Here is a 57671-nt window from a genome sequence, read left to right as displayed (position 1 = left end):
GTTAACTGAAAATGCTCATGAGCGACTAATAAATGAAGGAGAATGATAGATGCTAAAAAAATATGGTGCACTTGTCTTAACCGCGATTATGATTGTTTCAATATTACCTATAAGCGTAAGATAACAATGGTAAATGAGCGTGAGTGTCTCGTTGCGTCACGAAAAGTGAAGGGTCTACAAGAGAGAATCGCTCGTATTCGTTCAACTGTAAGAACGTGAAGTGCCATTCCTATCATTGATGATTGGTAGTGTTGAAGTTTGAATCATTATGGAAATGAAAAGTCTCATCACCGCAAAAAAATTGTACGAACGATGTCGGTTTTTATAGAACAAAGGACCAATGCTTTTTGACTTAAATTGTTGTCTATTCATCGGAGCTTTTGTCGAATCTCTTAACCACGGTGATTTGATATTGTAATATGGAGTTAGTCTAAAAGTAGGGGGAGTTATGGGCACTAAGACGTCACACGTTAGGATAGAGGTTGAAAAGCTACGCGCCATAATGATTCGCACGGGGTTAACAAAAGGGTTGGATCATCCGGAGACTCTTATGTATAGTCAAAAATTAGACAAGTATTTAAATTGTTTACTAGAAGATACTAGAAAAATAAAAAAAAAGAAATAGAATAATCAGTTTGTATATTCCACACCTGCTCTCATTATGATGTTTGTTGGTGTGGTTTTTTGTTTTTAAAAGTATATTGATCATGATCAAAAACAAACTAACCACAAGATTTTTTAAAAGATGTAGCTATTACGCTCATTGCTTCGAGGTCATTCATAGAGGGGAAATTATCCTCCTTGAACAACCTCTTATATTAAATTTTTTAAAAAGTAGTTGATTCTTAGCTTTGACTAATTTATAATCAACTCAAGAAAACGTTTACTTGATTAATGGATATAATAGTAACTAATTGAGCGTTTTTTAATTTTCTAGGATTTGTGAACGCTTTCTTATGGAGATGTTCACTTAACAAAAAAGGGGATATATACTTTGAAAAAATTATATGGCGTTACAACTGCAATGGTCACTCCTTTTAATAAAGAAGGTCAGGTGGATTTTGAGGCAATTAAGAAACATACAGAATTTCTCATTACTAAAGGTGTAAGCGCTCTCTATCCGCTAGGGACAACAGGAGAAATGCTGAAGCTCACAGTAGAGGAAAGAAAGAATATAGCAAAGACTGTTGTTCAAACGGCTAATAAGCGGGTCACTGTTTTTATTCATACTGGAGCAATGAATATGGAAGATACATTACAGCTTTCGAAGCATGCATATGAAATTGGTGCAGATGGAATTGGTGTCGTTACGCCGATTTTCTTTCCGACGACTGATCGAGAGTTAGAAGAGTATTATGTAAAAGTAGCTCAAAGTATTCCAGAGGATTTCCCGGTATATTTGTATAGCATTCCACAATGTGCCGCTAACGATATCACGCCAGAGTTAGCTCAAAAGATTGCTAGTCGTTGTAGGAATGTGATTGGAATTAAATATAGCTACCCAGATTTTATCCGTGTTACAGAGTATTTAGAGATAAATAATGGAGAGTTTTCGGTCTTACCGGGCGCGGATCGTTTGTTAACAAGTGCGTTAGCGATGGGGTGTGATGGCGTTGTGTCAGGTGTTTCCAGTGCATATCCTGAGCCTTTTGTTCATGTGTATGAAGCATTTTTGAATCAGGATTACAACCTAGCTGAGGAGCTTCAACGTATAGCTGTTAAGTATTGTGAAACGTTGAAGGGAGGTAGTAACCTTTCATATTTTAAAGAAGCGCTGCGATTAAGAGGAATGGACGTTGGTTATATGAGAGCACCGCAATTAGATATAACTGAGGGTGAACTGAGAGAGTTAGAACAACAATTGCAACTTTTAGCTGAAGAAGCTGCTTTTCTTTTTAAAGATTGAGTAAACGTTTACTTGTGATTGGTAAGTGTGTGAAAGGATAATCACTGAGGAGGGTTACGATTGACTAGTAAATATGAACAGAGATGGGTTGGAGAGTTTCCAAAAATAGGGATACGCCCTGCAGTTGATGGAAGAAGGGGTGGCATTCGTGAGTCGTTGGAAGAGGTGACGATGGATCGCGCGCGATCGTTGGCTATTTTTTTACAAGATGAATTAAGATATCCAAACGGTGCACCTGTTGAATGCATTATTGCTAATACATGTATCGGTGGTGTAGCTGAAGCAGCAGAGACGAGTGAATACTTTCAACGTGAAGGGGTTAAGGTGACGATTACGGTTACCCCATCTTGGTGTTATCCATTGGAGACAATCGATCAAGACCCCCATACAATAAAGGCTATTTGGGGAGTGAATGGAACAGAACGTCCTGGGGCGGTGTATTTAGCAGCGGCGTTAGCTGCCCATAATCAAAAGGGGATTCCCGCCTTCTCAATTTATGGAAAAGACGTTCAAGATATGGAGGATACGTCTATTCCTAAGGATGTACAAGGAAAGGTTCTCCAATTTGCGAAAGCAGCCCTTGCAGTCGCTCTCATGAAGGGGAAATCATATTTATCGATTGGCTCTGTTTCAATGGGGATTGCTGGCTGCGTGGTGAATGAAGATTTCTTTCAATCGTATCTAGGAATGCGAAATGAATATGTTGATATGAGTGAGTTTATTCGTCGATTGGAACTAAATATTTTTGATCAAGATGAATATTATCGTGCCCTTACTTGGGTTAAGGAGCATTGCCGGGAAGGAAGAGATGTTAATCCTCCAGATTTGAAGAGAACGCGTGAGCAGAAGAAGCAAGATTGGGAAACGGTTGTAAAGATGGCGCTCATTGCTCGCGATTTAATGATTGGAAATAAGAAGTTAGCTGAAATGGGATACGGTGAAGAAGCCTTAGGGCGTAATGCGCTTGCTGCAGGGTTTCAAGGACAGCGATCTTGGACGGATTTTATGCCTAATGGTGACTTTATGGAAGCGATCTTGACATCATCGTTTGATTGGAATGGTATTCGAGAGCCGTATATGCTTGCGACAGAAAATGATAATTTAAATGCTATCACGATGTTATTTGGCCATTTGTTAACCAATGCAGCGCAAATATTCGCTGATGTGCGGACATATTGGAGTCCAGAAGCGGTGACGAGAGTAACAGGGAAGAAGCTTCAAGGTCGAGCAGAAAATGGAGTGATTCACTTGATTAATTCTGGGCCTGCTAGTTTAGATGGAACTGGGGAACTATCCGTTAGTGGACAACCTGGAATGAAGCCATTCTGGGAGATAACAGAGGATGAAGTGAACAAGTGTTTACAGGCGACACAATGGTGTCCAGCTGTTGATTTCTTTAGAGGTGGCGGTTATTCAACCGATTACTTAACAAAGGGTGAAATGCCTGTTACGATGGCGCGCCTTAACATAATTGGAGGGCTAGGTCCTGTTTTGCAAATTGCTGAAGGGTATACAACCGAATTGGATGAGGGTGTACACCATACACTTGACCAACGAACGAATGAAACTTGGCCAACGACATGGTTTGTGCCGAGGTTGACTGGAGAAGGTGCTTTTAAAGATGTCTATTCGGTCATGACGAGTTGGGGATCAAATCATTGCTCCCTTAGCTATGGGCATGTAGGTGCGGAATTAATTACACTCGCTTCAATGCTTCGTATCCCTGTTTCGATGCACAATGTGGAAGAGGGGCGTATTTTCCGACCGAGTATGTGGCAGGCATTTGGTACAGCGAATTCAGAGAGCGCTGATTATCGTGCATGTCAAACGTTAGGTCCACTCTATTAATCAATGTATTAAGGAGGGGTTCTTATGGAGATGTGGAATGGTTACTGGATCGGGCATTCATGGATGGATGATACATCTAGTGAGAGAAATCAATATTATGCCTTTCGGAAGCAGTTGCATATTAATGGAGAGGTTCGATCGTCAAATATTCATATAACAGCCGATTCAAGATATGTGCTATGGGTCAATGATCAGTTTGTTTCACGTGGACCTGCTCGCTGTTATCCAGAGCATCAAGCCTATGACACGGTTGATATTAGTCCTTATTTAAAATCAGGTACTAATTGGATGGCTGTTCTTGTGCATCAGTTTGGAGTGTCCAATTATCAATATGTGCATCGCTTGCGGACGGGGCTGTTTGTAGATGGTGCTATCCATTTTGAGAATGGAGAGGTGGAACCTGTTCAATCAGATCGTTCATGGGAAGTCCGAAAAGCGGACTGGTTCGAGCCATCGAGTGCTCGCTATACGTTAATGATGGGATATCAAGAACGGTTTAATGCATCAAAGGAAGTGCCAGATTGGCGCTGCCCAAAAGAACATCATGAACGCTGGCAAGAAGCATGGTATATCGGACCAGTGGGAACATCACCTTGGACAGGAATGGAGGCGCGTGGGATTCCACAGTTAGTGGAGTATGAGCGAAAGCCCGTACTGACTTTACAAGGGTCCGTTAAAAAAGATGAATTAGTTACAAATCGAAAAAGTAATTTACGTTTCGTGATTGAGGAGAACTTATTGTCTCTTAAGAAATGTACTACCACAGGCATGAGGGATGGTTGGATGACCATTGAACCAATTGAAGCTCACGATCAGGTTATCGCGTTTGATTATGGACAACTGATAACAGCATACCCTGTGATTGAAATGGAGTGTTGTGAAGGTGATGTTATTGATAGCTACTACAGTATTAATAAACGTTTCGATGGGTTGCCTAATATGAATAAAGGATTTTCCACTGATAGAGAAGGGGTCTGTGATCGTGTTATTGCGAGAGAAGGCGACTTTCGTTGGCAAAGTTATTTCCCAAAGGGCTACCAATATCACACATTGATTGTTCGTGCTCGTGCTACTGTTAAGGTTCGAGTAACGGCCCAAGTCACTCATTACCCTGTAAAAGAGCGTGGACACTTTCATTGTGATGATCCTATTATCAATGAGGTTTGGAAGGTTTCTGAACGGACATTGAGAGCAGGAATGCTTGATGCTTATGTCGATAACTCATGGAGGGAGCAAGCTCAATGGTTGCTTGATGGTGTGACATCTTCCTTAGCTGCACATGCGTTTTACGGGGATGCCGATTTATTTCGTCGTAGCTTAAAGCAATGGGGGCAGATGCAAATGCCAGATGGCTCATTGTATAGCGTTGGACCAAAGGACTTTGCGTTTATGAATTTGACAGATTATAACTTTGATTGGATATGTGGTTTACACAATTATTACATGCTTACTGATGATGACGTATTTTTGAAAGAAATGCACCCTGTATTGCTTCGCCTTTTAGGGTGGGCTGAATCTCATATGACGGATGAGCGCTTATTTTTACAACCTGAAGGACAGCAGTTATTTATTGATTGGAGTGATGTTCAGAAGAAGCCATATTCTCTCAGCTTGAATTTGAAGCTGCTTCTTGCTTTGCAAAAGTCGTCGTATTTACTAAACCAATTGCAGGATAATCTGTCTAATCAGTATATAGCAAAATGGTCGTTATCCTTAAGGGAGGAGATTGAACATCGGTTTTGGGACGCAGAGGAGCGATTGTGGTTGGAACGAGTGGAACCGAATCAGGAGATTTGGTCTAAGTATATTCAGCGTGAGCAGCCAGGTGGATGGGCAAATTCTGGAACTTTAAAGGAAATTCCCTATTTTTATGCACAACATGGAAACGCTTATTCTTTATTAGCAGGTATTGGTTCTAAGGGAATGAGGAGTCATGTTGCAAAGTGGGTTGAAAAAAGTGTAGAACTCGATCAGACATTTACGAATCATGCTAGTCCGATGGTATTTGACCATATAATTAGTGCATTATTTGAAGAACAGAAAAGCCTCACCTGTCTACAAGCGATTAAGGATTGGTTTGGAAGAGAGATACGTAATGGAGCAACGACTTGGCCGGAGCAATTTAATGCTGTTGGAGCGACTGACCTAGATGCTCCGGCCTGCGGTGATTGTGGGCAGACGATAGGTTCAGCTGTAGGTTATTTATTATCGAGGTATGTGTTAGGTTGCTGGCCTACAGAGCCAGGGTGGAGGACATTTCGTTTTGCGCCACAAATAGGGCATTTAACAAAAGTGCAAGGAGTTGTTCCGACACTAAGAGGTGATATTGTTGTCGATTTACATCGTGATGTAACAGAGAATCATTTGACGGCGACGATTGATATACCAGCTTCTATGCGAGGGGAGGTAATGCAGAAGGGTGAGTGCATAGCGTTAATGCCAGGTAAGCATACACTTGTTTTTCCATAAGGTGATACCTGAAGTTTAATTATGATTTTAGTACGTTAAAGGGGGGGATATGCTAGTCACTAATGAAAGCGTTTTATTTAGGTGGGTTGATTGTAAGTGAAGTGTTCAAGGAAGTGCAAACATTTTACCAAGGGGGATGAACCATGAAAAAGAAGGTAATAGGGATTCTGTTGTTGATCGCGATGGTTGTTATGGCTGCTTGTGGTGGAGAAGATGCAAATCAATCTTCTAATGAAGGGAATGGGGATCAAGAAGTAGAGGCAAATGGATCAGATAGTCAAGATGAAACAATTGAGCTCAACTTTTCGACCGTCAGTGTACCTGGAGATGCTCATACAGAGGGACTATATGTATTCGAGGAAGTCGTGGAAGAGCTTTCGGAAGGGCGCATTGAAGTCGAAATTCATCATTCAGGATCATTATATGCTCAAGGGAATGATGAGCAAGCAGTGATGAGAGGCAATTTGGAAATGACTTATGTATCTGCGAACTTAGCATCAGAGCATTTACCAGAAGCGAGTATGTTTACAGCTGGATATATGTTTAAGGATTACGATCATATGACAGGCGTTCTAAATGGAGACATTGGGCAAGACTTATTTGATAAAGTGGCTGAGGTAAGTGGCTACCGTCCCTTAGGTGCCTATTACTTAGGTTCGCGTCAATTGAATTACCGTGATATCGGTCGAGAAATTTATACCCCTCAAGATTTGAATGGAGTGTTACTCCGAATGCCAGATTCTCCATCATGGTTGTTTTTAGGAGATGCATTAGGAGCAAATCCAACGCCATTAGCTTTTGGGGAATTGTACACGGCTTTAAACACGGGAACCGTTGATGCTCAAGACAATCCGCTACCAACTGTTGTGAACGCTAATTTTGATGAAGTTACCGATTATGTTTCATTAACTTATCATTTGGTGGATTCGACTTGGCCTGCTATTAATGAGGACTTCTGGCAGAGCTTAGATGAAGACTTGCAGACTATTATCCTTCAAGGAATTGAAGAAGCAAGAAAATATGTCGATGAGACGAATATTGTTGCGGAAGAGGACTTGATTGATCAGCTGAAAGAAAGTGGCTTAACGGTCATCGAACCCGATCGAGAAGCGTTTATGACGACGGTACAAGATGCTTATTTAAATAATGAAGATATGACAAGTACCTGGGATATGGACTTATATGATGAGATACAGGCGTTAATTGAGTAATGAATACGAGTGACTCATGGGACATGCTTTAAATGGCACTGAAACAGTTTGGGTTTTCAACGTTTTCGGTGTCCTATGTTCGAATGAGTCACTTCATTCTCTTTTTATGTGAAAAAGTGAGGTGGTGTATGATGTTAGCTATCTTAAAGAAGGGCGCTGTCATAGTTGTAGAGTTGCTAGAAGTGTATATACCTGCTATAGCCTTAACGATTTTATTTGCTGTCTTTAATCTGGCGATTTTCTTTCGTTATGTACTGAATGATCCACTAAGATGGGCGAATGAAGTTAGTTTAATGTGTTTCTTATGGGCGGTTCTATTTGGGGCAGCTTACGCGTGGAGAAAGAAAGAGCATGTTGCATTTACCATTCTATATGACCTGATCCCGGATAAAGGGCAACTGTTAATGAGACTTGTTGGTAATACGTTTATTGCTATTTCATTAATCATTGTGCTGTATCCGATTTACGATCAATTAGCGTTTATGCAGAGGCTATCTTCTACGACATTAGATATTCCGTTAAGTATTGTGTATTCTCCTATTCTCATTTCTTTTATCTTAATCATAGGGCACTGTATAACAGACCTGTATTCAGATACGAGGAAGCTGTTGTCATCAGGTGATGATTATTCTGAAACGATCTATTCGGATCAGTATGATGAGAATGAAGAGGAAGCAATCCCAACAGCACTTAAAGAATAAAAGAAGGAGTGCATAAACGATGAGTATGAGTCTATTAATTCCGTTATTGATTATGGTTGCGGCTTTTTTACTGCGGATGCCGATTGCTGTAGGTATGTTAATTGCTAGCATCTATTATTTTTTATATACTGGCCGAGATTTAGGTATGGTTGTTGAATTAATGGGAGGAAACCTGTATACGATGTATGTGGCCTTAGCTGTTCCGTTATTTGTATTTACGGCGAATATTATGAATACAGGTACGGTCACTGATCGCGTGTTTAATTTTGCGAATACGCTAGTCGGTCGATATCGTGGAGGAATGGGACACGTAAATGTTCTTGCGTCGTTGATCTTCTCTGGTATGACAGGCTCAGCTATTGCGGATGCATCTGGATTAGGCAAAATGGAAATTCGTGCTATGAAAAAACAAGGATATGATGCGCCGTTTGCAAGTGCTATTACGGCCGCTTCGTCTACTATTGGTCCGATTTTCCCACCAAGTATACCGATGATTATGTATGCGATGCTTTCAGGTGCTTCATTAGGAGCGTTATTCTTGGCCGGAATTATTCCAGGTTTGATTATTGCTGTGGCTTTAATGCTCTACATTATGTATATTGCAAAAAAACGTAACTATCCTTTTGGCGTGCGCTATGCTTTTCGGGACTTTATTTTCTTTACAATAAAGGCTATACCGGCTCTATTAACACCCGTTATTCTACTTGGTGGGATTTATACAGGAGTGATGACACCAACTGAGGCGGCAGGAGTTGCTGCGTTATATACAATTATTATTTCGATTGTCGCTTATCGTTCTTTAGGGCCTAAGACGTTTTGGCATGTAGCGGTTAATACGGGGAAAACGACTGGTACCCTAGGTTTATTGTTAGGATCGGCGTTTTGTTTATCCTATATCGTTGCGGCAGAAGGTGTAGCATCAATGGTTGCTAATTCGCTAATGGGAATAACAGAAAATCCAATTATTCTATTACTCATTCTTAATCTCGTCTTCTTATTATTAGGAATGTTTTTAGATACGAGTGTTCTGTTATTAGTATTCACTCCTATTGTTTTGCCATTGGTGAATGCGATGGGGATTGATTTAGTTCATTTTGGGGTCGTGCTCGTTGTGAATATGATGATTGGTTTAAGTACCCCTCCATTTGGAATGCTGTTATTTATTGTTGCTGGTGTTTCGGGAACGAAATTATTTGATGTCATAAAGGAAGTTCTACCAATGGTGGCGATTATGATTGTCGTTCTATTCCTAATTACGTATTTCCCACAATTAGTACTCTTCTTGCCCAATTTAGCAGGGTGAAGAATCTAGAAAAAAGGAGAAATGAAAATGAATAAACAATATGATAGTACTCGTTTTCGCGGGGTGTTCTCATTGCTTCTTACCCCATTTAAAGAAGATCAATCGATTGATTGGGATGCATATAAGCGGTATGTTGATTGGCAATTATCGTTTAAGCCAAATGGTTTATTTGCTGTTTGTGGGACGAGTGAGATGAAGTGGTTAAGTCTTGATGAACGATTAAAACTAGCAACAATTGCTGTAGAGTGTGCTGGGAGCACTCCTGTTGTCGCAACAGCTAACCTTGAAGATGGACTTGAGGCTCAGAAGGAAGAGATGGAACAAATGATGGAGACAGGTGTTGCTGGACTTGTTTTAGTGCCGCCGATCGGTATGGGAGAGGATCAATCAAGGTTGAAAAGTCATTTTGCTCAATTATTAGAGGGAGTGACTAATCCTGTCTTACTATATGAATGGCCAGAGAGCAAACCGAAGTATGTTTCTCCAAAGGTGTACAAGGAGCTTGTCGAAGAATATGGATTAATGGGTATTAAGGATACGACGTGTACGATGAAGGATATAATGGAGAAGATAAAAGGAGCGAAGCAATCGATCATCTATCAGGCAAATACACCATTTATGTACGAAGCTTTTAAACATGGTGCTCAAGGAATGATGGCCATTACAACATCAGCTTATACCGATGTTGCAGTTGCATTTTGGAATGCAGCTGAACAGGGAATGGAGGAAGAAGCGATTAAATGGTATCAAGCCTTAGTGATGATTGATACATTTATGGGGAAAGCGTATCCAGTTACAGCGAAATATATGGTACAATTACGAACTGAGATCATGTCAACAGAATGTCGTTGGCCGATTTCGTTAAATGAAGAGACGAAGCAGGCTATTCAAGTATGTGTTTCGTATATTGACTCGATAGGAGTTATGTCTAAATAGTAGTAAGAAAGTTAAATTAGGTGATACATGTGTCAAAATATACCATTAAAGATGTAGCAAAGGAAGCGGGTGTTTCAATCGCGACTGTTTCTAGGGTGATTAACGGTAAAGGGAAAGTTAATGCAACTATGGAACAAAAGGTACAGGAAGCGATTAAAAAGTTAAACTATGAAATCAATGTGATTGCGAAGAATCTTAAGGAAGAGAGAACAAAAACAATTGGGGTGATCATTCCTGATATTTCCAACCCGCATTTTATGACAATATCCAAAGGTATTGAAGATATTGTTCATCCATATGGCTATCAGCTGATATTCGGTAGTTCGAATGAACAACCAGCTAAAGAAGAGCAGCTTTTGAACCTGTTTTATGGGAAAAGAGTGGAATCTATTGTTCTGGCTACGTCTGGTTATAATGAACAAACCATTAAAAAGATTCATATGCAAGGTACGCCGATTTTATTAATGGATCGAAGAGTGGAAATTGACGAGGCTCCAATGCACCTAGTAGAAGAAGATAATATTGATGGTGCATACACATTGACTAAGCAGTTGTTAGAATTTGGACATACAAGAATCGGTGTTGTGAACGGTTCATTAAATGTTAGTACGGGAAGTGATCGTTATAAGGGCTTTCAAAAAGCTTTTCAAGAAGCGGGGGTGGAGAAAGACCCGATGCTTATTTATAATGGAGATTTCACGAAAGAGAGTGGGAAAAAAGCAGTTGAATATTTTATGAGCTCGAAACCACCATCAGCTATTCTGTCATTTAATAATTTTATGACAATTGGTGTATTAGGTGAGCTGGCACGTAGAGGCATTCGAGTTCCCGATGATATCTTTATAGCTTCCTATGATACGGTTGAACCTGAGGAGCTGATTAGTCACATGTACCAAATTCTTTACTTGCGTTCATCTCCATATGCAATGGGCGTGAGAATTGGGAAAATTTTAATCGAAAGCTTGTTTAATAAGGATGATGAACAAATATATCATGAAAAGTTCACACCTGTTTTGTCCTATCAACCTTAGTAGGTATCCAAAAGGAAGGCTCCAAACTCTTGAAACGCATTTCTGAAAAATACGTACTTCTAGAAAAGCTTCGATCTTATAAAGGTTGAGTACGATACTTACAAGTCTTGCATGATAGTGATCCTTATGATGCGTAAGAGCCTTAAGTATGATTCTTTTAAGGCTCTTTTTGGTGTGTTGCTGATCTGGTGTGTTGTCAAAAATGTAGTGGACATTCTGCATCTTGATATGCTCCTCTATAGGATAAGGCTGAATGGAAAAGGGCAAAGAGAAATGGTTATGATTATACTCATTTACAAAAACCAAACCCCCAATTAATACGCCCTTAACATTATCCGTTTAAAGTATAATTAACAATTTAATAGAAAAGATAGGTTTAAAAACTGAGAGAATAACCTGTGGCTTTTCATATGATTCCTTGATTTAAGGGGATACGTATGAGGAGTCACAGGTTTTTCGTGTGAATAGAGACAGTTTATGTCTCATAAACGGAGGTGAATAGAGGAAGATGGTGTCAAAGTTTAAGTCGTTATATGTTCCTTATTATTTTTTGTTTCCTGCTCTCTTATTATATGCGATCTTTTTTGTTTTTCCGTTTTTCTTTTCATTTGTGATTAGCTTTTCAGATTGGAATTTATTGAATGGGGATATGTCGTTTGTTGGGTTGAGTAATTATGAGGGGTTGTTTGGTGATGCCGTCTTTTGGAGGTCGATTATTCAAACACTCTACTATGTGTTTGTGACGGTGCCCTTTGCGGTGATACTCGGTTTAGTGTATGCCGTTCTTATTGAAAAAGCCGGGAAGCTTCGTTCTTTTTACCGTTTTCTCTTCTTTATTCCGGTCGTCGTCTCTGTTGCGGCTGCATCGCTTTCCTTCTCGTTGATTTACAGTCCGCAATCAGGACTGTTGAATCAGTTCTTACAAATGATTGGAATCGACGGTGTCAATTGGTTGGCGAATCCGAATACAGCACTTTTATCCATTATGGTGATTGGAGTATGGCAATCCTTTGGTTACAATGTGGTGCTATACATCGCAGGGTTAAAGCAGCTCGATCAAAGCCTTTATGAAGCAGCGGCTGTAGATGGTGCAACGCCTTGGTATCAATTTTGGCGACTAACGATTCCGTTGCTATCGCCTGTCCATCTATTCGTAACAGTTATGACGATGATCTATTCGTTCCAAGTGTTTGCCCTCGTGCAAATTATAACGATGGGTGGACCGAATCATTCGACAAATGTTGTCGTGTTTTATATATGGCAGGAAGCTTTTCGATTCTTTAACACAGGGACAGCAAGCGGTGCAGCGACGATCTTATTTGCCGTCATTCTTGTCCTCACAGTCATTCAATTAAAGCTACTCGTTAAATATGTTCATTACCAGTAAAGGTTGGAAAGGGTGTTATTTATGAAGCAGTCACCACTCCATAAATGGATGCTACATATCATATTGATATTGTCTGCGTTGCTTGTTCTCGTTCCGTTTTTATGGATGTTTAGTATTTCCATTTCAGCTACAAGCTCTGCGTTTCAACGAATCGCCTTCTTTATCCCTTCTGTCTTTAGCTTAGAAGGATATGCACATGTCTTACATACGACTCCCTTCTTTATATGGTTAGGAAATAGTGTTTTTGTAGCTATGATTCTAACAGCTGGACAAGTCATCATCGGCGTGTTTGCGGCCTATGCATTTGCGAATTATCAATTTAAAGGGAGTCAAATACTATTCTATTTTGTCCTTTGTACGATGATGGTCCCACCGCAAGCGATTATGCTGCCGACCTTTCTCGTTGTGAATGAGCTTGAGTGGGTGAATTCATTTAAGGGGGTGATTGTACCACATTTGGCTAGTGGCTATGCGATCTTTGTTCTGAGGCAATTTTTTATGCAAATCCCAAAAGATTTAGTAGAGGCGGCAGTCGTTGATGGAGCTGGGCATGTTAAAACGCTCTATCATATTTATATTCGTTCGTCTGTCTCTATTGTTGTCGGTTTGTTCCTTATCTTGTTTGTGAACAATTGGAATGACTATTACTGGCCGCTCATTATTCTCATGGATGAAAGCAAATTAACGTTACCAGTAGCCATCATTCAGTTTCGAAGTGAATCTTTCATTGAGTGGGTTCCGACAATGGCGGCCGCAACGTTAACGATTATTCCTGTTCTTATTCTTTATATGGTAGGGCAGCGCTATTTTACAGAAGGATTTATTCAAAGTGGAATTAAATAAGGAGGAAATGAAGATGAAACAATCATGGGTCTTAGTAGGAAGTTTGTTATTACTACTGTTGTTAACAGCTTGTGGGGGCGAGGAGGCAGCTCAGTCGCAAGAAGCATCGCCAAACGATAGCGATGATCAAGTAAGCTCGATGGAAAATGGGGGAGAAGCGGTTGAAATTACGTTTCTACACGTGTTTGGCGGAGATCAGGGTGAGGTCATTAAAGAGTTAGTAGAGAACTTCAATGATTCACAAGATGAGGTTGTTGTTAAGGATGAGCAAGCACAAGGCTGGTATGATGGAGTTATAGAGCGTTTGCAAGTGCTCTCGCTTTCGGATCAGCTACCAGAGGTGACGATTAGTGGCTTTGCCTTTAATGACTATATGCAATCGTTTATGCCGATTGTCCCAGCGCAAACGTTTATCGATGAGCAGGATTTTGATTTGTCGGATTTTTCAGAGCAAATGCTCGACCTTGCGAAAGGTGATGACGGAAATTTGCATTCAATGCCATTTGCGGTTAGTACACCTATTATTTATGTGAATAGAGATCACTTTGAAGAAGCGGGGATTGAATTGAAAGCACAACCAGATAGCTGGCAGGAGGTACGCGATTGGGCAGCTCAGTTATCTGAGGTCGATGATCGCTATGGAATATTCTTTCAAATGGATTTTGATACGTGGATGTTTCAGATGATGCTAGATTCAAATGGTGGTCAGCTAGCGGATGTCGATAAACAACAGGTTCAGTTCCAACAGGAAAAAGGGTTAGACGTATTAGAGTTTTGGACAGAGATGGTCTTTCAGGATGAGTCTTACCCGTATATGAATGGCGACCAGGCACAGCAGGAGTTTCAGCAAGGGAATTTATCGATGATGGTTGCGACAAATGGGCAAATCGGTCGTTTGAAAGGCAATGTTCCGTTTGAATTAGACATTATGCTGCTGCCAGAAGGGTTAAGCGGAACAGAGCGGAAGATCCCTGCTGGTGGAGCGAACATTTTCGTGCTGGAATCTGATGAGGAGAAGGAAGCGGCTGCTTGGGAATTTGTGAATTATGTCACTTCTGAAGAAGGTACGTCGATTATTGCGGAGAAATTAGGTTATATGGCTGTTAGAGAATCGGTGTTGGAAGAGGATGGCTTACTCGGTGATTTTCTTGCAGAATTTACACAGGCGAAGGTGTCGTATGAGCAGGCGGACGATATTGTACCTTGGTTTAATTGGCCAGAGGATCACGGTCCGAGAATTAATTCTGTTATGCTATCAGAATTTGAGGCGGCCTTTACTGGGCAAAAGACAGCCGAGGAAGCATTAGCAGATGCGGCTTCTGAAGTAGAAAGGCTGTTAGGTTGGTAAAAAAGATTTTGACGGTCAACACATGGCTGTTAATGGCGATGACAAGCTCGATTGAGGTCATGAAAGGGCTCCTGCCTGCTTTTTTGCAGGATGCTCTTTCCTTATCAGCATCCGAAGTAGGTGCCTTGTTTTCAATGAGCTTCTTTGCGCTCGTGTTGTCCAATGCGTTAGGAGGAGTAATTCTTCGTTTTGTGACGGTTCGTTTTCTCTACCTTACGAGCTTACTTGTGTTTGCTTCAGCCTGCTTATTGTTGGCGATATTCCTAACGGAGCCAACAGCCTGGTACAGTCTACTGTTTATAATCGGTTTTTCGAATGGATTCGGGAGCTTGCTAGCGAATGTGTTAACCCCAGCGCTTTATCCATTGAAATCAGGTAAGATGTTAAGCATCGTGCATTTCTTCTTTGGGATAGGGACGATGACGGCCCCGTACTTTTTTCTCTTGTTTTTTAATGGTATCCATTATGAATGGCAATGGGTGTTAATCAGCTTTGCGGTGATTGCTCTTGTGTTGGTTTTTTCTGTATGGATGACGGGTTGGCCGATTGAGCGACAAAAGGGTCCATCTAAGCGGAATGTGCTACAGCGTGAATGGAAGGTGATCGGAGCAGTTGGGTTTGCTTTGTTATTTTTCTTTTATATGGGCTCTGAAATTGTCTTTACGGTATGGTTAGTGGCTATTTTCAGAGAGGCGTATCAGCTTCCTGTTCAAACCGCATCGATTCTTTTCTCGATTATATTTGCGTTATACACATTTACGAGGCTGTTTGGTGCGGGTATGATTGAACGGATCGGAGCGCATAGACTTATTAGATGGAGTGCGGTGCTTTCTTTAGTAACGATTGTATGTGCGTTTTTAGGGCTGGGGACGTGGGGGATGACCTTTTTCTTTCTATTTGGTATGACAATAGCGGTTATTTTTCCAGCGATGACATCGATTGCTGTGCGTTATTTTGGAGCTGATGCAAGTAGGATGATGGGCTATTTATTTGCTTGTGGGTTTTTAGGAGGTTCCTTCTCTTCTTGGTTATTCGGCTTCATGTTAGATAGGATCACCATCGAGGTTGCCTTTACCGTCTTACTATTCTTCTTTACGTTATTTACGATCAGTGTGCTTGGCGGATTACAAGAAAAGGGAGAGACATATGAAACTAAGAACATATCTAGAACACAATAAGGTTATTGCGTCTGTTCGATCTTTTGAGGAGCTACACAAGCTGAAGGAAACGGCTGTAACAACCGTTTTTCTCGTACGATCTAGCTTGAAAAATATTGAGGAATTTGCTTCTTATTGTGAGAAGGAATCCATCGATTTATTTATCTATTTTGATATGATTAAGGGGTTTTCCCAAGAGAAGGAAGCCGTTGCGCATTTATTGAAGCTTTGTCCTCACATTAAAGGGATCGTTTCAAACAAGGCTCACATTATTAGAGAAGCAATGGGTCAAGGGATATTTGGCATATTCACGATCTTCTTATTAGATAGCTATGGATTAAAGCAAGGGATTAAAGTGATTGAAGGCGTTGACCCTGATGGGATTAATGTTGCACCAGGGATTTTGTACCGCTCTATTGAGAATCTATCAAAGCAATTTAATATTCCAGTCATATCTAGTGGACTCATCGAAACAAAAGAGGATATGGAGCGTTTGTTTACGGCAGGAGCCACAGCGCTGTCGACAAGTAAATGGGAGCTTTGGCTATGAGAGTGAAGATTGGTGTGTTATGTACCTCTGATACACATGGCTTGTTTGATGGTAGCGTTTCAGTTGATGAGTTAAAATCGGAGTTTAACAGAATCAAGGATACAGAAGACTGTGATGGGTGGGTGACCATTGATAACGGTGACACGCTGCAGGGGAGCCCAAGCCTACATTATTATGCGCTGAATGCGAAAAAGGATCATCCTTTTCCTTTGTATATGAAAGAGCTAGATTATGATAGTTTTGTTCCAGGTAATCATGATTTTGACTATGGTAAGCTCTTTTTTGAATCGATGAACAAGGAGTCTCCTGTCCCGTTTGTATGTGCCAATATCATGAAAGAAGAAGGAAAGGTTGATTGGTTACACCCTTTTGTGATAAAGGAGATTAATGGAGTGAAGGTCGCTGTCATTGGAGTTACACTGAGCGTCTCTTTGGAAGATCCACTTTTCAAAAAAGAAGGCTGGTTAATAGTGGATGAATGGATCGTGGTTAAGCGATTGCTTGCTCACCTAAAGGAATCGATCCAACCTGATCTTATCATCGTTAGCTATCACGGTGGGCTGGACGATCAAGTAGGAGAGCGGAATGTAGGAGAACAGCTCAGTCAGTTGAATGAGATTGATTTATTAATTACAGGGCATCAACATCAACTTATTAATGACGCTCAAGGTGATGGGCCGATTGAGATTCAAACGGGTAAATGTGGTGAGAAGGTTGGCTGTGTCACCTTTGATTTTGTGAAGCAAGGGAATCAATATATAAAATCTGCCTATCGTTCTAAATTAATAGAAATAAATCATGCTCAAATAGAGGAACAAGAAGAAGTGAGTGAATGGTTTAATCGTCCTCTTTTTAAGCATCACTTGCAAAAGCAAAAGCTATCACGTTTGCAAATGGAGGAAACGTGCGTGTCAAGGTGGGTACATGAGGCTATTAGTCATGAAGCTGGTGGTGATGTAACGCTTTTTTCATTGTCTGCACAAGAGCTAGAAATCCCTTCACGTTCGATTGATCGGAGGACCTTATTTGAGCTGTATCCATATCCTGATCGACTCTACTATTATTCGTTATGTGGAGAAGAAATCAAGCAACTATTAGAGATTAGTGCAAGTATGTATGATCCAACACTTGAAATGTCTGAATCATGGCTTACTCCTCATTCTCTCTATTATCAATTTGCGATCGTTGGAGGAGCTGATTATGAGATCAATGTTTCGAAGTCAGAAGGAGAGCGTGTGACATTGGGGCTATCACCTATGAACAACTATACGGTTGCTGTGACGTCTTTTCTCGTTCACCGCGCGACAAAATACCATCCCTTCTTTGTAAAAAGGAAGCCTGTATATAAGGTCGATGTAGTCATTCCGGCATTGCTAGAAAGCTATGCTCGCAAAAAGATGACACTACAGTCAGTAACGAAACCAAAATGGAAGGTCGTTAAAGATGCCACAAATGATTAAGCTTGCTGTGTTCGACTTAGACGGTACACTGTTAAATCAGCATAAACAGTTATCGCCAAGAACAAAGCGGATAGTAAACCAATTATTAGATCAACGTTGCTTGCTAGCTGTTGCAACATCAAGACCACCTTGGTTAGTAGCGCCAATTGATCCTATCTTTCGTCGTTTTTCCATTATGATTTATTATAATGGTGGGAAAATCGTTGACCAAAGGAAACAAGAGGAAATCAATACCTATTTAGATCGAGTATCAGTGAAGCAATTTTTGTTAACTTGTCAACAAAGGCTTCCACTTCAAGTTGTAGTTATTGAAAGCAAGCAAGGAACGTACGCGACAATGGACATCCCTGATGAGTATAAGGAAGGTTTATTCATAACAGAGGGAGCGTATCCAATCATCAATGACCTCGAGGGAGTCGATTGCTATAAATTATTATTACCAACCTCTCGTAAGTGTGATCTCCAAGAGCTTCAGGAGCCCTTTCGTTATGTATTTGATTTCACCTATACGCAAAGTGGAATGCTGCTTGAAGTGATCCCTAAAGGAATCAACAAAGGAGATGCGATCATGAAGGTGATTGCAGAAGAGGGGATTTCGCCATCAGACGTGATCGTTTTCGGTGATGATTATAATGATGTTGAGATGCTAAGTATGTTCGATTGCTCTTATGCGATGGAAAATGGGATCGAGGAGGCAAAGGAAGCTGCTACATATATGGCTGGTCATCATGCGGAGGACGGTGTAGCGAAGGTGTTGGAGCGATTGGGAGGTTAATCGTTTGCCTCTTAACAGAATATGAGGCTTATGCATCTGTTCCCCAGCTAATTAGAAAAACAGTCGAATCCTGCCGAACCCTATTGTAGAATGAATGTAACGAGACAAAGGGAGAGGGTTGCGATGAGGACGACTCAAAAAGAAGGTAATGCGAAACGCTTGAGTATGGTTATTGTGACGATTATCGTTCTACTAACTGGTGGAACACTCGTACTTTCAATGATTAGCCAAGCAAATGGCGAGCCCCTTAGTGCGACGAACCATAACGAAAAACTGAGTGTGAAGAGCTTGAATGCCGAGCTATTATTAGTAGAGCTAAAGGCTGAAGAGCAGCGGCTAGCAGAAGAAGAACGGAAAAGGGAAGAGGAGGAGCGAGCGGCAGAGGAGGAACGTTTAGCTGAAATGGCTAGACAGGAAGAAGAGAATAGATTAGAAGAACAGGAACGAGAATCCGCACCAGATCCAGAGCCTGTTGAGGAGCGAGAGGAAGAGGTTTTTGTTGTCACGGACGAGCCTAAGGAGCATGTGGCGAACTCTCCAGCGTCAGAGAAGCAGGACACAGAGGTTGAAGAGCAGCCTGAGGTGAAAGAGAGAGCATCCAATCAAGACTTTGAACGCCAGGTAGTAGCGTTGACGAATGAAGAACGGAAAAAGCATGGACTGGCGGACTTGGAGATCGATAACAAGCTGATGGATGCCGCAAGAATGAAATCAAATGATATGCAAACGAATGATTATTTTGCTCATGAGAGCCCGACCTATGGTTCACCATCAGAGATGAAGCAGCACTACGGCATAGATTTTCGAGCAAGTGGAGAGAATATTGCACACGGCTATTCGTCGCCAGAGGCGGTAGTAAATGGCTGGATGAATAGTGAGGGTCATCGCCAAAATATTTTGCGTGAAGAATATACGCATATTGGTGTTGGTTATGATGGTGCGGGTCATTATTGGACGCAAATGTTTGTTGGACGGTGAGTTCTAATTTCCTTTAATAGAGTTAAGAGCAGCTGTTATTTTTGTGATTTTATCAGGCATTGAAAAAGATGAGGTATAATCTTTTTCAATGCCAATTTATTAATTGTTCATTTCCTTCATTCAAGTACAATCACGTCCTCTTCTCAAACTGCTTCACAGCTCTTATCAACCAATACAGTGCAAGCCAGGGTAAGAGGAACTTTGTCCCCCATTCGATCGCTTCGAATAAAAGACGATAGTATATTCCAAATAAAGGAAAAATAATAAAGAGTGCAAATAATGGAATAATGGCAATGCCAATTGTTTTCAAATGAACACCTCCTGTTCCTTATTTTAATATTAGTGAGGAGCGCTGGCAGTGAGAGATTTGAGCGAATTTTGTCATGTGAGCGCCCTCAATCATTTTTTTTGAGCGTTTTCAACTAAGATTAGAGCACTTCGCAATCTCTGTTGAGCGATCTAACGCCAGCGCATGTCCTCTCTTCTTGAAGAAAGGAATTGGCCGAAATGATGTGAATCATCTATACCTTTGATAGAAAAAATGTTAGGATAAATAAAAGCTTTGTAAAATAATGTATCAGTGAGTTTGGGTGAATGCGATGATACGTGCTGTACTAATAGATGATGAACCGTTGGCGATAAGGTTACTACAGAGTAGGTTAGAGGCGACAGAGGACTATGAAATTGTTGGTACATATGTCTCTGAAGATGGGCTACAAGCAGAGTTGAAAAGTATTGACTTTGATGTGGCGTTTATCGATATTGATTTACAAGGTACGAATGGAATGGACCTTGCTGAATTTCTTCTTTCAGAAATAGAAAGGATACAAGTCGTGTTTGTGACGGCTTATGAAGAGTATGCGGTGAGAGCGTTTGAACTACATGCAGTTGATTATTTGTTGAAGCCGGTTATGGATGAACGATTAAATAAGACGACGAAACGATTGAAGGAGGCGATGGTCCTCCTCCATTCTGAAGTTCGTGAGGAAGTCCACGAGCCTGTTCAAATCTACAGTTTTCAAGAATTAATGGTGTATCGTCATAAGGAGCTTGTGAATTGGAAGACGAGCAAGGTGAAAGAGTTGTTTGCTTATTTGTTTACGTATCATGAACAATACATTGATCGTGATTTGATTATTGAAGCGCTATGGCCAGAGGAAGACTATAAGAGGTCTAAGATCCATTTGCATACGTGTGTGTACCATTTACGGAAACTTCTGCATTCATTAGGGTTTCATCAGCCGATTTCTTTCTCAGATAAGTGTTATTCACTGTCTCTAAGTAACGTTCAGAATGACGTAGATGAATGGCAAGCTTTGATGAATGAATTTGAACGAGACCCGGATAAGTTTTCGACGCACCAATTCGACCGAGTCCTACACTTGTATAAGGGGAAATACTTAGAACGAAATGATTATAACTGGGCGAGAGATCGATCTTCTACGTATCAGTATAAGATGATTCAGTTTTTAAACGTCATGAAGAAGAAATACAAGGGGCGGCATGAGAAAGCGTTAAAATGTTTAGCGTTTCTTGCTCAGGAAGACCCATATTCCGAGGATTTATTGAAGGAAGAGCTTGATCATTTACGGGCAATTGGTCAATTAGCGGAAGCAAAATCGAAATATGCTGAATTTGTTAGAAGAGTGAATGAGGACCTTAGTCTTGAGCCTTCTGACTCTTTAAAGAGCTACTATCGTGCACATATCCAATCATAGAAATGATGAATGACTCCTTTAAAAGTATGGTTTTTAAAGGAGTTTTTACTTGAGCTCGGTGCATAGGCTAATAGTCATTCAGTCACAATGGGGCATACAGTTCGAATTAGCCCTTTCGACACTGTTGCTTACTATCACAAGTTCCGAAATAAACGATAAGGTACAGAATGGCCATAGACACCATGATCGCACTACGACTGAAAAGGCTATAGAGTTAGGTGGGGCAGTTATGATAAGAGCTATATTAATAGATGATGAACCACTCGCGATTCAAGTGTTAGAAAGAAAGCTTGAAGAAACAGGTGCATATGACATAGTTGCGACCTTCCATTCTGAACTGGAATGGAAGGAAGAGGTGCACAAACTGCATTACGATGTAGCATTTGTTGATATTCAATTGATTGGCAGTAACGGACTCGATGTAGTAAGAGAGATGCAAGCTACAAATAAGGAATCATTATACGTCTTTGTGACAGCTTATGAAGAGTATGCTGTTAACGCATTTGAAATGAATGTCCTTGATTACATAATGAAACCGGTATCGACGAGTCGACTTAAGAAAACGACTGAACGAATACATCATGCGCAGAAGTTGCGAGGATTTAAAGCTAATGAGGAGACAGCCCATTCTTTGAAAATTAACCTGTTTCAAGAGTTTACCGTCTATTACGAAAATGAACTCGTCCATTGGAAGACGAGCAAAGTAAAGGAGCTATTTGCCTATTTACTTACGGATCGTAATCAATATGTAGAACGCGATATGATGATTGAAGCGCTATGGCCAGGTGAGGATTATCAAAAATCCAAAAGGCATTTACATACGTGTATGTATCACTTAAGAAAAAAACTTAAATCGATCGGCTTTGATCATGCGATTACGTTTTTGGATAAACGTTATTTACTACAGATAGAGACGTCTACTGATGTTGATAAATGGAAAGAGGCGTTAGACCATTTACATAAACAACCGGATTCGGCTGAACAATTTGATCGCTTATTAGCCGTGTATAAGGGGAAATATTTAGAGCGTGATGATTATGAGTGGGCAAAGGAGCGTATGCAGGCTTACCACTTTCATATGATAAGCGTCATGATGAAGATGAAGAAATATTTCACTGACAGAGAGCAATTGGAGCAAGCAAGTCAATGCTTGTTCGTACTAATGAAAGATGACCCTTATTCAGAGGATTTGGTTCAAGAGATGATGGACATTCTCAAACGGATGGGGCGGCGGGCAGATGCGGTTTCGCTGTACGAGGGATTTTCGGCACGCTTGCAGAATGATCTACAGCTTAAGCCATCTGCCAGATTGAGGGCTTTTTTTAAGAGGATTTAGATTAGACGTGTGACTGAAATCAATAGGGTTCATGCTTTGATGGGAATGATTATTGAGGTTATATGTTCAAAGTTTAAGAGATTATTGAGAGTTAACTGGTAAAGTAGAATTATGCATTTTTTGTCATATGGTGGTGAATATCGAACAATCTATAAGTTAGGTTAGATACCTTTACGATAATGAAGGAGGGAAATTATGCGTGTCAAAAAGATCCTTTTTCTTATTTTAACGACCTTAATAGTATTTAGTTCATTTCATCAGGTGAGCTTTGTTCATTCAGAAGAAGGTAGCTCTTATGTAGGAGACTTGAATGTCAATATTGATATCTCTCCTTTTCGAGAAGCGGTATATGCTGGACAAGATGCTTTGTACCATTTAACTCTAAAGGTCACTGGATCACGAACAGAATACACCGATGCAACGATTATTGTTGAGTTACCAATTACAGATTACTCAGATTTCACACAAAACTTGACAGAATTAACTATTAATGGTCAGACGCCTACATACAACGAGACGAATCATCAATTAATCTATCAATTCGACTCTCTTCAATCAGGTCGATCATATGAAACGATGCTTAAAGTAAATACGATTAATGGAGTAACTCCAAATGGCACAACTTTGACAACGCTTACATCATTTGAAGCGAATGAACAATCAGTTATTTCCGATGAAGCGACAGTATCCGTTCAATCCTCTTTGCTGCTCTTGAAATTCCAAAGCTTGAGCTTGTTCTCCCTATCTATCTTGGAGCGTCTGATGAGATTTTGGACAAAGGTGTCGGTCAAGTAGAAGGCTCTTCTATTCCAATAGGTGGTGAAGGAACCCATACTGTTCTTGCGGGTCACCGTGGGTTAGGGACGAAAGAAATGTTTCGACATATCGATGAATTACGGGAGGGAGATGTTTTTTATATTTATACATGGAATGAAACCTTGTCCTATCGTGTTAGTGAAAAACAGATCATCTATCCTCATGAAACTGAATCACTGGAGATGGAGGAGGGAAAGGATTTAGCTACTTTATTGACCTGTCATCCCTATCGACAAAATGTTCAAAGGTTATTAGTGCATGGAGTACGAGAGTGATGATTTTCAAATAAAAATAGCACAGGGACCAGGGCTAATGAGAACTCTGGCATAGATAAACATCTAATTCCTAATAATGAATCAATCATACTAGGAATTTCATGAAAAAATGTATGAATTGCATATATTTCCATAAAACAAGGACTTAAGAATCCTTCCCATAGTGATGATATGGGAGGGTTTTTTTGGAATAAGAACCATCATGTATGGATAGATCTTGAATTTTTGTATCAGGTTTAAGTGATTTTTAAGCGTCAATTGATAAAGTAGGTTAGTAAAAAAATATAGGAATAGGTGGTGAATGATGTCAATGCTTATGCGATTATCAAAAATTGAATGATACGTATGAGTTGTGATTGGTGTGCCATGGAAAAGACAACAACTAAACATCACCGTTTGAATGAGAATAGAAAAGGCTGAAATGAAAAACAATCAAGGGCTCTTAGAGGAGATGGAGATTTGGCTCACCTTGTATGATTGTAAAGAAGTCTTGTGAAGCATGAAGGGCCGATACTAGTGATCGTGCGTGGAAGGCTCATTAGGGCTTTAAACGTGTTGGTCTGAAAAGTAAGAAAAAATTGATGAAGTGAGGGATAGGAATATAATGAAAAAAATCTTAAATATGCTACTGATTGTTGTATTAGTACTACAGACAATGACTGGTAGTATTGTGTTGCCATCATTTGCTGCAGCTAATGACGGTGAGGAAACGATATTTAAAGCAGTGACAATAACCGATGCTGAAGGAAACGAAATCGGTTTAGATGAATCGGCGGAACAAGAAGTAATCGTTCATGTTGATTGGTCTGTTCAAGGTCTTGAGGTGGGCGAAGGGTATCAAGAAGCATTAAGCTTACCAGACGAGCTTATCATAGCCCAAAATCAGACCGTTGAACTGCTCATTGATGAGCAAGTAGTCGGTGTCACTAATGTGAACGTGGATCAGACGGTCACGGTGACATTTAATGAAGTGATTGAAGAAGTACCGGAAGCGGAGGGCTTGTTTCAGTTCGAGGCATACTTCGTTCCAGATTCGACAGAGGACGAAGAGGCAGTAGATGAGAATGCCGAGGAGTCCACGGAAAGTGAAATAATTGAAGAAGACGAAGAAGTAGCTGAAGCGGATTCTGAGGAAGCAGATTCTTCAGAAGAGGTAACAGAAGACGCCGATGAAGTAGAAGAGGCGAAAGTGGAAGACGAGGATCAAGAGGAAGAAAGTGATTTACATAGCCATTCTATGTCTTCAATGAGTAGTGAAATCACAGAGAATATTATTACGGGAGTTACGTTAAAGATCGATGATGTCGAAGTCCAAAATGGAGATGAAATTGTTGTTTGGCATCCATACGACTCGTCCAATGTCTTGCTAGAATATGATTTTGCTTTGCCGAATAATCACGGTTATGGTGATGGGTCAACATTTACGATTTCAGTACCTGATATGTTTATAATTCCACAGGTGCCCGCATCAGAACACGTGCCATTATCACGGTCTGACGGAACGATTTTTGGGACATTCTATACAGAGGGTAATGAAGTTATTATTACGTTTAATGAGAATATTGAAAACGAGTCAGATATCTCAGGGAATATTAGCCTTGAATCGAACTTTGATGAACATTATGACGGCTCAGCAGAAGGAGATCGTATTGTTTTTCCGATTGAAGGAGAAGAGGATTTAGAGTTTCCGATTAAGTTTATTCCAAATGCGAATGCTATTGATAAGCAAGGTGTTGGGAATAGAAGCTATAATACACAAACGATTACATGGACAGTAGATGTGAACAAAAATCTACAAACCATTGAAAATGCTACATTAGATGATCAACTTACAGGTGAGCATTCATTTATAGATGGCTCATTAAAAGTGTATGAGCTTGAGATGAATGCGAATGGTGAGGTTGATGGTGTAACAGAAAAAACGGATCATGGTTTTGATTTGTCATTTCCAATAGAGTTAGGAGATATCGATTCAGCCTACCGTTTTGTCTATGAAACGGAAATCAATGATTCTGATGGAAATAGTTATCAAAATAATGCCACTTTGGTCGGCGACGATATGACTCCAATGCCTGCGGAAGCGTCTGTGTCTGTTGATCGTGGGAAACCGCTTGAGAAACGATCTACAGGGTATAATAATGTTTCACAAACGATCACGTGGGAAGTGAGATATAATTTTGATGAAAAGAATATTTCACAAGAAGATGCCAAGCTGACGGATGTGTTTGGTGATAATCAACAGTTAGTTGAAGGTAGCTTTGAGGTTGTCGCTGTTGAGATTAATCCAGATACTGGAGATGAAATAGGTGAGACACCAGTTAGCTCGGATAATTACTCGATTATCGAAACAGCAGACGGGTTTGAACTTGGATTTAATGATGCGATTAACCAAGCTTATAAAATTGTTTACCAAACGACAGCTATTGATCGTGTAGACAATAACTACACAGTGGAAAACGAGATTAGTGATGAGTTTGGGCATAGTTCAGAAGCGAATCGAGGAATTAGCCAAGGTATCTTCATTAAATCTCATGGTACTCCCAATTATAAAGATAAAGAAACAAACTGGTCGATTACGATCAACCATGATGAGCATGTGATGGAGGATGTTGTCTTTACGGATACATTGCCAGAAGGATTTACACTAGAGGATATTCATGTTTCTCATGAAGGTAACGAATGGGAAGATGGAGAACAGTATTCGCTAGATTATAATGAATTAACGGGGCTTATCGAGATTACTTTTAATCAAGATTTGACGAAGCGTGTCAATATTCATTACACGACATTGATTGATTTTGACGAAGCTGGTCGCGGTAGTCACGTGAATAATGCAGGGCTTGAATGGGTTCCTGAGGGTGATGATACGAGTGTGAGTCGTGAAGCTTCAGCAACATTTACCCCAGATGGTTATACACAGAATAATGGCTTTAAGCACGGGTCTTACAATTTGGAAACGAAGGAAATTACGTGGACGATTGGTGTGAACTATAACAACGAAACGCTTAATGACGTTGTTGTGGAAGACTTCATTATAGGTGAGCAAAACTTTGATATTGATGATGTGAAAGTTTATGAAATGAATTTAACATCAGTGGCTAATCACTATGAGATTGGTGACGACGTAACGGAACACTATACGATTTCATCAACAACTAGAGAGGAAGAAAGCATCACACAGGATGGCTTTCAAGTCTTATTAGGTGATATTACGACGGCTTTCGTTATTCAATATACGACTGATTTAAATGACCAATTGGTTGAAGCTTCTTATGATAATGAAGCAACTGTATCAAGTACGAACAAGGACGACTTTGGTTTACATACTACAGTTAGTCCGCAGTACGGTGGTCAGTTTATCGACAAGAGTGGACAGCAAAATGCAACAAATGGGCGAATTGTCAACTGGCGAATGAATCTTAACTTTAGTCAATCCTCTGTGGCGAACTTCGATGTTCATGATACGCCGAGTATTAATCAGACGATTCTAAGAGACACGCTAGTCGTTTATGAAACGAATGTTAGTGGGAATTCTATCAATAAGAATGAGGATTCTATATTAGAAGAAGGTGTAGATTATACACTGGTATTTAGTGAAGATGAAGATACAGGACAAGAATCCTTCACCCTTACGTTTAACGATGAAATTGATCGAGCGTATGTTTTAGAATATGATACGTATATTTTGTATGCGGGAGATGGAAATGCTTACGGGAATACAGCTACAATTGCAGGTGAGATACCCGGAGATGAAATTGAAAGCTCAGATTCGACGAATACAAATATCTCCTTCAATAACATCTCGGGAACGATTACTGGTCAGGTTGGCTCATTACAAATTACGAAAGTCGATGCAGACGACACTGAACTAACGTTAGAAGGTGCAGTATTCGAGCTGTATGACGAAGCTGGTGAAGTATTATTACGAACGGGTACGACCGATGAAACCGGAGTTGTCACGTTTAATAACTTACTTTATGCGGAGTATCAATTGAGAGAAGCAGAAGCTCCTGAGGGCTATGTGGTCGGAATTGAAGATACGCAGACAGTAAGCGTAAATGCTGCTGTGACTGAGATTGAAGTGGTGAACTATGAAATTAAACGCCATGTTGAGTTGACGAAAGTCGACGGTACGGATGGTACATTGTTAGAGGATGTCGTATTTGAGTTATGGAGCGCCTCTAATGATTCGATCATTGACACATACACAACGAATGCTGATGGAGTCATTTACGTTGAAGATTTAGAGCCAGGTGATTATTACTTTATTGAAACGACACCTGCAGATGATTATGAAGCGAATGAAAGCCAATACCCTTTTACAATAGAACCAGAGCAACTCACCATTGATCAGATTACAGTAGAAAACGAATTGATTCATGGTAGTGCTTCTATTCAAAAGGTTGATGCGGATAATTCAACAACAGGATTAGAAGGTGCGGTATTTGAAGTTCGAACGGCGTCAGGCGACCTTGTACGGACGATAACATCTGACGAGGATGGTGTTGTCGATACAGGTGATTTACGCCCTGGTGATTATCAATTAGTAGAAACTGAGGCTCCATTTGGATTTAGTATTTCTAATGATGAACCAATTGAATTTACAATTGAAAGAGAAACTCAGAGGGGTACAGAAGATCTACTCAATTTAGGAACGATTGCAAACGAAGTGAAAACAACATCGATTGAACTTACAAAAGTTGATGATGTTAATGGTCAAGTGCTAGCAGGTGCAGAATTCACATTAACGTACGTAAGTGGTGAGTATTCAGCAAGTTCACAAACGGCAGAAACAGATGAAGATGGAAAAGTAACATTTAATAATCTAAAACCAGGAATCTACGAATTAAGGGAAACGTCAGCACCAGATGGTTATCTTTTAAGTAGTGAACCAATAGAGGTAGAGGTAACGCTTAATGATGTGGATAGTGGTGAAACAGTAACGACTATGACAGAAAACAGCCCATCTATAAGTGTTGAAGTGGAGAAAATCTGGTTAGATGATAACTCACCAGAACGTCCAGAATCGATCAATGTTACTCTTCTGCAAAATGATGATATATTTAGACAAGAAGAGGTGACGGCAGAGGAGAATTGGGTCTATACCTTTGAAGATCTACCAAGATACGATGAAAATGGTGTCGAGTATACGTACACGATTGATGAAGAGGAAGTAGACGGGTATGAGAAGTCTATCGACGACTTTAAGATTACAAACTTACGAGTCGGTACAATAGACGTAGAAGGAACCAAAACATGGCTAGATAACAACTCAGACGACCGCCCAACATTGATTGAAGTGAACCTACTTCAAAATGGCGTTCAGGTTGACAATCAAGAAGTAACAGCAGCGGACAACTGGCAGTACAGCTTCACAGACCTAGATGAGTTTGATGAAGAAGGAATTGCCTATGAGTATACGGTGAAAGAAGAAGCAGTAACTGGTTATGAGACGACAATCAATGGCTTTGACATCACGAACTTACGTGTCGGTATAACGTCTGTTGACGTGAAGAAAGAGTGGTTGGATGGAGATTCAGATGATCGTCCAGAATCAATTACGGTTCACCTTCTGCAAAATGGCGACAAATATGATGAAACAGAAGTGACGGCGGAAGAGAACTGGGAGTATACCTTTACCAACTTGCCAAGATACGATGAGCAAGGTGTCGAATATACGTACACGATCGAAGAAGAGGAAGTAGCGGGTTATGATTCTATGATCGATGGTTATGAAATTACGAACGTACGGGTTGGCACGATTGATGTCGATGTAACTAAGGCATGGCGTGATGATAATCCAGCAGACCGTCCAGCTGAAATCACTGTGAACTTACTACGAAATGGTATAGTGATTGAAACAATCGAAATCGATGCAGACATGGATTGGGAGCATACGTTTACCGACCTAGCTGAGTTTGATAGTGAAGGTGTCGCGTATGAATACAGAGTGACTGAGCACGATGTTCCAGGCTATCATTCAGAAGTAGAAGGCTTTGACATTACGAATACTCGCTCAGAGGAAAAATCGATTGTTGTGACAAAAGGTTGGTTAGATGATGATTCAGAAGACCGTCCAGAATCGATTACCATTACACTTCTGCAAAATGGGAATGCGTATGAAACAGTTAACATCACGGAAGAGGATGGCTGGACCTATGAATTCGCTAACTTAGATGCCTATGATGATGCGGGTCAAGCGATTGAGTATACGGTTGAGGAAGAGCCTGTAGAAGGTTATGAAACGACAATCAATGGCTTTGACATCACGAACCTACGAGTCGACACGACGTCTGTTGAAGGGACGAAAACGTGGGTAGGTGATACACTAGAAGATCGCCCAGATTCAATTGTGGTTGTCCTTTATCAAAATGGTATCGAGTATGAGAAGAAAAACGTGACACGATCAGATGAATGGCAATATAGCTTTACGGACTTGCCGAAATTTGATGAGTCTGGTGTAGCGTATGAGTACACGATATCGGAGCTGGACGTGGATGGATATCGTTCAGAGACGGACGGTTATAATCTCATTAATACGTTCATACCGATTGCTCCAGAAGAAGAGGAGGTCCAAGAAGTAATATCAGATGCAACTGAGGAGGATGGGGAAGCCCAATTGCCTTCAACAGCAACTAACCTCTTTAATATTGTTCTATTTGGAGCAGGATTCATTGCTTTGGGATTGTTAATCCTAATGATTGCCCGAAGACAAAGAAAAGCATAATGTTGAATAAGAGAAAAGCTTTCACACGGTTATGACTTGTGTGAAAGCTTTTTTATAAAGGGAAAAATGTATAAATTTCGGGTAAAACATGTGGGAGACGCATAGAGCAAACTTAAAGGAGAGGGGCGGCTTCCACGTTACACATTTTTCTGAAAAAAACCCACTTTCAGAAAAACTGAAACCCGCTATAACGGCTTCGTACGCTGCATTAAAAAAGATACTGTCGCGTTTTTTTAATGTTAGTAATGGTGAGGGTTAGCGAAGGAGAGATCGAAACCTACGTCAGGTAGGAAATTCGATTCAGGGGGAGTCGAGGTTTCCTCTGAAACGAGTTCACTAAAATATGAAATACTTTGGTAATTTTTTTTGTTTTATATAAGTCTATTGAACTAGTATTGGCACCCTGAGCTTGTTACGGAGTAGCCTGGAAAGGGTAACTAACCTCGTTATGGTAGCGGATTAGATCATATTCAAGTGATATGTTCTGTTACGTTTTTACTTCTTTTAACCTATTAACCTTGTATAGTTTTTGTATATTTGGCTAAAGTAAGATGAAAAATGAGGAAATTTTCACATTGTTGCGTGCAATGATGTTTGCAGATTAGCGAATTTGAGGAGGGAAAGATGTTGACTGTCGGAAAGAAACGAAAGGTGAAAAAGTGGAAAAGCCTATCACTTGCAATCTTGCTCGTATGGGCTTCGGTGTTTACATCGCTCATTCCAGCAGGGAGTGTGTTGGCGGAGGATGCAGGTGAGGAAACGGTTGTTTATGTAGATTTTGAAAATGGTGAGGATCGATTTATTAATGTTGAGCCAGACAGCGGTACGAGGGATCAACCGTTTAAGACACTTAGACATGCCTATTATCAAGCGGTAGGGGTTGCTGAGAGTTTGTCATCTGATGAGAAAAATGTAGCGGTTACGTTGCTATCAGATGTTCCAGTAGAAAATGAGACGTGGCAAAGTAATATAGCAGCAGATGATGAGAGCATAACGATTACGATTACATCCGATGATCCAGAAGAACCATTCTCGATTTATCGACCGGATGAGTACGAAAATCGCATGTTACTGATTAACAACACAGGAAATGTTGTGTTTAAAGATGTTATTATTGATGGTCGGGATATTCTGACGAATACAACAACAGGCTATGGTATTATTCAGGTTACTCGTGCAAACGTTGTTTTTGACGGAGTTGAAATCGTTCATCACAACAATTATTCTAATTCTGGACATGCTGTTCTTTTCACAGATGTTGGCGGTGAAACAACGATAAAAGAGGGAACCGTGATCCGTAATAATACTCTTAGTGGAAATAATCCGACGAATCCAACTTCCCTTCTTGGTGCCGGTCGAGGTGGCCACCTGATCATTGAAGGTGGACTGATTACGGATAATTCGGTTAATACAGATGGTACCGAGAGTAATGGCGTCATCGTCGGGGTAGGTTTAAATGGTCAACCTCGATTTACGATGACTGGGGGACAGATTGAAGGAAACAATCTTGGTTCGATTGCTTCAGGAGAAACAATTGGAAACGTTGCTGTTTATATGCGTGGGGCCGCTAGTCAAGCTCGCTTTAATTTCGCTGGAAGTGCGTACGTGTATGATAATACAGACAGTGATGGGGAGCAACGCAATGTGTATTTGAATAATGTTACTGCTAGAGATAGTGCATTCTTGTATTTAATTGGTGAGATGGTAGAAGGGGCAAAAGTCGGAGTCTTTGCAAGAACGATGCCTTCTGTGGATGATCCAAAAGTTGATGTAGCAATTGGTAGTGATGAAGATGAGTATGAATACACAGCTTCTGAAGAGGATGCTCATTTCTTTGTTTCAGATCGAAGCACAACGGCGGTCGTTACTTTTGATGAAGATCAAGACAAAGTTGTGTTAGAGGAATTTATCGTGACGAAAGAGATGTTGCAGGAAGAAGTAGATAGGCAGGATGACTTGGATGAGGAGGCGTTCTCTAATGAAAGTTGGGATGCTTATCAAGAAGAATTATTAAAAGCACAAGCTGTATTAGACAACACTAGTGCTTCACAAGAAGAGATAAATGAAGCATATGTTGCGGCTAGGGATGCACGTCTTGCGCTACAAGATCGAGAAGCATCTTATTCAGGGCTTGAATTAATTCATCATCCAGGAACAACTCGTGATCAGATTGAATTGACGTTTGACTATCCTGTTACTCTTGATGATCTAAGCGGATTTGCGATTACGATTGGTGGTAGAGAGAACCCTGTCGTTGATATGACTACTGTTGATTTTGAAGTGGATGGCACTAAAGTTCTGCTTACATTACCTGAGTTAACGAGTGTACGACAGCCAATAGGTGGGTTAGTGACCGTAGAGTACGATGGGACTGGAACGTTAACAAATGCTGACGGTAGTGCACCTGTAGGCGATTTTGTTGATAAAAAGGTGAACAAAATTGAGCTAGGTAATACGATTGAGGGAGCCAAAGCAGACATAGCAGACGAAGATGGCTTGAATGAAGCTGATTACACAGTTGATTCATGGAATGCATTTGTTGATGCGTTAGCGGATGCCGAGGAAGTGTGGAATCGTGCTGATGTCGATCAAGAGGACGCTGAAGCAGAGCAAGAGGCAGTTGATGCTGCATTAATGGCGATTTTAGATGCCTTTGAGGGGTTAGTAGAGCGTGAAGAAGACGCTCCTGTAGATAAGACGGCGTTACAAGCAGAAGTTGATCGTGCTGATCATAAAGACGCAGATGACTATGTTTCTGGTTGGGACGAGTATCAAGCAGCTCTAGAAGAAGCAGTAGATGTGTTAGGTGACTCTGATGCAACGCAAGCCGACGTAGATGCTGCTTTAGACAAACTACAAGATGCGCGTGAACAATTGGAGACATTAGAACCGTGTGTACGTGAGTTTGTCGTAAATGGTGATTTTGAAGCAGATGATTATAGTAAGTGGTTCGTTATCGAAGGACCTATGAACCCTGATGCTTCTCTATCTGATGCAGAAGTACGACCATTTAATGAAGAGTGGGATTTAGTATCTGAAGATGGGAATGTCTATACTGTTGCTGCTGACTTTCCAATGGGGCTTTTCTATACAAAAGTTGATTTTAGTGAGTTAGAGGAAGGTCAGGTTGTGAGTGTAAGCGTAGATCATCGTGTAACGACGGTATATGATACGACGAACTTAACGGTCAGCTTAGTACCTGTGTTAGAGGATAGTAATTTTGAGGAAGTTCTCACTGAGAGAAATGAAATTTTATCAATTGGTGACATTTCATTAAATGAATGGAGTACAGCTAGTAGCTCTTATGAGTTAGGAGAAGGCGAAAATACGAAATGGGGCTTAACAATTGAAGGGTATCCATTTATTCATGTTGATAACATTAGTATTTCTGCTTCTTGTCCTGTAATCGAAGTTGATAAAGAAGCACTGCAAGCAGAAGTTGACTTATCAGACGGGTTATCAGAAGCTGATTATACGCCAGAAAGCTGGTTAAGCTACGAAGCTGAACTAGAAAAGGCGAATGAGATTCTAGCCAATGAAGAAGCGATGCAAGAGGAAGTGGATGAAGCGTTAGCAAGCCTTCAGGGAGCGAGAACTAGCTTAGTAGAGCGTGAGGGTGAAGTAGAGGTTGATAAGGAAGCATTGCAAGCAGAAGTTGATTTATCAGAAGGGTTATCAGAAGCTGATTATACACCAGAAAGCTGGTTAAGCTACGAAGCTGAACTAGAAAAGGCGAATGAGATTCTAGCCAATGAAGAAGCGACGCAAGAGGAAGTGGATGAAGCGTTAGCAAGCCTTCAGGGAGCGAGAACTAGCTTAGTAGAGCGTGAGGGTGAAGTAGAGGTTGATAAGGAAGCATTGCAAGCAGAAGCTGATTTATCAGAAGGGTTATCAGAAGCTGATTATACAGCAGATAGCTGGTCAGACTATCAAACCAAGTTAGATAGAGCGCAAGTCGTATTACATGATGCAGACGCAACACAAGCGGACGTGGATGAAGCATTAGAAGGGCTATCAGCAGCTCGTCTTGCATTAGAGCGAGTAGGCGGAGGAGCTGAAGTGGATGACGAGGTTGACAAAACAGCTTTACAAGCGAGAGCAACTGAATTACAAGCAACAATTGACAATGGTTCATTACGAGCGGGCGACTATACGAAAATATCTTGGTTGAATTTTATCGGAGTTTTAGAGGAAGCGCAAGAAGTTCTAGCAGATGAAGAATCGACACAAGCTGAAGTCGATATGGTATTAGATGCATTGAATAAAGCATATGATGCGTTAGTGAAAGTGTCAGAGCAAGTAGAAGAGAAGGAAGAAACAAAAGGGGACGATGAGCAAACGTTGCCGAGAACAGCTAATAGTTATATGACTTTGATGTTAATAGGGTTATTCATGTTAATCTTTGCTGGAACCTACTATGGTTTCAGAAGCAGAAGACTTTCATTTAAATAATTTATGGATTGAAGGGAAGAAGAACCTCCTAAGGCTCGAGTGGGCTTTAGGAGGTTTTTGTGGTTACGAGGGGCTCGAAAAAGTTAGGTTTGGGTTTGTCAAGAAAAGTGTGTAAGTTACACCCCCTTTTGTTTTTAAGGCTATTGAAAGATGCGATTTTCACTTTTCTGTAGCCTTTAAGTAATATGAGTAGCCGTTACCTGTCTTTGAAAGCCTTGCAATGAGTGGAGCCATTACATTGCTTTGAGTTACTGAAAGGACTTTTTCAGTACTGTTCAATCCCCTTGTGGCTGACTTCTTTCTGAAAACGCCTTAAAGAGTGAATTCGATGCATGTTCCTTTATCTTCCTCACTTCTAATTATTAAGCCTTTTCCAGTTAACTGTTCTAGGCGTCGATTGATATTATAAAGGCCAATTCCACGCTTGTTATGAGCTAATGGTTGGTTCAGAAGCTGATCCATTTTTTCTTTAGGAATCCCACTACCATTGTCTTGAACGGAAATGTTTACGTAATGCTTTTTTGAACCTTTTACTGATATGATAATCATACCTTGTTGATTTTCCTTCAATCCATGCTCGATCGCATTTTCAACAAGTGGTTGTAATGAAAATGGTGGGACTTTTAATTCCCCAAAGTTGTCATCGATTTCCCATTTAACATCAAATACAATTGACATGCGTTCCCGCATAATATGAACGTATGATTGAACGAAGCTTATTTCGTGATCTAATGCTACAAGTTCGTTCAAGTTATTAAATTGGAAGCTCGTTTGTAAGTAGTGACAAAATGCTTCCAATAGTTTCTGCATTCGCTCGACGTTGATCTCTGCTAAACTTAAAATGGCGTTTAATGTGTTAAAGAAGAAGTGCGGCTGAATTTGGGCTTGTAGCCACGCTGTCTCAATACGGACATTCTCCTCGGCGGTTTTCTTAACACGAATAAGGGCAGATACTCGAGACCTTAGCTCTTGGGCATTTACAGGCTTTGTTACATAGTCATTAGCACCGGCATGGAATGCGGCTTGAATATCTGCTGTTTGACTTCTAGCTGTTAAAATAAGAATCGGAAGTTCTGTAATTAAGTAAGTGTCACGAATTTGTCGTGTAAGCTCGTAGCCAGACATATTTGGCATCATGACATCTGTGATGACTAAATCCCAGTTCTCTTCTTTTAACTGTTTTAATGCTTCTGCCCCACTTGATACACCGTGCGTCGCATATGTGCCGTTCAGTAATTCTTCCACAATATGAATGTTGATTGGATCGTCATCGACAATTAAAATACGTCCGTTTTCTTGATGGTCTAGAGATTTCTCAGCTGTTGGACTCGCCTCATATACATGGTGGTTCGTCGGTTTTGAAAGAGACGATGGTTGAGTATCTTGTGCGATTGGCATAGAGAAAGTGAAGGTTGTCCCTTTCCCTCGTATAGATTGAACGGAAACCGTTCCTCCATGTAATTCGACTAGTTGCTTTGTAATACTTAAGCCTAATCCAATTCCGCCCCCGACAACAGCTGTACTGTAATCTCCTTGTTCATAACGTTGGAAAATGCGTTCGATTTCCTCATTAGAGATCCCAATTCCTGTATCCGAAATATGGATGAGGGCTTGGTTATCTTCACGATCTGCTGTGATTGTAATCGTTCCAACTTCTGTATATTTGATCGCATTGTGTATGATGTTAAACAAAATCTGAGTAAGGCGATGCTCATCAGCTAGAATAGACGGGAATGATTCAGAGACATCGATTTGAAAATGGATTTCCTTTCCGTTGACTAGAAATTTCAGTAAGTCAATTACACCAACTACGACAGAGTGAACATTAATCGGTTTTCTCTTTAATGTCATTTGGTTTTCGTTTAAATGATTCACCTCTAATAAATCATTGATTAAAAATGACATACGTTGACCTACATTAATAAGCAACCGCAATCGTTCTTTGTATTCTTCTTTGTCGTTGTATTCCTTTTCTAATAAAGTTTGTGCAATATTGATCATGCCATGAAGTGGGTTTCGTAATTCATGAGATGTATTTGCTAAAAAGTCGTCCTTTGATCGTAAGGAACGTTGAAGCTGCTTAGACAAAGTTTCTGTTTGTTCGACGGAACGGAAATAACGCTTAAAACAATAAATTGAAAAGAGAATAACAGCTAACGTAAAATCAATTGGATAAAAGTCAAAGTCGATTCCGAGATTGTATTGAACGATAGATGACGAAATATGAACGGCAAGTGCCGTTGTTCCAAATAAAATGAAAATGTTATCTTGAAATCCTCTTGTTACCGTTTTAAGGAAGACAAATATGACGACAGCCGGAACTATGATGAGAATCATATTAATTACAATTCTCGTTGAAATAACCCATCCAATTGGAGCCAATATGATGAACAGGCAATAAACGAAGATTAGCTTTGGTAATAAACGAAACAAAATACCATTCGTTAACGTCGGTAATAAATGTTTACAAAATAAAACTAAAAACAAAATAGATGCAGAAAACGATAGAAAAATCATTTTTGAAATATACTCGTATGGTAATGGTATGAGATAAAGGATGACACGATGATCAGAAAGCATGACCGTGACAGCTGCTACGAATAGGAGCGAGCCAAAGTAAAGTAATACCTTTTGTTTTGGTCCAACCACATAAAGAATAAAGCCATATAATCCATGAATGATGAATATTACAATAACGGCTATTTGACTAACGATGGAAGTGATTTCTTGTCTCTGAATAACATCGCCATCTCCGAATTCTAGTGGGTGATAGATCCCTCCTTTCCTCCCTTTTACATGATCATGAGCAACGTGAAGTAGCAGTTCTAAATTTGTATCATTTGCGTTGTATGTTACATATTTAGTGGCAATGCTCCCTTCGTATTCCATTGCTGACGCAGCCACTTGACCGACTTCAATAAGTTGCTCTCCATTTAGATAGAGTCGGTAAGATGTGTAAATGTTAGGAATCTTCAGCCCTAACAGCTGGTTAACGTCTTCCTCATTTAGAGTGATTTCAAGACGATATGTCCCATATTGAAACCCTTCTCTGTAGGGCCAACGGTCAAACGAGCGTACATAGGATGCTTCACTTTGACTAGCTTGGAACGGTTCTATAAATTGCTCGTCATAATATTCCCACTCTCCTTCTAAAGAAAAGATTCCTCCATCTATTGCATTGAGGTGTAGTACACCTGCTTCTGCTTCTACTGAATGGACATTTTCATGGGAAGAAATCCAAATGATTCGTATCGTTAAAATAAGCAAAACAAAAAGAATGAGGTATAGGAGCGTTTTCTGTTTGTTCATGTCATCACCACTATTATTATTTGTCCTAATACATCTATTAAACCATTTATTACTACTTAATTTCATTATTTTTTAAGCGGTCATACGATATAATGAACAGTAGAATATGAAATGGTAGGTGTAAGAAGTGAGGACTACATTTGTAAGCAACGGCTTAGAGGAACGTCCACAAGGCTTTTATGAGAGAAAGCCTTTTGTTCTTTTTATTGCGAAGGACGAGAATATAGTATCGAACATGGAGCAGATGTTGGTAGACGAACATCGTTTTCTATACTCGGTGACGTCTGAATGGAAGCAGGTAGAATTGAGTTTACATTCGCAAATTCCAATCGTTATTGTTCTTTTACATAAAGATGGAGAAACGGTTGATCCAGTTATTGATGGAATGATTCGACAATTTTGTGAGTATTTTAAAGTTTCAGTCGTTCTCTGTAACCGAGAAATGGCAGTTGAGCAAACACGACTGCCCCATTCTTTTTTTGCAAATCCATATGATAGGAAAGGTTTAATTGAATTGGTTAGGAAATTGATTCAATTACGTTCTATTTCTTATATAGATTTGGAAACCGGGCTATTGAATCAACTGTTTTTTGAGAGAGTATATAAGTGGCAGTTGGCAGCATGCAAACGGACAAAAGTACCGTTTTCTTTAGTTTTCTTATCATTGAGTTCGTATCGGGAATGGAAGGATACGTATGGTTTGTTAACATTGAGGAAGATAAAGGAAGAATGGATTGATCAGATCCAAGAAAAAGTACGCGATTCTGATTTTGTTTTTTCCTTTGGTCAAGAGAATGAAGTGATTTTACTTCTTCCATACACGGGCGAAGAAGAGGCGCGATCTTTTTTGAAGAGGTTTGAAAATGACGGTAAACAATTACGAGTTAGTCATGATGAGACGGAGCTTTCGGTGGATCTCCATTTAAGTGGTGTTGTCGTAGAAATTCGTCAATCATCAGTCGAACATATCGAGGTGACGAGAAAAGCGCGAGAGATGATGGCTTCATTAGACGTATCATCTGTTGTTACAGTTGACGATTATTTAAAAAAAGAAATCGAACCAATCAAAGTGACGATTATTGAACCAGATGAAGTGTTTCGGCATGTATTGGTGAACTTAATGAATCGTTTAGAGATGGATGGTTTTGAGTTTCAGATAAAGGATTTTGAAGACGGGCAGTCGTTTCTAGAGTCGGATTATTATCAATCTGCCCATACACATATTGTCATTTTGAATGACATACTACCACATAGAAGTGGATTAGAATTAGTTTATGAATTACGAGGTAAGCCGAATACGAATAAATATTTAATTACAATGCTTTCAACGAGACGGGCGGAGGAAGATATGATTTATGCATTTGAATCAGGAGTAGATGAATATATTGTAAAGCCATTTACCATTCATTTACTAGAAGCAAAAATAAAACGTTTGTTAAGAAGGTATCGCTAATGGTTACAGTAGATATACGTGTTTTGATTTATAGTCTGTTGATGTTCATTTTTATACTGTCGGTTGTTTTTATTTATTTAATTGTGAATCGTTTAAGGGAAAAGAAACGTGAAACGCGCATTCATCATTATATTAATCAATATCATAAAAGCTTTTATGATCATTTAATTGAAGGAGAGCCTGCCTCAAGTGAAATTGAGCCTGAGTGCACGTTACAAATAAGGGCAGTAGAAGAGATATTGACGCGATATAGTCATTCAATAAGTAGCGAAAAGGTAGTTGAACGTATTTGTGAATATGCGGAAACATATTTATGTAGCCACTATGAAGCACAATTGAAAAGTCGTAGATGGAGTAAGCGAATGAATGCTTTGTACCATATTGTTGATTTTCGAATGTATTCGTTCAAGTCGAAGGTAGCAGAAATGCTAGCAAGTGATAAACACTACACAGATGATGAGTATTTACAAATGTATTTGTTCTTAACGAAAGCTGATAAGCAGTTATTTATGAAATTGATTGAAAGAAATAAAGCGAGCTTTACTGAATGGGAATATCGCAAGCTTGTTCATGAATTGGACCAGGATTCTTTTGCGCTATTACTACAATCCTTTGAAGAATTACCACAAAGCTTGCAATACAGTATGATTGATATAATTGGAATGGAAAATCAATTGAAGTGGTATTCATTTTTAATAGAAGTATTAGAAAGCGAAGAGTTAGAGCTTCGTATCCGGACGCTTAAAGCTTTAAGTAAGCTATCTTATGTCCACCAGCCAAAGCTCTTTAAGCCATATTTGCAATCTCCTTATTGGGAGGAGAGGATGCTAGTTGCAAGATTGCTTGAGACAAATCCTTCTAGAGATGTTCAGAATTATTTGATTACGTTATTAGGTGATTCCTCTCGTTTGGTTAGAAAGCAAGCAGCCAAATCGCTTAGCATGCAAAAAGGGGGGGAGCAGTTATTACAGGAAATTTCAATTGATGGAGACGAAGATATCATGGTTGAAGCATTTCAAGATGTGTACGGTACAAAAGTGGGTGAGTTAAATGGCTGATTTTATGAGTCAATTGCTCTGGATAATGGGTATTGTCATTCTTATTTATATGACTGTTGTTGTGGGCTTTTATTCGGTGTTAACGTTGACAGCCTTTATTCAACTTCGTAAGGAGCGCCAATTAGATAAATATGAAGACAATGAAGAGTATTTGCAGGATTACTATACGAAGCCAGTATCCATATTAATCCCGGCTTATAATGAAGAAGCGGGGATTATAGAGAGTATACGTTCTTTGTTAAGCTTACAATACCCACAGAAGGAAATGATTATAATTAATGATGGCTCCACTGATCATACAGTTGAGCGAGTCATTTCTCATTTTCGAATGGAAAAGATTGAGCTTTCCTATGAGGAAACATTATCTACTGCATCAATAAAAGCCATCTATCAATCTAAAATGATCCCAAGTCTATTATTAGTTGATAAGGAGAATGGTGGAAAAGCGGATGCTTTAAATGCGGGTATGAATGTGTCGAACTACCCTTATTTTTGCTCCATCGATGGGGATTCAATATTGGAGCAGGATGCCCTGCTTAAAGTGATGAAGCCGATCATGAAATCAGGTGAAGAAGTGATTGCCTCAGGTGGGAGTGTACGTGTAGCAAATGGCTGTGAAATTCAAATGGGCAAGGTGATGAAAATCGGTTTATCGAATAAGCCACTTGTCATTATGCAAGTCATCGAGTATTTACGAGCTTTCTTTACTGGGCGAATTGGACTGAGCCGGCATAATTTACTTCTCATTAATTCTGGTGCTTTTAGTGTCTTTTCAAAGAAATGGGCGATGGCTGCAGGGGGGTATTCTAATAAAACGGTCGGTGAGGACATGGAGCTTGTCGTTAGACTTCACCGATATATTAGGGAGCAGAAGCAAAATAAACGAATCGTGTTTGTCTCAGATCCTGTTTGTTGGACAGAAGCTCCGGAAACACTGAAACAGCTTGGTAGGCAGCGTAGTCGTTGGCATAGAGGATTAATTGAAAGTTTATGGACTCATCGGAAAATGACGTTAAACCCCCGTTATGGTGTCGTAGGAACGGTATCATTTCCATACTATTGGCTTGTGGAAATGATTGGACCGATCATGGAATTATTGGGTTATGCAATGATCATTGTTTATTTGCTTATGGGTGGGGTTTATCTTGAATTTGCTGCTCTTCTAATGATCGTCATGGTTGTTTACGGTTCGATCTTTTCGATGGTAGCTGTTTTACTAGAGGCATGGAGTTTAAATAGGTATACGAACGTGCGTGATTTAGTGACGCTGTTTTTATTTTCATTGTTTGAAACGTTCTGGTTCCGACCATTAACAGTGATCTGGCGTTTCCAAGGTTGTTTACAGTGGATGTTTAAATATCGTAAATGGGATACCCTTGAACGAAAAGGGTTAAATAAAATGAACGAGCATGCTTAGAAACGGGAGAAAGGAAAGATAATGAAAAAGTTAGTAGTGGCTTTAATAAGTGTTGCGGTTATTTTTTTGATTCCTTTTGTGCTTTGGCACTTTGAGAAATCTGATGAATTAAATATTGCGATTATCGATAAAACCGTTCCTGATGAATCCTACCGTGAGCACCATGGCTTAACATGGCTGCTTAATCATTGGAGGGTGACCGAAGAACGACTAAGTGCTTCTGAGGATTATCAAGGCTTTCGGCCAAATGAAAAGGAAGAAAGCTATGATATTCAACAGCTCTTAACGGATTACGACGGAATTGATTTGATCTATTTAGCGGATACGTATGGTGTTTATGAAGAGGACTTGCCTTGGGTGAATGAGAATGAACGAGAAGGCTCCCGTTCTAACCTAATTTACGGCGGTCTTGAAGTAGAGGAATGGTACAATATTTATACTAGACTAACGGATGGAACGCGCAGCACGCTTGTGGCGGAATTTAATACGTTCGCCTCTCCGACAAACACTGAGGTACAAAGTAGTGTAAGCAACTTTCTTGGAATAGACTGGAGCGGATGGGTTGGGCGCTATTTTGATGAACTAGATCCAGAATTAAATGAAGAAATTCCGCAATGGATTTTAGATGAGTATCCTGAATGGGACTACGAAGGTTCTGGATTTGTTATCGTTAATGACCTGAACTATGATTTAGTTGTTCTATTAGAAGAGGAGCATGTTGAGAAAGGTGGAATACGGCTACAATTTACGGAGCAGGGGCAGGAATTCTTTGATTTAGAGAAAAGCCCAGAGTATGCCTATTGGTTTGATATTATAGAAGCACGAGAAGAAGATCATGTGCTAGCGACTTATGATTGGCCATTAACGAGTTTGGGTGAAGAAATGCTGATCGAAAAAGGGATTCCCCTTCAGTTTGATGCCGTTATTCATCGCCAGGAAGGACCATCTGATCGTTTTTACTTTGCTGGGGATTACGTTGATGTTGCTGAAATTCCTTCCTTTTATCAATACAAATGGATGGCTCATTTGCAAACGTGGCGTAAAGGTTTCTCCAAAGAAGAAAACGCCTTTTTCTGGACGACCTATGTTCCAATGATGGAGATTATTATAAATCGAGCAGGTGAAGAGATTGAATACGAGCCTGTAACAGAAGATGGTTTAAATGAGACGAAAGAGTATCCTTCTATTGGAGAGAATCAATATAACTTCCGGATCGTCGGGGATCTTTATGAAGTATATGTTGATGGTCAGTGGGAGGAAATGACGATTAAAGGTGTGAATATGGGGATGGGGAAACCAGGTAGCTTTCCTGGTGAAGCGATGATTAGTGAAGAGGAGTATAGACGTTGGTTCAATTATATTGGCGAAATGGGCGCCAATACCATTCGAGTCTATACCATTCACCCACCTGGATTCTATCGCGCGTTAAAAGCATACAATGAAGCGAACCCGGATCAGCCGCTTTATTTGTTTCATGGTGTGTGGTTCAATGAAGAATCTGAAGTATATGAAGAAACAAAGGATGCTTTCGTTGGTGGAAATACGATCCCATTTCAAGAGGAAATGAAGATGATTGTTGATGTTATACACGGTGATACTCGAATTGAATATACGCCAGGACATGCTTATGGAATCTATGATGTTGATGTATCTGATTATGTCATTGGATGGATTATTGGGATTGAGTGGTATCCGCGCTTTGTGGAAGAAACAAATGATGTGCACTCTGATTTAGGTGATTATGATGGCCGTTTTGTTAAGACAGAGAATGCTGAAGCGTTTGAGTATTGGTTAGCTGAACAAATGGACCTTGTGCTGAGTTATGAGGCTGATCATTATGGCTTTGTTCGACCAATTAGTTTTACGAATTGGGTAACGACGGACCTTTTGACACACCCAGCTGAACCAAATGAGGAAGAAGATCTTGTTGGAATTGATCCAAATGTGGTCAAGCTAAAGGACGGGATGGAAGAGGTTGGACAATTTGCTTCCTATCACGTTTACCCATATTATCCAGACTTTTTGAATTTTGAGGAAAGGTATTTAGAATATACCGATCATCGTGGACAACCGAATAACTATGCGGCTTATCTTGAAGACTTACATGAGGTTCATGATATACCAGTACTTATAGCTGAGTTTGGTGTTCCAGCTACTAGGGGAAAAACCCATAACAATCCATTCGGTTGGAATCAAGGCCATTTAGCGGAGGATGAACAAGGTGAAATTGTTGTCTCATTGTTCGAAGATATTTTGCATGAAGGGATGATGGGCGGGTTAATTTTCACTTGGCAGGATGAATGGTTTAAGCGGACGTGGAATACGATGGAATATGATAATCCAGAGCGCAGACCGTATTGGTCTAACCCACAAACGAGTGAGCAGCAATTTGGCTTAATGAGCTTCGATCGCCATAAAATTCGGATAAATGGGAGTCCGTCAGAGTGGGAGGAATCCGTTCCGCTTTATGACGATGGTGATGAGTTATTAGAACAATTTATCGTAGATCACGATGAAACTTATATGTATTTGAGAATTGATTTGAATGATTTTGATTGGAGTAAGGATGCTTTTCCGGTTGTGCTATTTGATACGATTCCAGACCAAGGTAATGAACAGATCGAGGGATTTGATGGTTTATCGTTAAATAATGGCATCGACTTTATGATGAAGTTGAAGGGAAAAAAGAGCTCTTCTCTTCTAGTGGATTGGTATTATGATTTCTTCGAATATGAATATGTTCATGTTCACATGATGATAGATTGGGACATTGATAATCCAAAACCTGTAAATAATACAGGGGTTTTTAACCCGATAATGTATGCATTAAACCAAGCTCTCTATATTCCAAGCCGTGATTTACACGTTGATTTTGAAGATTATGAAACGGGTAAACTACGTTACGGTATTGGTGATCCAGATCATGAGGACTATGATTCCCTTGCCGACTTTTATTACAATGAAGAACTGCAAATGTTTGAAGTGCGTATTCCTTGGCTCTTGTTGCAGTTCCGTGATCCGAGTCAGCGTGAAGTGATAGGAGATTTTTATAAGGATCCGTATGAATTTAGTCAGTTTGTTGACGGCATTCAATTAGCCGTTCTAATCGTTAATGAGCAAGAAGATTCGTATGAAATACTTGATTCCTTTCCTGCATTAGAAAATGGTCGCTTCAGTGAACCATTAGAGTTGTACGAATGGGAAACATGGGATTTGCCGTTGTATGAAGAGAGATTGAAACAGTCGTATGATGCTGTGAAAGAGGCATTTCGAGCGATAGAATAGAGACTGCCGTTATATAGTTATAAGGGATTGGGGTTTGCAGGCAGAGAGTGGGGCTGAAGCTATGTCAAAAAAACGAATACTGCTCATTGTGACAATATTTATGATTGTCCTCACCGCTTTTCGATTTGGATGGATTCACCTCCACGCGAAGCCTGAGCATCCTCCGATTGAAGCGGGGGTGCTTGATCTTCGTGGCTGGGACCAGCTGTCTGATTATGCGATTGGCTTAGATGGAGAATGGGAATTTTATCCGAATCTCCTACTTAACGAATTAGGTGAACAGACTGAATCAGAGTATGTTCAAGTGCCAGACGATTGGACGGGTACAGAAGGGATGGAGGGCTCTTTCGGTTACGGGACGTATCGTTTAGTTATTCATGTTGATGACGATTTGAACGAGACGTTTGGTTTTCGCGTTCATTCCATTTATAGTTCGTCGAAATTCTATGTAAATGGCGAGCTCATCGGCCAAGCAGGGCAACCTTCTGATGAAAAATCAAGCTACGAGCCATTGAATAACCCTTATTCAGCCTATGTTGAAATAGACGGTGGCAATGAATTAGAGGTTATGATACAGGTGGCTAATTTCCATGATCCGAATGAAGGTGGAATTGGTCATTCTATTTCATTTGGGTTAGAAGAACCATTAAGGAGTGAAATGAAATTAGTCGAGGGGATCGCGATTTTCGCCTGTGTCATTTATTTGTTTCATGCTTTGTATGGCTTTGTTTTATTTCTGATTGGCAATCGTGATCGCCGCTTATTTTTCTTTTCAGTTGTGCTTTTATGTACGGTTATAGGAACGTTCATTGGGGAACGGTTTATATTTGAATGGTTTTCATTTAGCTTTGAATGGCGTAACGATATTCTATATGTTGCCGGTATAATCGGGGGCTACTCTTTACTACAATGTATTCGTGATTTTCTACCTCGTTTTATGACGAGGAAAGTATTGACCCTATATGAGATTGCTTGCCTGATCTCTCTAGTCCTTGTACTTATCTTACCTGTTTCCCTAAACCTACGTATAGAAGCGATTTATTTAACGTTAATGCTTTTACCAACATTATTGCTCATTGCGCTTATGTTCAAATCGACGATAGCGATTGATCAGGATCGGATTTTTCTCTTGCTCGCGTCTATTGCTGCGGTAGGTAGCTTATTCTGGCTAGTGGCGATGCATACATTTAACATGATGATGGTTTCCTATCCGTTTGATTTGCTTATTGCGCTGACCTGTTTATCGACATATTGGTTCAAGCAATATTTTAATCGTCTGAAAGAATCGCAGCAGCTAGCTACTAAGTTAACAGAAGCTGATAGGCAGAAGGATCAGTTTCTTGCGGATGTCGCACATGAAATGCGTAATCCGCTTCATGGGATTATTAATATCTCTCAAGCTGTTTCAGAGCGGGAGAAGGATCAGTTAACGGAGCGAAGTAGACAGGATCTAACGTTACTGAATGATGTTGGCAGGCGTATGTCGCTTTTATTAAATGATCTACTTGAATTAGCAAGATTCAGAGAAAACCGTATCACGTTACACAAAAAGGCGGTTTCTGTTCAAAGCGCAGCAAGCGCGGTGATTTCGATGCTATCGTATATGGTTGATGAAAGGCCGATCACACTGCGTCAGGACATGTCTGACGAGCTTCCTCCTGCTGTTGCAGATGAAAATCGTCTCATTCAAATTTTATTTAACCTTGTTCATAATGCGATTAAATATTCAGAGAGTGGGGACATTGTCATTCGGGCTACATATGAAAATGAGAGAATCCATCTTGCTGTAGAGGATCAAGGTCAAGGAATGACGGCAGCTGATATTGAGGCGATCTTTCAACCGTACGAACAGGTCCGTGGTACCCAATCGAACGAGGGGGGATTCGGATTAGGATTGAGTATATGCAAACAGTTGGTTGAGTTGCATGGGTGTACGCTGAACGTCGATTCAACTCTCGATAAAGGATCGATCTTTTCTTTTACTCTTCCAGTAGCATCGGAATCTGTCGGTGAGCATAACCAAGTCACACCGGTTATTGAGGAGAATTCCTCCTGGAATGAAGTGGCGGCTATAACGAATGAGCCTCAAAGTGATGTAGCTGGAACGATTCATCTATTAGTGGTTGATGATGATCGGGTTAATTTAAAAGTGCTTGAAAGTGTTTTCTTTGAAGAATACTATCAGCTTTGTACGGTGGTATCAGGGGCTCTTGCATTGGAGGAAATTGATCGTGAAAAGTGGGATATTGTCATTTCTGATGTGATCATGCCACAAATGACCGGGTATGAATTGACTGAACAAATTCGAAAGAACTATTCGATGACTGAGCTACCAGTGCTGTTGTTAACAGCGTACAATCACGATATTGATATTGAAGCGGGTTTTCGCGCTGGAGCGAACGACTATGTGAGCAAGCCGGTTAATGGGCTTGAGTTAAAGGCACGGGTCGAATCGCTTGTTGACCTGAAGAAATCGGTCAAAGAGGCATTAAGGCTAGAAGCGGCGTGGCTCCAAGCTCAAATTAAGCCTCATTTTATTATTAATACGTTCAATGCGATTGTGGCGCTTAGTCGAATTGATTTGGAGAAAATGGATGGACTCATTGAGGAGCTGTCACAATATATTCGTTACAGCATTCATTTTCAAAATGCGGATGATATGATTCCATTAAAGGATGAGCTTCAGCTAGTCCGCTCCTATGTCACGATTGAACAGGAGCGTTTTCCAGATTATTTCGAAGTAGAGTGGAAGGTTGATGAAACGCTTGAATTGAGTGTACCACCACTGGTGATTCAAACAATTGTTGAGAACGCGATTCAGCATGGACTATTAAAGCGACCTAAGCGAGGGTTGCTAGAGGTTAAGGTGCACGATCGTGGCTCTTTTGTAGAGGTATCTGTTAGTGATAATGGACACGGCATAGAGAAAAGTAGAATCCATCATTTATTAGATCGTGGTGAAGAAAGCATGCATTCAGGTATAGGATTAGCAAATACAAATTACCGACTTAAACAATTATTCGGAAGAGGTCTTCAATTAGAGAGTGAATTAGGTGTAGGGACGTCGGTATCTTTTAAGATTCCGAAGTGAGTGACGGAAAGCTCTAGCTGATGTTAGAGCTTTTTGTAGGCGACTGAAAAAGTAAAAAACGGAAGGCACTGAAAAAGTCCTTTCTAGTCACTCAAAGGAGAGTAATGGCTCCTCTCGTTGCACGCCTTGCTATGAAAAACTCAATCATATCAAGGCTTTCAAAATCGGGCAACGGCTACGCACATTACTTAAAGGCCACTGAAAAAGTGAAAATCGCACTTTTTCAGTGGCCTTGCTTTTTGGCGGTATTTATAGATTGCAAACTCTTATTAGGTGCTAAAAAAGAAATGGGGTTTGATTTCACACAGGGAGGCGACAAAGGAACGAGTAAACTAATGTTTCTGAGTGCGTGTCAGTAATCTAATTGGATTACGGTTAAATTTTTGCTTGAGGTATAAAAATGCCACTCCAAAAGGAAGTGTTTGTACACGGTCTTCAACTAACGCGCTCGATTGTGGAAGACCGTTATTAAGTAAAGCTCTCCTTTACTTTAAGTGAAACTATTCACAAAATATCATTACTCCTAAGTCTCAAATCGCTTATAAAAATCATAATTAATCTGATATAATTTAAAGAAAGGTGGTGTTCCTTATGTTAGAACAAAACAATGAACCTAAGAGAAAATACGAATGGTTAAGTAAATGGGTTAAAATGACTGGTGAACGGGCGAGAATTGACGCTAAGGTTAATAACACATATATTGTATATGAAAAAGACGGAATGCTTGTAAAGGAATTCCCTAATGGTGATATTGTTCCATTGAACAAAAATGGTGACTCGTAATGCATAGCTACAAACCTATATTCTTTGTATTTGCGGGTAATAACGGAAGCGGTAAAAGCACTATACGCAACTTAATTATTGATAAAATTGGTATTGATATTAATATCGATCCTGATGCTATCGCTCGAAGAATTGACCCAGAAAACCCTGAGAAGAATAGAGTTTCAGCAGGTAAGGAAGTCATTAAATCTGTAAATAAGTACATCAAAGAGGGTAAAGACTTTTCTATTGAAACAACTCTTGCTGGTAAAAATGCTATTAAACAAATGCAAAAAGCTAAAGAGATGGGCTATGAAATAACAATGTTTTATGTTGCATTAAATAATGTCCATCAAAACATAGAAAGGGTTGCCATGAGAGTGAAGAATGGCGGTCATCATATCCCTACTGAAGATATTATCAGAAGGAATAAAACTTCTTTTAAGCATCTCTATGACTATGCATATATGATTGACAACCTTGTATTAATTGATAACAGTGAAGAAGATGGGGAAATTGTGCTTGAAGTAAATAATGGGTTCATTACTTACGAAGCAACCTACCTTCCAGAATGGACCCATCCTGTTCGGAAGCAATTTGAAAAGGATTAAATGATCAAGCCGATCTTCTAGCTTAAAGAAAATCGGCTTTTTATTATCCAACTCCACCGATAAAACAATAAATTTTATTGAAGATAAGCTCCCGTTAGTTTAACATGCATGGGTCGCACTATTTTTAATTATGTAATTTTTCAGTGATTTGTTTTAAGTGGTGAGCATCGTGTTTTACGAAAATCTTCGTAAAAGTTTCTCCTGAGAACTTTCTTTTCCCTCCACCAATAGTAATCCTAACATCTCCGTCTAAACTTGAAATTCTTTCAGTTAATTCCTTTCGAGTTAAAACAAAATTATCTATGATAGTTTCAACTGAGTAATCTTTAATAAATGTCATAGCCTCTTCGTTATGTTGGTCATGGTCTGGGAACTTCGGTAAATCAGCATCTTTAACCATTAAGGGTACCATATTTTCTAAGTTGAATTTATCCCAATAATATAGATGTCCCACGATTTCTCTAATTGACCATTTCCCTTCTTTAGTAGGTTCAGATAGTATCTCTTCAGACATTTCTTTCAAATCCAAAATATTATCAATCATCTTTTCAAACTGACTTAGCGTTTTATTCATTTTGTATCCTCCTCATAAATTTGTTAGAATATTGCAACCTCTATGTTACCACAAATTGTAACAAATTAGAACGTTCGTTCCTATTTTTTATTACAATAATTAACAAGTATATTGGAGTAACCTGCTTCTTACTTCAATAAGAGAAAGAGCAATCCCTGCTTCTTGAAGGATTGCTTCCATTAGTTGAAGAAGAATTCTTATAATTCTTTTATAATTTCTACTCTATTACCAAAAGGGTCTCTAAATTCGAAACGCTCATAGTTTGGAATTGTAACAGAGTCTAAAATTTTTATGTTATTCTCTTCTAACACTTTTTTCCAGTGAGATACATCTTCTACTTGATATGCTAAATGGGCTTTCGTTGTTAATCTATCAAAACCCTCTTCTGTACCTACATGCACCTCTTTGTCTCCAACTTGTAACCAAAATCCTCCTCGTCCTTTAAGAGAATCAGGCTTTTCTATTTCGATTAATCCTAATACATTACAGTAAAAAAGTTTACCTTGTTCTTCAGCACCCTTTGGTATAGTAATTTGTGCATGATGTAATCCCAAAATCATCACTATTCCCCCTTGAAATTAAATTTACTACCATTATAAACCATAATGTCAATATTTTGTTCTTCTTCCACATACCTGCTTCGTTAGTCGAACAAGGAAATGATGTTTTGTTCAAGTATGGCACCCGTTAATTTAATAAGGAAAAGAATAATAAAAATCAAAAAGGTCATATCAGAACTACTGTTAGGCTCAATATACAGCCAATTCCTAACAGAGTTATTGCAACCCTAATCTTTTTTCTACTTTCATCTACAAATTCGTTTGAAAGCGTATCACCTACTTTTAGTTTCTTGAATTCATTCCGTAATTGATAAAATTTTAAAGAAGATAACATTATGAAAATTAACGATAAAATTGTTAAAAATATAGACCAATCCATTGAATATCTCCTTCTAATAATTGTGGCTGCTGCAGTTTATACGTTTTGTAAAGCTATCCTGCTCAGTTAGCGACACAAGGGTGGCATTTGCTTGTTCAGTTATCGCACTCCGTTCGTGCAATAAGAAGAAATTCGATTTATTAATTATTTTGAAACTACATCAATTTTTTCTGCTTCACGCTGTGGAGGCTCTGAAAGTTCTTGATTGCGATTCCAATAAACTATTACGTGTGTTCCTACTTCTAATTTTTCATACATACTTGGCTCCAAACTATAATATGCTCCATCTTTCCCCTGAGCCATTTCAATTAACTCATCCGTTGTTTTATTGACAATATCACCTTCATTAATGTTTGATACGACTAATATTTGATTCCATTTATCTTGATTGTCCTTTATTTCTACAATGATTCCTTCTTGTTCTAATATCTCTCCTTGTTGACCACAAGCACTCAATAATATAATACTAACAAGAAAACCAAAAGATAATCCTCTCTTCATTAATTACACATTACACCTCCACACTTAGTAATGCAGAATCGTTTACTTTTTCTTTTTCTTCAAAAGTTGTAGCACGTTATTCACTTTTTCCTTCTTTCTTCGTTTGGTTAAGGGTTATCATCAAACCAGTTAATCCAGCCACAAAGGAAGGTGGGATACTCCACGTAAGATAACCCCATTGTCCTGTAAGCAATGATATGAAGATGAAAAGTATTGGAAAACCTACTAGAACTATTATAGAAACGTAAAGTGCTATTTTGGTATTATTCTTCATAAAAACCTCCATCTAATTTCAGAGTTGTTCAATTAACCTGCTCAATAATTGAGGAAGCAAGTAGTCTTATTCTACTATCGCACCCGTTTGTTCAATAAGCGTTAAGGTGAATTTTCGTGTAGCAATTCAAACCAATTATTTGTTTCTTCAGCACTACTGCCATTTATAAAGATAGGTTTTTCTTCTTTTAATTCTATAAATATATAAGGTGGTGAATCTTTTAAGATAAAAAGAAGTGCAGTGTTATATGATGCATCGTTCAAAGTATGGTGTCCTACCGATTCTCTCATAGTTCCTCTTCCAAAGACTCTTCCTCTAATTTCAGGCAATTCATCTAATAAATTTACACTCTTTATCTCATTATAACTCCATTCATTTCCGAAACTTCCTGTTATCCGAAAAGACTCTTCATTAAAAATCATTTTATTTATGTTCCCGAAGATGAAGTGGTCAAATACGTTTTTCCCACCAAAAATAAGACCAACTAAGATTATTACAACAAGAACAATTGTTACTAATATACTTTTTTTACTTTTCTTCAGATTAATTCACCACCTATAAATTGTCTCGCTTCAGAGCTTACTAGACAGAAATACCACTGAATTTATGTAACGAATGAGTTTGAAACCTCCCCAGTTGTACCTTATCATAAAGAATATGAAAGGGGAGAATGACTTTGCCTAAGAAGAGATTTACAGCAGAAGAAAAAGTAGAGATTGTCATCAGAGGATTAGGTAGAGAAACTTCAATCAAAGAATTATGTAATGAGGTAGGCATTCAGCCTAAAAGCTATTATGACTGGAAACAAACCTTTATGAAATATGGGATGGAAGGATTCAAGACAAGCAAAAGCACAAACGATAGCGAAAAGGAATCCCTTAAAAAGGAGAATAATCGCTTGAAGGAAGTGGTAGCTAACTTGTCGCTTGAGAACCATATATTAAAAAAACGACATCTAAAGCCATATCTTGAAGCAGGGTCATATAATAAGCTTCCAGCCGATGAAAAGCTTGAAATCATTAAGTTTATCGATGTCATTCCAAAGAAGTCAGTGACATGGGCTTTAAAACAAATGAACCTTAGTCGCAGCACCTACTATGATTGGAAAAAGAGGTATGAGGAAGATGGGTATGTCGGACTGATAGACCAGCCCCCTATTCCCAACTCACACCCTGACCAACTCTTACAAGAAGAAATTGAAAAGATTATCGAGGTCGGGAGAAAAACTGACCTGGAAGGATACCGAGCTGGGACATATGAGCTTGAAAAAGATGGTGTGTACATCTCAGAGTCTAGTGCCAGTTCCTAAAAACTAATTAATCTGTTTTATTCATTCTGTTGTTTTTTCAAGAGAACCTAATGTTAGTCCAGTGAACTACCCAACACTTATCACCCTTACGGGTTGTGCGTTGATGAATTTAGATAATTCTGTATAAAACAAGATAGTAATACATTAAGAACACTCATTTTTATATCAGCCCCAGTACATTATAAGACTTCTAACCATCGGTGCAACGGGTCCTACTCATAACTAGCGGTAGGATTCTCCATCTTCAAAATTTCGCGAAAAATTAAGGTAGAGTAGTTCAATCTTCATTTATTTTAGATACATGCTTAAAAATTTTTTTGAAGGTATCGGGCAATTGAATTTGTTACTTATTTTCTTTCTACGTCTGGCAATGTATTTATATATATAGTCTCTGATTGGTTTTGGTATAACAAGCAACAGACTTAGAAATCTGTAAGCAGTTTGCAACTCACTAAAAAGCTTGATAATTGCACTAGAATAATAGAACTTTTTGTTTTGACTATCAATAAAAATGATACTGTCGATATTGGTATCTAACTGTAAGTTTTTTTTGGTCCAATTACTTTGTAAGCCCGTGATTCGAAGATTTTTATTTTTATTTCTCTTTACAATGAATTGAATGAAAGAACTACACATATTACAATCACTATCGTAAATCAAAATTATCATTGTTATCCTCCCTTAAATGAACTATATATCTATTTTTGTTGTAAAATATATTTAATTGAATTTATTTACAAATAAAGTTGAAAAAAAAGGAATAGTGTATTAACATTAAAATGTAAATTCATAAAAATTATATATATTAATCTTTTTCAAATTTAATAGTATGGTTACCACTAGTATTTCTTAGTTCATTAACAAATTCCTCAATATTCATAGGCGAAATAATAAATGTTTTATATGGTTTGTATTGTAATACATAACTTTCTAACGATAGTGCAGTACTTGCAACTAGAGGGTTTGTATTTTTCTGAACGATTTCAATTTGGTCAATATTAATTGATCTCCTAAAAGGCCCCTGCTTAATAACTAACTTATCTTCTAAAATCCAATATGAAGTACCAAACCAACACCACAAAAAGTAAACTCCTAAAGGCAAACATAAAACGGTGATCACGATAATCGAAACAACGTCAGCGTCAAAGTAAATAGGGAATAATACACTAAACGCAATTAAAAAGAAGCTTAATGGAAGCAAAATAATGCCATAAATCAAGTCTTTTTTCGGATTGAACTTCACTGTAAAACATCCTTTCATTTGTAATTTTCAATATATTCTGAAAAGGAGGTGAACTTGTAGTTTTAGGATAACATACTTATTTAAATCTGAGGAGGATTCTATGTTTAGAAAATTATTTGTATTGGGCATTACATTATTGTTAGTTACTTCTCTATTGAACCCCGCAGCCATAGCCAATGGACAGAAATTTGAGGGGGAGCAGTTATTTAGGGCGATTTTCTTTGGACAAGGAGAAGCTGCTGAACTATTTGAACACATAACACAGCCTGAATTAGTTGACTATGAACATACAGAAGAAGAGTTAGAATTAATTAGTGAGTTGGTCAATGGAGTTGATAAACTAGATGAAACATTGTTTGATAGATTGGAACAAGCAATCTATAGCAAAAATTTAGTCGATGTGCATAAAATACTACAAGAAGCATCAATGCATTCTTATAATGTTCTTGAGAAAATTGGATACGATATCTATGCAAATAATGGTGACGGCGAAGGAGAAATTGCTTGCGTAGTCGGACCAGTAGTGGTAATTGCTGCAGGTGTATATATGTACGTAGCTGCTGCTCATACTGCAGCAGTAGGTATTCAAGTAGGCGTTGGAGCTGCATATTGGGTTTCAGTGGGGGCATGGGTCACTAGTTCTGTAGATCCAACTATGTCTCTTGAACAAGAGAGAATAGTAGTAGAAGTAGTCGAAGCTATAAATTAATTCATAAGTTTATTGCCGGGTATTTTATCTGCTCGGCAATGAACATTATTTCAGAGGTGATTAATTTTGAATGTAATAACTCTGGGGAAGTGTATGGTCGTTTTATCTTTAATAACCTTCGGCTTTTTGTTTTCCTCAATTTATAAAGCTTTACCTCCAAATGTGGTTGAAATCCCCATTATTGATAATTTGAACATGACATCTTGGTTTCCTCAAGGGTGGGGATTTTATAGTAAGGATCCAACTGAAGGAAGAATAAATGTTTATGATGAAAATGGGTATTCAAGCGATCTTTCTTGGCCGAATAGTAGTAGTACAAATTTATTTGGTCTAAAGAAAGAAGGTAGAGCGGACGGTATTGAAGCAGGAATGTTGTTTGGATTAGTTCCAGAAGAACACTGGATAGAATGTAATGGGTCTCTAGAAAATTGCTTACAAGAGAATAAAGAGAATGTTGTAGCTATTACCAACACCAGTCCTAGAGAGAGTTTATGCGGAAAAAAAATCCTAACTAGAGAAGAATATACTCCTTGGCTATGGTCTAGTTATGATCCAGAAATGCCACTATTTTATGTAGAGGTGGATATTGAATGTTTAGCAGAATAGGTAACTATGTTAAAAATTCCGCTGAGAATATACCTATATGGACAAATGTTTATGGAATAGCTAGGTCATTGATGGCAGGTACTTTGGCGTTAGTGTTAATAATTAATCCAGCTGAGCTTATATTTATACCGGCGCAAGGTATTTCCGAATTTCCACAGTGTACAGGTAATATAAGTTTATTTTGTTTTGGATCTAATGATTATTTAACACTTAATATTATTCGTTGGATAGTAGTGGCTTTATTAGTGGTGATTGCAAGTGGATGGAGACCGAGATACACCGGTTTATTACATTTTTATATTGCTTATAGCTACCACGAGGCAGCAATGGTGATTGATGGTGGTGATCAGGTACATTTAGTCCTTTCATTACTTTTAATTCCTATTACACTGTGTGATCCTAGAAAGTGGCATTGGAAGACATTTCAACCAATAGAAATTACAAACAATTATATTTATTTATACATGATATCGTTAACAGTAATTTACCTCATTCGAGTCCAAGTATCAATAATATATCTAAATGCAGCTTATGCTAAGGTAACTAAAGAGTATTGGATCAATGGAACAGCAATATACTATTTTTTAAATGATTATATGCTTGGATTAAATGATACTTTAAGTATGGTTTTAACTCCAATCTTAGAAACCCAATTTATTGTTGTCTTAACATGGGGAACAATCGTTTTAGAATTTTTACTCTTTGCAGCATTAATAGCTCCAAAATACACGTGGAAATATTTTTTAATTCCAGGATTAATTTTACATGGTAGCATAGCTCTTGCTATAGGTTTGTATAGTTTTTCCACTATCATGTTCGCTGCCTTAATAGTTTTCTTAAGACCTTTTGAACAAAAATTTCAATTTTCTATGTCTACAATAAGGCAAAATATAAACAACATTTCTTTATTCAGAAAGAATAATAAAAAATTCCTTAGTTCTGAAGTTAATCAAATTAAAGTCGAAAAATGACTAATTTAACTTATTTCCGAAAGAAGTCTCCCTCTTTAAGGTAAGCGTCAAATAGTCCCCATCACATTAATAGGTGGGGACTATTTGAAGCTTACTAGGGATCTGTCCAAATTGTACGGAAGCGGTACAGTAAGACTAAAAAAATTCACTATTCTTTCCTGCTAAGGAACACTCTCTTTAATCACGAAAAAATTTCTATTATCAAGCTAGTTAACACGAAAAGCGATAGCAGTTGTTACGCTATCGCCTCCGTTCCTTTAATCGTTAATTATTATTATCATTAATAAAATCAGCTATTTTCAGAAGTTCTTCCTTAGTGTTGTTCTCATCGT

At 39.2% G+C, this 57671-nt stretch carries 43 protein-coding genes; 34 read left to right on the top strand and 9 right to left on the bottom strand.

Annotation, left to right across the window (positions count from 1 at the left end; genetic code table 11):
- The first annotated feature begins 448 nt into the window (after window positions 1-448).
- The 17 genes from ACERJO_RS16830 (at window position 449) to ACERJO_RS16750 (ending at window position 19903) form a co-directional block, all read left to right on the top strand.
- Window positions 449-625, top strand: a complete 177-nt coding sequence (locus tag ACERJO_RS16830; RefSeq protein ID WP_247102394.1) for an aspartyl-phosphate phosphatase Spo0E family protein — start codon at window positions 449-451, stop codon at window positions 623-625.
- A gap of 369 nt (window positions 626-994) precedes the next feature.
- The gene (locus ACERJO_RS16825) at window positions 995-1906 is read left to right on the top strand and encodes a dihydrodipicolinate synthase family protein (protein WP_373648221.1); all 912 of its coding nucleotides are present in this window, start codon (window positions 995-997) and stop codon (window positions 1904-1906) included.
- A 60-nt stretch (window positions 1907-1966) separates the two neighbouring features.
- Window positions 1967-3754, top strand: a complete 1788-nt coding sequence (locus ACERJO_RS16820; RefSeq protein WP_373648220.1) for an L-fucose isomerase — start codon at window positions 1967-1969, stop codon at window positions 3752-3754.
- A gap of 24 nt (window positions 3755-3778) precedes the next feature.
- The gene (locus ACERJO_RS16815; RefSeq protein ID WP_373648219.1) at window positions 3779-6223 is read left to right on the top strand and encodes an alpha-L-rhamnosidase-related protein; all 2445 of its coding nucleotides are present in this window, start codon (window positions 3779-3781) and stop codon (window positions 6221-6223) included.
- A 143-nt stretch (window positions 6224-6366) separates the two neighbouring features.
- On the top strand, window positions 6367-7434 hold the full coding sequence (locus tag ACERJO_RS16810; protein ID WP_373648218.1) for a DctP family TRAP transporter solute-binding subunit: 1068 nt from the start codon (window positions 6367-6369) through the stop codon (window positions 7432-7434).
- A 131-nt stretch (window positions 7435-7565) separates the two neighbouring features.
- Entirely contained in the window at window positions 7566-8135 is a 570-nt protein-coding gene (locus ACERJO_RS16805; protein ID WP_373648217.1) for a TRAP transporter small permease, read from the top strand.
- Window positions 8136-8154: 19 nt separating this feature from the next.
- On the top strand, window positions 8155-9438 hold the full coding sequence (locus tag ACERJO_RS16800; protein ID WP_373648216.1) for a TRAP transporter large permease: 1284 nt from the start codon (window positions 8155-8157) through the stop codon (window positions 9436-9438).
- Window positions 9439-9465: 27 nt separating this feature from the next.
- A complete protein-coding gene (locus ACERJO_RS16795) occupies window positions 9466-10374 on the top strand; it encodes a dihydrodipicolinate synthase family protein (protein ID WP_373648215.1) in 909 nt (302 codons plus the stop codon).
- Window positions 10375-10403: 29 nt separating this feature from the next.
- Window positions 10404-11405, top strand: coding sequence for a LacI family DNA-binding transcriptional regulator (locus ACERJO_RS16790; RefSeq protein ID WP_373648214.1), 1002 nt, complete (start codon window positions 10404-10406; stop codon window positions 11403-11405).
- A gap of 508 nt (window positions 11406-11913) precedes the next feature.
- Window positions 11914-12792 (top strand): carbohydrate ABC transporter permease, encoded by an 879-nt coding sequence (locus ACERJO_RS16785; protein WP_373648213.1) that lies wholly within the window; start codon window positions 11914-11916, stop codon window positions 12790-12792.
- 21 nt (window positions 12793-12813) lie between these two features.
- Window positions 12814-13635: a carbohydrate ABC transporter permease gene (locus ACERJO_RS16780; RefSeq protein ID WP_247102430.1), complete on the top strand. Its 822-nt coding sequence runs from the start codon at window positions 12814-12816 to the stop codon at window positions 13633-13635.
- A gap of 13 nt (window positions 13636-13648) precedes the next feature.
- Window positions 13649-14983, top strand: a complete 1335-nt coding sequence (locus tag ACERJO_RS16775) for an ABC transporter substrate-binding protein (RefSeq protein ID WP_247102433.1) — start codon at window positions 13649-13651, stop codon at window positions 14981-14983.
- Window positions 14977-16161 carry an MFS transporter gene (locus ACERJO_RS16770; RefSeq protein WP_373648212.1) on the top strand — a complete coding sequence of 395 codons (1185 nt, stop codon included), beginning with the start codon at window positions 14977-14979 and terminating at the stop codon, window positions 16159-16161. Before ACERJO_RS16775 ends, ACERJO_RS16770 begins: the two co-directional genes overlap by 7 nt.
- Window positions 16130-16690: a glycerol-3-phosphate responsive antiterminator gene (locus tag ACERJO_RS16765; protein ID WP_373648211.1), complete on the top strand. Its 561-nt coding sequence runs from the start codon at window positions 16130-16132 to the stop codon at window positions 16688-16690. The genes ACERJO_RS16770 and ACERJO_RS16765 overlap by 32 nt, the downstream gene beginning before the upstream one ends.
- On the top strand, window positions 16687-18150 hold the full coding sequence (locus ACERJO_RS16760) for a bifunctional metallophosphatase/5'-nucleotidase (RefSeq protein ID WP_373648210.1): 1464 nt from the start codon (window positions 16687-16689) through the stop codon (window positions 18148-18150). The genes ACERJO_RS16765 and ACERJO_RS16760 overlap by 4 nt, the downstream gene beginning before the upstream one ends.
- Window positions 18134-18925 (top strand): HAD family hydrolase, encoded by a 792-nt coding sequence (locus ACERJO_RS16755; protein ID WP_373648209.1) that lies wholly within the window; start codon window positions 18134-18136, stop codon window positions 18923-18925. Before ACERJO_RS16760 ends, ACERJO_RS16755 begins: the two co-directional genes overlap by 17 nt.
- A 123-nt stretch (window positions 18926-19048) precedes the next feature.
- Window positions 19049-19903, top strand: a complete 855-nt coding sequence (locus ACERJO_RS16750) for a CAP domain-containing protein (RefSeq protein ID WP_373648208.1) — start codon at window positions 19049-19051, stop codon at window positions 19901-19903.
- A gap of 130 nt (window positions 19904-20033) precedes the next feature.
- Here ACERJO_RS16750 and ACERJO_RS16745 read toward each other — a convergent pair whose 3' ends face one another.
- On the bottom strand, window positions 20034-20213 hold the full coding sequence (locus ACERJO_RS16745) for a hypothetical protein (protein WP_373648207.1): 180 nt from the start codon (window positions 20211-20213) through the stop codon (window positions 20034-20036).
- Between the two features lie 289 nt (window positions 20214-20502).
- Between ACERJO_RS16745 and ACERJO_RS16740 the strand changes: the two genes are divergently transcribed.
- The 6 genes from ACERJO_RS16740 (at window position 20503) to ACERJO_RS16715 (ending at window position 35227) form a co-directional block, all read left to right on the top strand.
- Window positions 20503-21621 (top strand): response regulator, encoded by a 1119-nt coding sequence (locus ACERJO_RS16740; RefSeq protein WP_373648206.1) that lies wholly within the window; start codon window positions 20503-20505, stop codon window positions 21619-21621.
- Between the two features lie 58 nt (window positions 21622-21679).
- The gene (locus tag ACERJO_RS16735; RefSeq protein ID WP_373648233.1) at window positions 21680-22957 is read left to right on the top strand and encodes a response regulator; all 1278 of its coding nucleotides are present in this window, start codon (window positions 21680-21682) and stop codon (window positions 22955-22957) included.
- A gap of 195 nt (window positions 22958-23152) precedes the next feature.
- A complete protein-coding gene (locus tag ACERJO_RS16730) occupies window positions 23153-23752 on the top strand; it encodes a hypothetical protein (protein ID WP_373648205.1) in 600 nt (199 codons plus the stop codon).
- Window positions 23644-24048, top strand: coding sequence for a class C sortase (locus tag ACERJO_RS16725; protein ID WP_373648232.1), 405 nt, complete (start codon window positions 23644-23646; stop codon window positions 24046-24048). Before ACERJO_RS16730 ends, ACERJO_RS16725 begins: the two co-directional genes overlap by 109 nt.
- A gap of 604 nt (window positions 24049-24652) precedes the next feature.
- Window positions 24653-30775, top strand: a complete 6123-nt coding sequence (locus ACERJO_RS16720) for a Cna B-type domain-containing protein (protein WP_373648204.1) — start codon at window positions 24653-24655, stop codon at window positions 30773-30775.
- A gap of 624 nt (window positions 30776-31399) precedes the next feature.
- Window positions 31400-35227, top strand: a complete 3828-nt coding sequence (locus ACERJO_RS16715; protein WP_373648203.1) for a hypothetical protein — start codon at window positions 31400-31402, stop codon at window positions 35225-35227.
- A 312-nt stretch (window positions 35228-35539) separates the two neighbouring features.
- Here the strand turns inward: ACERJO_RS16715 and ACERJO_RS16710 are convergent, their stop codons facing one another.
- Window positions 35540-38536, bottom strand: coding sequence for a hybrid sensor histidine kinase/response regulator (locus tag ACERJO_RS16710; protein ID WP_373648202.1), 2997 nt, complete (start codon window positions 38534-38536; stop codon window positions 35540-35542).
- Between the two features lie 127 nt (window positions 38537-38663).
- On the opposite strand from ACERJO_RS16710, the gene ACERJO_RS16705 reads away from it, so the two are divergent.
- From ACERJO_RS16705 to ACERJO_RS16675, 7 genes are all read left to right on the top strand, one after another.
- Complete coding sequence (locus ACERJO_RS16705; RefSeq protein WP_373648201.1) at window positions 38664-39989, top strand: GGDEF domain-containing response regulator; 1326 nt, start codon at window positions 38664-38666, stop codon at window positions 39987-39989.
- Window positions 39989-41047, top strand: a complete 1059-nt coding sequence (locus ACERJO_RS16700; RefSeq protein ID WP_247102538.1) for a HEAT repeat domain-containing protein — start codon at window positions 39989-39991, stop codon at window positions 41045-41047. The genes ACERJO_RS16705 and ACERJO_RS16700 overlap by 1 nt, the downstream gene beginning before the upstream one ends.
- The gene (locus ACERJO_RS16695) at window positions 41040-42464 is read left to right on the top strand and encodes a glycosyltransferase family 2 protein (protein ID WP_373648200.1); all 1425 of its coding nucleotides are present in this window, start codon (window positions 41040-41042) and stop codon (window positions 42462-42464) included. Before ACERJO_RS16700 ends, ACERJO_RS16695 begins: the two co-directional genes overlap by 8 nt.
- Before the next feature lie 21 nt (window positions 42465-42485).
- Window positions 42486-45749 carry a hypothetical protein gene (locus tag ACERJO_RS16690; RefSeq protein ID WP_373648199.1) on the top strand — a complete coding sequence of 1088 codons (3264 nt, stop codon included), beginning with the start codon at window positions 42486-42488 and terminating at the stop codon, window positions 45747-45749.
- Window positions 45750-45810: 61 nt separating this feature from the next.
- Window positions 45811-48840: an ATP-binding response regulator gene (locus ACERJO_RS16685; protein ID WP_373648198.1), complete on the top strand. Its 3030-nt coding sequence runs from the start codon at window positions 45811-45813 to the stop codon at window positions 48838-48840.
- Window positions 48841-49431: 591 nt separating this feature from the next.
- Window positions 49432-49623 (top strand): hypothetical protein, encoded by a 192-nt coding sequence (locus ACERJO_RS16680; RefSeq protein ID WP_035347745.1) that lies wholly within the window; start codon window positions 49432-49434, stop codon window positions 49621-49623.
- Complete coding sequence (locus ACERJO_RS16675) at window positions 49623-50213, top strand: ATPase (protein ID WP_247103302.1); 591 nt, start codon at window positions 49623-49625, stop codon at window positions 50211-50213. Before ACERJO_RS16680 ends, ACERJO_RS16675 begins: the two co-directional genes overlap by 1 nt.
- A 124-nt stretch (window positions 50214-50337) precedes the next feature.
- Here ACERJO_RS16675 and ACERJO_RS16670 read toward each other — a convergent pair whose 3' ends face one another.
- The 5 genes from ACERJO_RS16670 to ACERJO_RS16650 all read right to left on the bottom strand — a co-directional run bounded on the left by ACERJO_RS16670 (window position 50338) and on the right by ACERJO_RS16650 (window position 52923).
- Window positions 50338-50787, bottom strand: coding sequence for a DinB family protein (locus ACERJO_RS16670; RefSeq protein ID WP_373648197.1), 450 nt, complete (start codon window positions 50785-50787; stop codon window positions 50338-50340).
- 197 nt (window positions 50788-50984) lie between these two features.
- On the bottom strand, window positions 50985-51347 hold the full coding sequence (locus ACERJO_RS16665; protein ID WP_373648196.1) for a VOC family protein: 363 nt from the start codon (window positions 51345-51347) through the stop codon (window positions 50985-50987).
- Window positions 51348-51870: 523 nt separating this feature from the next.
- The gene (locus ACERJO_RS16660; protein WP_373648195.1) at window positions 51871-52227 is read right to left on the bottom strand and encodes a DUF3221 domain-containing protein; all 357 of its coding nucleotides are present in this window, start codon (window positions 52225-52227) and stop codon (window positions 51871-51873) included.
- 76 nt (window positions 52228-52303) lie between these two features.
- Window positions 52304-52501, bottom strand: a complete 198-nt coding sequence (locus ACERJO_RS16655; protein WP_373648194.1) for a hypothetical protein — start codon at window positions 52499-52501, stop codon at window positions 52304-52306.
- A 101-nt stretch (window positions 52502-52602) separates the two neighbouring features.
- On the bottom strand, window positions 52603-52923 hold the full coding sequence (locus tag ACERJO_RS16650) for a hypothetical protein (RefSeq protein WP_373648193.1): 321 nt from the start codon (window positions 52921-52923) through the stop codon (window positions 52603-52605).
- A 254-nt stretch (window positions 52924-53177) separates the two neighbouring features.
- On the opposite strand from ACERJO_RS16650, the gene ACERJO_RS16645 reads away from it, so the two are divergent.
- Window positions 53178-53810 carry a transposase gene (locus ACERJO_RS16645; protein ID WP_373648192.1) on the top strand — a complete coding sequence of 211 codons (633 nt, stop codon included), beginning with the start codon at window positions 53178-53180 and terminating at the stop codon, window positions 53808-53810.
- Between the two features lie 288 nt (window positions 53811-54098).
- Here the strand turns inward: ACERJO_RS16645 and ACERJO_RS16640 are convergent, their stop codons facing one another.
- Together ACERJO_RS16640 and ACERJO_RS16635 are read right to left on the bottom strand one after the other, a co-directional pair.
- Window positions 54099-54479 (bottom strand): thiol-disulfide oxidoreductase DCC family protein, encoded by a 381-nt coding sequence (locus tag ACERJO_RS16640; RefSeq protein ID WP_035344880.1) that lies wholly within the window; start codon window positions 54477-54479, stop codon window positions 54099-54101.
- A gap of 136 nt (window positions 54480-54615) precedes the next feature.
- Window positions 54616-55053, bottom strand: coding sequence for a PH domain-containing protein (locus tag ACERJO_RS16635; RefSeq protein ID WP_373648191.1), 438 nt, complete (start codon window positions 55051-55053; stop codon window positions 54616-54618).
- Window positions 55054-55174: 121 nt separating this feature from the next.
- Between ACERJO_RS16635 and ACERJO_RS16630 the strand changes: the two genes are divergently transcribed.
- From ACERJO_RS16630 to ACERJO_RS16620, 3 genes are all read left to right on the top strand, one after another.
- The gene (locus tag ACERJO_RS16630) at window positions 55175-55762 is read left to right on the top strand and encodes a sporulation delaying protein family toxin (RefSeq protein ID WP_158318438.1); all 588 of its coding nucleotides are present in this window, start codon (window positions 55175-55177) and stop codon (window positions 55760-55762) included.
- Between the two features lie 93 nt (window positions 55763-55855).
- A complete protein-coding gene (locus ACERJO_RS16625) occupies window positions 55856-56368 on the top strand; it encodes an SdpA family antimicrobial peptide system protein (protein WP_373648190.1) in 513 nt (170 codons plus the stop codon).
- Window positions 56353-57339 carry a sporulation-delaying protein SdpB family protein gene (locus ACERJO_RS16620; RefSeq protein ID WP_373648189.1) on the top strand — a complete coding sequence of 329 codons (987 nt, stop codon included), beginning with the start codon at window positions 56353-56355 and terminating at the stop codon, window positions 57337-57339. The genes ACERJO_RS16625 and ACERJO_RS16620 overlap by 16 nt, the downstream gene beginning before the upstream one ends.
- The last annotated feature ends 332 nt before the right edge of the window (window positions 57340-57671 follow it).

Origin of the sequence: Halalkalibacter sp. AB-rgal2, assembly GCF_041821005.1 — a bacterium.
Lineage (GTDB): Bacteria > Bacillota > Bacilli > Bacillales > Bacillaceae_D > Halalkalibacter.
Note: the sequence above shows the minus strand (reverse complement) of the source record. Positions and strands in the feature narration are given on the sequence as shown.

What these genes read in the sequence shown, in the direction of transcription:
- ACERJO_RS16815 (WP_373648219.1), top strand. Translation starts at nt 3,779, where the DNA reads ATGGAGATGTGGAATGGTTACTGGATCGGGCATTCATGGATGGATGAT.
- ACERJO_RS16685 (WP_373648198.1), top strand. Translation starts at nt 45,811, where the DNA reads ATGTCAAAAAAACGAATACTGCTCATTGTGACAATATTTATGATTGTC.
- ACERJO_RS16620 (WP_373648189.1), top strand. Translation starts at nt 56,353, where the DNA reads ATGTTTAGCAGAATAGGTAACTATGTTAAAAATTCCGCTGAGAATATA.
- ACERJO_RS16660 (WP_373648195.1), bottom strand. Translation starts at nt 52,227, where the DNA reads ATGAAGAGAGGATTATCTTTTGGTTTTCTTGTTAGTATTATATTATTG.
- ACERJO_RS16670 (WP_373648197.1), bottom strand. Translation starts at nt 50,787, where the DNA reads ATGAATAAAACGCTAAGTCAGTTTGAAAAGATGATTGATAATATTTTG.
- ACERJO_RS16750 (WP_373648208.1), top strand. Translation starts at nt 19,049, where the DNA reads ATGAGGACGACTCAAAAAGAAGGTAATGCGAAACGCTTGAGTATGGTT.
- ACERJO_RS16805 (WP_373648217.1), top strand. Translation starts at nt 7,566, where the DNA reads ATGTTAGCTATCTTAAAGAAGGGCGCTGTCATAGTTGTAGAGTTGCTA.
- ACERJO_RS16780 (WP_247102430.1), top strand. Translation starts at nt 12,814, where the DNA reads ATGAAGCAGTCACCACTCCATAAATGGATGCTACATATCATATTGATA.
- ACERJO_RS16765 (WP_373648211.1), top strand. Translation starts at nt 16,130, where the DNA reads ATGAAACTAAGAACATATCTAGAACACAATAAGGTTATTGCGTCTGTT.
- ACERJO_RS16695 (WP_373648200.1), top strand. Translation starts at nt 41,040, where the DNA reads ATGGCTGATTTTATGAGTCAATTGCTCTGGATAATGGGTATTGTCATT.
- ACERJO_RS16795 (WP_373648215.1), top strand. Translation starts at nt 9,466, where the DNA reads ATGAATAAACAATATGATAGTACTCGTTTTCGCGGGGTGTTCTCATTG.
- ACERJO_RS16810 (WP_373648218.1), top strand. Translation starts at nt 6,367, where the DNA reads ATGAAAAAGAAGGTAATAGGGATTCTGTTGTTGATCGCGATGGTTGTT.
- ACERJO_RS16775 (WP_247102433.1), top strand. Translation starts at nt 13,649, where the DNA reads ATGAAACAATCATGGGTCTTAGTAGGAAGTTTGTTATTACTACTGTTG.
- ACERJO_RS16800 (WP_373648216.1), top strand. Translation starts at nt 8,155, where the DNA reads ATGAGTATGAGTCTATTAATTCCGTTATTGATTATGGTTGCGGCTTTT.
- ACERJO_RS16640 (WP_035344880.1), bottom strand. Translation starts at nt 54,479, where the DNA reads ATGATAATTTTGATTTACGATAGTGATTGTAATATGTGTAGTTCTTTC.
- ACERJO_RS16830 (WP_247102394.1), top strand. Translation starts at nt 449, where the DNA reads ATGGGCACTAAGACGTCACACGTTAGGATAGAGGTTGAAAAGCTACGC.
- ACERJO_RS16730 (WP_373648205.1), top strand. Translation starts at nt 23,153, where the DNA reads ATGCGTGTCAAAAAGATCCTTTTTCTTATTTTAACGACCTTAATAGTA.
- ACERJO_RS16740 (WP_373648206.1), top strand. Translation starts at nt 20,503, where the DNA reads ATGATACGTGCTGTACTAATAGATGATGAACCGTTGGCGATAAGGTTA.
- ACERJO_RS16760 (WP_373648210.1), top strand. Translation starts at nt 16,687, where the DNA reads ATGAGAGTGAAGATTGGTGTGTTATGTACCTCTGATACACATGGCTTG.
- ACERJO_RS16700 (WP_247102538.1), top strand. Translation starts at nt 39,989, where the DNA reads ATGGTTACAGTAGATATACGTGTTTTGATTTATAGTCTGTTGATGTTC.
- ACERJO_RS16680 (WP_035347745.1), top strand. Translation starts at nt 49,432, where the DNA reads ATGTTAGAACAAAACAATGAACCTAAGAGAAAATACGAATGGTTAAGT.
- ACERJO_RS16675 (WP_247103302.1), top strand. Translation starts at nt 49,623, where the DNA reads ATGCATAGCTACAAACCTATATTCTTTGTATTTGCGGGTAATAACGGA.
- ACERJO_RS16755 (WP_373648209.1), top strand. Translation starts at nt 18,134, where the DNA reads ATGCCACAAATGATTAAGCTTGCTGTGTTCGACTTAGACGGTACACTG.
- ACERJO_RS16655 (WP_373648194.1), bottom strand. Translation starts at nt 52,501, where the DNA reads ATGAAGAATAATACCAAAATAGCACTTTACGTTTCTATAATAGTTCTA.
- ACERJO_RS16650 (WP_373648193.1), bottom strand. Translation starts at nt 52,923, where the DNA reads ATGATTTTTAATGAAGAGTCTTTTCGGATAACAGGAAGTTTCGGAAAT.
- ACERJO_RS16785 (WP_373648213.1), top strand. Translation starts at nt 11,914, where the DNA reads ATGGTGTCAAAGTTTAAGTCGTTATATGTTCCTTATTATTTTTTGTTT.
- ACERJO_RS16720 (WP_373648204.1), top strand. Translation starts at nt 24,653, where the DNA reads ATGAAAAAAATCTTAAATATGCTACTGATTGTTGTATTAGTACTACAG.
- ACERJO_RS16690 (WP_373648199.1), top strand. Translation starts at nt 42,486, where the DNA reads ATGAAAAAGTTAGTAGTGGCTTTAATAAGTGTTGCGGTTATTTTTTTG.
- ACERJO_RS16625 (WP_373648190.1), top strand. Translation starts at nt 55,856, where the DNA reads ATGGTCGTTTTATCTTTAATAACCTTCGGCTTTTTGTTTTCCTCAATT.
- ACERJO_RS16665 (WP_373648196.1), bottom strand. Translation starts at nt 51,347, where the DNA reads ATGATTTTGGGATTACATCATGCACAAATTACTATACCAAAGGGTGCT.
- ACERJO_RS16715 (WP_373648203.1), top strand. Translation starts at nt 31,400, where the DNA reads ATGTTGACTGTCGGAAAGAAACGAAAGGTGAAAAAGTGGAAAAGCCTA.
- ACERJO_RS16710 (WP_373648202.1), bottom strand. Translation starts at nt 38,536, where the DNA reads ATGAACAAACAGAAAACGCTCCTATACCTCATTCTTTTTGTTTTGCTT.